At 60.2% G+C, this 56,112-nt stretch carries 56 protein-coding genes (2 of these 56 running past the window's edge); 28 read left to right on the top strand and 28 right to left on the bottom strand.

The genetic code is table 11. The features are described from left to right. From HU806_RS16085 to HU806_RS16035, 11 genes are all read right to left on the bottom strand, one after another. A protein-coding gene (locus tag HU806_RS16085) for a multidrug efflux RND transporter permease subunit (protein ID WP_186612309.1) crosses the window boundary here: on the bottom strand, positions 1–3,010 show its 5' portion. Its footprint begins 17 nt before the window's first position; 3,010 of the gene's 3,027 nt are visible here — the first part of the coding sequence; the start codon lies at positions 3,008–3,010; its stop codon lies off the left edge, out of view. Between the two features lie 13 nt (positions 3,011–3,023). Next, positions 3,024–4,172, bottom strand: a complete 1,149-nt coding sequence (locus HU806_RS16080; RefSeq protein WP_186612308.1) for an efflux RND transporter periplasmic adaptor subunit — start codon at positions 4,170–4,172, stop codon at positions 3,024–3,026. Between the two features lie 155 nt (positions 4,173–4,327). Further along, entirely contained in the window at positions 4,328–5,425 is a 1,098-nt protein-coding gene (locus tag HU806_RS16075; protein ID WP_186612307.1) for a DUF1513 domain-containing protein, read from the bottom strand. Between the two features lie 2 nt (positions 5,426–5,427). Continuing rightward, the gene (locus HU806_RS16070; RefSeq protein ID WP_186612306.1) at positions 5,428–6,492 is read right to left on the bottom strand and encodes an imelysin family protein; all 1,065 of its coding nucleotides are present in this window, start codon (positions 6,490–6,492) and stop codon (positions 5,428–5,430) included. Between the two features lie 28 nt (positions 6,493–6,520). Beyond that, complete coding sequence (locus HU806_RS16065) at positions 6,521–7,948, bottom strand: di-heme oxidoreductase family protein (protein WP_186612305.1); 1,428 nt, start codon at positions 7,946–7,948, stop codon at positions 6,521–6,523. Between the two features lie 115 nt (positions 7,949–8,063). Continuing rightward, the gene (locus HU806_RS16060; RefSeq protein ID WP_186612304.1) at positions 8,064–9,404 is read right to left on the bottom strand and encodes an ATP-binding protein; all 1,341 of its coding nucleotides are present in this window, start codon (positions 9,402–9,404) and stop codon (positions 8,064–8,066) included. Positions 9,405–9,472: 68 nt separating this feature from the next. Further along, positions 9,473–9,910 (bottom strand): Spy/CpxP family protein refolding chaperone, encoded by a 438-nt coding sequence (locus HU806_RS16055; RefSeq protein ID WP_186612303.1) that lies wholly within the window; start codon positions 9,908–9,910, stop codon positions 9,473–9,475. Positions 9,911–10,185: 275 nt separating this feature from the next. Next, positions 10,186–10,863 carry a response regulator transcription factor gene (locus tag HU806_RS16050; protein WP_025215146.1) on the bottom strand — a complete coding sequence of 226 codons (678 nt, stop codon included), beginning with the start codon at positions 10,861–10,863 and terminating at the stop codon, positions 10,186–10,188. 7 nt (positions 10,864–10,870) lie between these two features. Next, positions 10,871–11,281: an SH3 domain-containing protein gene (locus HU806_RS16045; RefSeq protein WP_186612302.1), complete on the bottom strand. Its 411-nt coding sequence runs from the start codon at positions 11,279–11,281 to the stop codon at positions 10,871–10,873. Between the two features lie 106 nt (positions 11,282–11,387). Continuing rightward, positions 11,388–11,687 (bottom strand): YciI family protein, encoded by a 300-nt coding sequence (locus tag HU806_RS16040; RefSeq protein WP_186612301.1) that lies wholly within the window; start codon positions 11,685–11,687, stop codon positions 11,388–11,390. Position 11,688: 1 nt separating this feature from the next. Then, on the bottom strand, positions 11,689–12,285 hold the full coding sequence (locus tag HU806_RS16035) for a septation protein A (protein WP_186612300.1): 597 nt from the start codon (positions 12,283–12,285) through the stop codon (positions 11,689–11,691). Between the two features lie 87 nt (positions 12,286–12,372). On the opposite strand from HU806_RS16035, the gene HU806_RS16030 reads away from it, so the two are divergent. The 6 genes from HU806_RS16030 (at position 12,373) to rluB (ending at position 17,295) form a co-directional block, all read left to right on the top strand. Further along, on the top strand, positions 12,373–13,236 hold the full coding sequence (locus HU806_RS16030) for a PHP domain-containing protein (RefSeq protein WP_186612299.1): 864 nt from the start codon (positions 12,373–12,375) through the stop codon (positions 13,234–13,236). A gap of 13 nt (positions 13,237–13,249) precedes the next feature. Then, a complete protein-coding gene (locus HU806_RS16025; protein WP_053124883.1) occupies positions 13,250–13,879 on the top strand; it encodes an L-threonylcarbamoyladenylate synthase in 630 nt (209 codons plus the stop codon). Further along, positions 13,880–14,710, top strand: coding sequence for a segregation and condensation protein A (locus HU806_RS16020; protein ID WP_527251155.1), 831 nt, complete (start codon positions 13,880–13,882; stop codon positions 14,708–14,710). Between the two features lie 11 nt (positions 14,711–14,721). Continuing rightward, positions 14,722–15,681 carry an SMC-Scp complex subunit ScpB gene (gene scpB, locus HU806_RS16015; RefSeq protein WP_186612298.1) on the top strand — a complete coding sequence of 320 codons (960 nt, stop codon included), beginning with the start codon at positions 14,722–14,724 and terminating at the stop codon, positions 15,679–15,681. 42 nt (positions 15,682–15,723) lie between these two features. Then, positions 15,724–15,915: a DUF1289 domain-containing protein gene (locus HU806_RS16010; RefSeq protein ID WP_186612297.1), complete on the top strand. Its 192-nt coding sequence runs from the start codon at positions 15,724–15,726 to the stop codon at positions 15,913–15,915. 144 nt (positions 15,916–16,059) lie between these two features. Then, positions 16,060–17,295, top strand: a complete 1,236-nt coding sequence (rluB, locus tag HU806_RS16005) for a 23S rRNA pseudouridine(2605) synthase RluB (protein WP_186612296.1) — start codon at positions 16,060–16,062, stop codon at positions 17,293–17,295. Positions 17,296–17,450: 155 nt separating this feature from the next. Here rluB and HU806_RS16000 read toward each other — a convergent pair whose 3' ends face one another. Then, positions 17,451–18,416: a CgnE/CgnB domain-containing protein gene (locus HU806_RS16000; RefSeq protein ID WP_186612295.1), complete on the bottom strand. Its 966-nt coding sequence runs from the start codon at positions 18,414–18,416 to the stop codon at positions 17,451–17,453. Positions 18,417–18,500: 84 nt separating this feature from the next. Continuing rightward, entirely contained in the window at positions 18,501–18,638 is a 138-nt protein-coding gene (locus HU806_RS15995) for a hypothetical protein (RefSeq protein ID WP_042729498.1), read from the bottom strand. Positions 18,639–19,293: 655 nt separating this feature from the next. On the opposite strand from HU806_RS15995, the gene HU806_RS15990 reads away from it, so the two are divergent. Continuing rightward, positions 19,294–20,715 carry an amino acid permease gene (locus tag HU806_RS15990; protein WP_186612294.1) on the top strand — a complete coding sequence of 474 codons (1,422 nt, stop codon included), beginning with the start codon at positions 19,294–19,296 and terminating at the stop codon, positions 20,713–20,715. A gap of 106 nt (positions 20,716–20,821) precedes the next feature. Continuing rightward, positions 20,822–21,235, top strand: coding sequence for an alternative ribosome rescue aminoacyl-tRNA hydrolase ArfB (gene arfB / locus HU806_RS15985; RefSeq protein ID WP_186612293.1), 414 nt, complete (start codon positions 20,822–20,824; stop codon positions 21,233–21,235). Here the strand turns inward: arfB and HU806_RS15980 are convergent. The 3 genes from HU806_RS15980 to HU806_RS15970 all read right to left on the bottom strand — a co-directional run bounded on the left by HU806_RS15980 (position 21,232) and on the right by HU806_RS15970 (position 22,947). Further along, positions 21,232–22,431: an MFS transporter gene (locus HU806_RS15980; RefSeq protein ID WP_186612292.1), complete on the bottom strand. Its 1,200-nt coding sequence runs from the start codon at positions 22,429–22,431 to the stop codon at positions 21,232–21,234. The genes arfB and HU806_RS15980 overlap by 4 nt on opposite strands. A gap of 83 nt (positions 22,432–22,514) precedes the next feature. Beyond that, the gene (locus HU806_RS15975; RefSeq protein ID WP_186612291.1) at positions 22,515–22,766 is read right to left on the bottom strand and encodes a hypothetical protein; all 252 of its coding nucleotides are present in this window, start codon (positions 22,764–22,766) and stop codon (positions 22,515–22,517) included. A gap of 37 nt (positions 22,767–22,803) precedes the next feature. Next, a complete protein-coding gene (locus HU806_RS15970) occupies positions 22,804–22,947 on the bottom strand; it encodes a hypothetical protein (RefSeq protein ID WP_186612290.1) in 144 nt (47 codons plus the stop codon). A 286-nt stretch (positions 22,948–23,233) separates the two neighbouring features. On the opposite strand from HU806_RS15970, the gene HU806_RS15965 reads away from it, so the two are divergent. Next, complete coding sequence (locus HU806_RS15965; protein ID WP_186612289.1) at positions 23,234–24,859, top strand: methyl-accepting chemotaxis protein; 1,626 nt, start codon at positions 23,234–23,236, stop codon at positions 24,857–24,859. A 206-nt stretch (positions 24,860–25,065) separates the two neighbouring features. On the opposite strand, the gene HU806_RS15960 is transcribed toward HU806_RS15965, so the two are convergent. The 3 genes from HU806_RS15960 to HU806_RS15950 all read right to left on the bottom strand — a co-directional run bounded on the left by HU806_RS15960 (position 25,066) and on the right by HU806_RS15950 (position 27,832). Beyond that, on the bottom strand, positions 25,066–26,088 hold the full coding sequence (locus tag HU806_RS15960) for a transporter (RefSeq protein WP_186612288.1): 1,023 nt from the start codon (positions 26,086–26,088) through the stop codon (positions 25,066–25,068). 181 nt (positions 26,089–26,269) lie between these two features. Further along, positions 26,270–26,584, bottom strand: a complete 315-nt coding sequence (locus HU806_RS15955; RefSeq protein ID WP_186612287.1) for a PepSY domain-containing protein — start codon at positions 26,582–26,584, stop codon at positions 26,270–26,272. Positions 26,585–26,704: 120 nt separating this feature from the next. Further along, on the bottom strand, positions 26,705–27,832 hold the full coding sequence (locus HU806_RS15950) for a glycerophosphodiester phosphodiesterase (protein ID WP_186612286.1): 1,128 nt from the start codon (positions 27,830–27,832) through the stop codon (positions 26,705–26,707). Positions 27,833–28,225: 393 nt separating this feature from the next. Between HU806_RS15950 and HU806_RS15945 the strand changes: the two genes are divergently transcribed. Further along, a complete protein-coding gene (locus tag HU806_RS15945) occupies positions 28,226–29,809 on the top strand; it encodes an amidase family protein (protein ID WP_186612285.1) in 1,584 nt (527 codons plus the stop codon). 239 nt (positions 29,810–30,048) lie between these two features. Beyond that, complete coding sequence (locus HU806_RS15940; protein ID WP_186612284.1) at positions 30,049–30,375, top strand: DUF2025 family protein; 327 nt, start codon at positions 30,049–30,051, stop codon at positions 30,373–30,375. Positions 30,376–30,427: 52 nt separating this feature from the next. On the opposite strand, the gene HU806_RS15935 is transcribed toward HU806_RS15940, so the two are convergent. Next, on the bottom strand, positions 30,428–31,138 hold the full coding sequence (locus tag HU806_RS15935; protein ID WP_186612283.1) for a CTP synthase C-terminal region-related (seleno)protein: 711 nt from the start codon (positions 31,136–31,138) through the stop codon (positions 30,428–30,430). A gap of 14 nt (positions 31,139–31,152) precedes the next feature. On the opposite strand from HU806_RS15935, the gene HU806_RS15930 reads away from it, so the two are divergent. After that, positions 31,153–32,100, top strand: a complete 948-nt coding sequence (locus HU806_RS15930; RefSeq protein ID WP_186612282.1) for a LysR family transcriptional regulator — start codon at positions 31,153–31,155, stop codon at positions 32,098–32,100. 3 nt (positions 32,101–32,103) lie between these two features. On the opposite strand, the gene HU806_RS15925 is transcribed toward HU806_RS15930, so the two are convergent. Beyond that, complete coding sequence (locus HU806_RS15925) at positions 32,104–32,712, bottom strand: TetR/AcrR family transcriptional regulator (protein ID WP_186612281.1); 609 nt, start codon at positions 32,710–32,712, stop codon at positions 32,104–32,106. A 188-nt stretch (positions 32,713–32,900) separates the two neighbouring features. Between HU806_RS15925 and HU806_RS15920 the strand changes: the two genes are divergently transcribed. After that, on the top strand, positions 32,901–33,947 hold the full coding sequence (locus HU806_RS15920; RefSeq protein ID WP_186612280.1) for an MBL fold metallo-hydrolase: 1,047 nt from the start codon (positions 32,901–32,903) through the stop codon (positions 33,945–33,947). A gap of 13 nt (positions 33,948–33,960) precedes the next feature. Here the strand turns inward: HU806_RS15920 and HU806_RS15915 are convergent, their stop codons facing one another. Beyond that, on the bottom strand, positions 33,961–34,278 hold the full coding sequence (locus HU806_RS15915; RefSeq protein WP_186612279.1) for a helix-turn-helix domain-containing protein: 318 nt from the start codon (positions 34,276–34,278) through the stop codon (positions 33,961–33,963). An 81-nt stretch (positions 34,279–34,359) separates the two neighbouring features. Then, complete coding sequence (locus HU806_RS15910) at positions 34,360–35,136, bottom strand: AraC family transcriptional regulator (protein WP_186612278.1); 777 nt, start codon at positions 35,134–35,136, stop codon at positions 34,360–34,362. A gap of 113 nt (positions 35,137–35,249) precedes the next feature. Between HU806_RS15910 and HU806_RS15905 the strand changes: the two genes are divergently transcribed. Beyond that, entirely contained in the window at positions 35,250–36,065 is an 816-nt protein-coding gene (locus HU806_RS15905; protein WP_186612277.1) for a sulfite exporter TauE/SafE family protein, read from the top strand. 48 nt (positions 36,066–36,113) lie between these two features. On the opposite strand, the gene HU806_RS15900 is transcribed toward HU806_RS15905, so the two are convergent. Next, positions 36,114–37,097, bottom strand: a complete 984-nt coding sequence (locus tag HU806_RS15900; protein WP_186612276.1) for a hypothetical protein — start codon at positions 37,095–37,097, stop codon at positions 36,114–36,116. A gap of 321 nt (positions 37,098–37,418) precedes the next feature. On the opposite strand from HU806_RS15900, the gene HU806_RS15895 reads away from it, so the two are divergent. Further along, a complete protein-coding gene (locus tag HU806_RS15895) occupies positions 37,419–37,664 on the top strand; it encodes a type II toxin-antitoxin system Phd/YefM family antitoxin (protein ID WP_186612275.1) in 246 nt (81 codons plus the stop codon). Between the two features lie 413 nt (positions 37,665–38,077). Here the strand turns inward: HU806_RS15895 and HU806_RS15890 are convergent, their stop codons facing one another. The 3 genes from HU806_RS15890 to HU806_RS15880 form a co-directional block, all read right to left on the bottom strand. Further along, complete coding sequence (locus HU806_RS15890) at positions 38,078–38,587, bottom strand: BRO-N domain-containing protein (RefSeq protein ID WP_186612274.1); 510 nt, start codon at positions 38,585–38,587, stop codon at positions 38,078–38,080. A 223-nt stretch (positions 38,588–38,810) separates the two neighbouring features. After that, positions 38,811–40,061, bottom strand: a complete 1,251-nt coding sequence (locus HU806_RS15885; protein ID WP_186612273.1) for a ribonucleotide-diphosphate reductase subunit beta — start codon at positions 40,059–40,061, stop codon at positions 38,811–38,813. A gap of 487 nt (positions 40,062–40,548) precedes the next feature. After that, positions 40,549–40,812, bottom strand: coding sequence for a DUF2790 domain-containing protein (locus HU806_RS15880; RefSeq protein WP_186612272.1), 264 nt, complete (start codon positions 40,810–40,812; stop codon positions 40,549–40,551). A gap of 406 nt (positions 40,813–41,218) precedes the next feature. On the opposite strand from HU806_RS15880, the gene acs reads away from it, so the two are divergent. From acs to astE, 13 genes are all read left to right on the top strand, one after another. Continuing rightward, positions 41,219–43,174 (top strand): acetate--CoA ligase, encoded by a 1,956-nt coding sequence (gene acs / locus HU806_RS15875; RefSeq protein ID WP_186612271.1) that lies wholly within the window; start codon positions 41,219–41,221, stop codon positions 43,172–43,174. Positions 43,175–43,882: 708 nt separating this feature from the next. Further along, the gene (gene aotJ, locus HU806_RS15870) at positions 43,883–44,656 is read left to right on the top strand and encodes an L-arginine-binding protein AotJ (protein WP_186612270.1); all 774 of its coding nucleotides are present in this window, start codon (positions 43,883–43,885) and stop codon (positions 44,654–44,656) included. Between the two features lie 90 nt (positions 44,657–44,746). Further along, a complete protein-coding gene (locus HU806_RS15865) occupies positions 44,747–45,436 on the top strand; it encodes an ABC transporter permease (RefSeq protein ID WP_186612269.1) in 690 nt (229 codons plus the stop codon). Next, complete coding sequence (locus HU806_RS15860) at positions 45,433–46,131, top strand: ABC transporter permease (protein WP_030142460.1); 699 nt, start codon at positions 45,433–45,435, stop codon at positions 46,129–46,131. The genes HU806_RS15865 and HU806_RS15860 overlap by 4 nt, the downstream gene beginning before the upstream one ends. A 56-nt stretch (positions 46,132–46,187) precedes the next feature. Continuing rightward, positions 46,188–46,952: an ABC transporter ATP-binding protein gene (locus tag HU806_RS15855; protein WP_053124413.1), complete on the top strand. Its 765-nt coding sequence runs from the start codon at positions 46,188–46,190 to the stop codon at positions 46,950–46,952. Positions 46,953–47,065: 113 nt separating this feature from the next. Then, complete coding sequence (locus HU806_RS15850; protein ID WP_186612268.1) at positions 47,066–48,046, top strand: GlxA family transcriptional regulator; 981 nt, start codon at positions 47,066–47,068, stop codon at positions 48,044–48,046. Positions 48,047–48,281: 235 nt separating this feature from the next. Continuing rightward, positions 48,282–49,502: an aspartate aminotransferase family protein gene (locus tag HU806_RS15845; RefSeq protein ID WP_186612267.1), complete on the top strand. Its 1,221-nt coding sequence runs from the start codon at positions 48,282–48,284 to the stop codon at positions 49,500–49,502. 121 nt (positions 49,503–49,623) lie between these two features. Then, the gene (aruF, locus tag HU806_RS15840) at positions 49,624–50,643 is read left to right on the top strand and encodes an arginine/ornithine succinyltransferase subunit alpha (RefSeq protein WP_186612266.1); all 1,020 of its coding nucleotides are present in this window, start codon (positions 49,624–49,626) and stop codon (positions 50,641–50,643) included. Between the two features lie 54 nt (positions 50,644–50,697). Next, on the top strand, positions 50,698–51,723 hold the full coding sequence (aruG, locus tag HU806_RS15835; protein ID WP_186612265.1) for an arginine N-succinyltransferase subunit beta: 1,026 nt from the start codon (positions 50,698–50,700) through the stop codon (positions 51,721–51,723). Further along, on the top strand, positions 51,720–53,189 hold the full coding sequence (gene astD, locus HU806_RS15830) for a succinylglutamate-semialdehyde dehydrogenase (RefSeq protein WP_186612317.1): 1,470 nt from the start codon (positions 51,720–51,722) through the stop codon (positions 53,187–53,189). The genes aruG and astD overlap by 4 nt, the downstream gene beginning before the upstream one ends. Before the next feature lie 86 nt (positions 53,190–53,275). Beyond that, positions 53,276–54,622, top strand: a complete 1,347-nt coding sequence (gene astB / locus HU806_RS15825; RefSeq protein WP_186612264.1) for an N-succinylarginine dihydrolase — start codon at positions 53,276–53,278, stop codon at positions 54,620–54,622. 68 nt (positions 54,623–54,690) lie between these two features. Beyond that, positions 54,691–54,978 (top strand): hypothetical protein, encoded by a 288-nt coding sequence (locus HU806_RS15820; protein ID WP_003178862.1) that lies wholly within the window; start codon positions 54,691–54,693, stop codon positions 54,976–54,978. 12 nt (positions 54,979–54,990) lie between these two features. Beyond that, positions 54,991–55,998: a succinylglutamate desuccinylase gene (gene astE, locus HU806_RS15815; protein ID WP_186612263.1), complete on the top strand. Its 1,008-nt coding sequence runs from the start codon at positions 54,991–54,993 to the stop codon at positions 55,996–55,998. Between the two features lie 58 nt (positions 55,999–56,056). Here astE and HU806_RS15810 read toward each other — a convergent pair whose 3' ends face one another. After that, a protein-coding gene (locus HU806_RS15810; protein WP_186612262.1) for a 6,7-dimethyl-8-ribityllumazine synthase crosses the window boundary here: on the bottom strand, positions 56,057–56,112 show its end. Its footprint extends 454 nt past the window's final position; only the last 56 of its 510 coding nucleotides appear in the window; the start codon falls outside the window, past its right edge — the gene reads right to left on this strand; it ends in the stop codon at positions 56,057–56,059.

Genomic DNA, 56,112 nt, shown 5'->3' with positions numbered 1-56,112 from the left:
TTGCCAACAAGGTGTATACGCAGGGCAATACGAACAATGTGAACAAGGTGCCGACCGTCATGCCCGTGGCGATGACCATGCCGATGTCGAAGCGGCTTACCGCCCCGGCTCCTGTGGCCAGGATCAACGGCACCATGCCGAACACCATCGCGGCGGTGGTCATCAATACGGGCCGCAGGCGAATCGACGCCGCTTGTTCCACGGCATCCCGCGGGCTCAGGCCTTGTTCCTTGCGCAGCTGGTTGGCGAACTCGACGATGAGAATGCCGTGCTTGCTGATCAATCCGATCAGCGTCACCAGCCCCACCTGGGTATAGATATTCATGCTCGACCACCCGAGGAACAGCGGGATCAGCGCTCCGCAAATGGACAGTGGCACTGTTACCAGGATCACCAGCGGGTCCCGGAAACTTTCGAACTGCGCAGCCAGCACCAGGAAGATAATGGCCAGTGCCAGGGCAAAGGTTGCCCACAGCGCGCTGCCCTCCTGTACGAATTGGCGCGAAGCACCGGCGTAATCGAAGGAGAATCCTACCGGCGCTTCCTCGCGTGCAATCTGGCGCACGGTCTCGATGGCCTCGCCCATGCTCACCGTGGGGAAGCCAGAGATCGTGACGGCGTTTAGCTGCTGGAACTGGTTCAGTTGCCGCGGTCGGGCCCGGTCGCTCACCTTGATCAGCGTCGACAACGGTAGCGATTCACCCTGGGCATTCTTCACGTAGTAGTTGTTCAACCAGTCCGGATTGTCCCGGAACGGTCGTTCGACCTGGGCGATGACCTTGTAGCTGCGCCCTTCGAGCGTAAAACGGTTGATCTCGGATTCACCCAGCAATGTCGCCAAGGTTCCGCCCAGGTCCTGCATCGAAACGCCCATCTGGGCAGCCTTTCCACGATCGATGTCCACCACTACTTCAGGCTTGTCGAAAGCCAGGTCGATGTCCATGAAAGCGAATTTGCCGGATTCCACCGCGCGTTTTTTCACCCGGTCGGCAACCTCCAGCAGCGTTGCATAGTCTTTCGGCGAATTGATGACGAAAGCGAACGGCAGGCCTTCGCCGGTTCCGGGCAGTGAAGGCAGGTTGAAACCGAAGATCTGCAGGCCAGGTACGCTTTCCAGCTTGGCCTGGACTTCGGGCAGGATTTCCATTTGTGTGCGGCTGCGTTCGTTCCAAGGCTTGAGCAGGAAACCGCCGATGCCCGATTGCACGCCGTTGTAGCCGTTGATCTGGAACGAGGAGTAGTACTCCGGAAACTCCTTGAAGATGGTAATGAAGTGATCGGTGTAGCTGTTCAGATAGTCGAGGTTCGTGGGCTGTGGGGCGTTCGCCATCATGAAGATGATGCCCTGGTCTTCGTCGGGCGCCAGTTCCGACCGGGTGAACATGATCAACACCGGGATCAGCAGCAGGACGATCACGGCAAACACCAGGACCACCGGACGGGTATTGAGCGTGCCGTGAAGCATGCGCTGGTAACGGCTCTTCCAGCGTTCGAAGATCACGTCCAGTCGATGGGCCAGTCCCGACGGGTTTTCGTCATGGCGCAGCAGCATCGCGCACATCATCGGCGACAGGGTCAGGGCGACGATTCCGGATATCACCACCGCCCCGGCCAGGGTCAGTGCGAACTCCTTGAACAGCGCCCCCGTCAGGCCTTCGAGCAGGCCAATCGGCGCATACACCGCCGCCAGCGTGATGGTCATCGAGACCACCGGCATGGCTATTTCGCGCGCGCCATCTATCGCGGCGTCGAACGGGGTCTTGCCTTTTTCGATGTGCCGGTGAATGTTCTCCACTACCACGATGGCGTCGTCCACCACCAGACCGATCGCCAACACCATGGCGAGCAATGTCAGCAGGTTCATGGAATAACCCATGAGCTGCATGAAGAACATCACGCCGATCATCGACAATGGAATGGTCACCACTGGGATGAGTACCGAACGCAGCGCGCCGAGGAACAGGAACACCACGACGATGACGATCAGCACTGCCTCGAACAGGGTCTTTACCACCTCGTCGATAGACGCCTGGATGAACAGCGTCGCATCGTAGGCGATCTCGGCCTTGAGGTTGGAGGGCAACTGCGCCTCCACCTCCGGCATGATCTTGCGCACTTCCTTGATGACATCGAGGGGGTTGGCGCCCGGTGTTGCCTTGATGCCGATGTATACCGAAGGCGTGCCACCGAAGGAGCTGACGGTGTCGTAGTTTTCGGCACCCATTTCCACCCGTGCCACGTCCCGCAGCAACACGCGGCTGTCGCCTTCGGTCTTGAGTGGAATCCCGGCGAATGCTTCTGCGGACTTGAGCTCGGTGTTGGCATTGATGCTGGTGACCACGTACTCGCCTTTCACTTCACCGGCTGCGGAGAGGAAGTTGTGCTGGCGCACGGCATTGGTCACGTCGGCGGCGGTCAGGCCGAAACCGGCGAGCTTGACCGGGTCCAGCCACAAGCGCATGGCAAAGACCTGGTTGCCGAGGATCTCGGCCTCAGCCATGCCAGGCAGTGTCGCCAGTTTGGGTTGGATCACCCGCGACAGATAGTCGGTGATCTGTGGATTGTTCAATTCCTTGCTGAAGAAACTGATGTACATCAGTGCCGAGGCGTCGGCGGCCTCGCGACTGAGCACTGGGTCTTCCGATTCCTGGGGCAGCTCGTTCTTGACCTCGCTGGCCTTGGCCAGCAGTTCGGTATAGAGCCGGTCGCTGTTGGAACCGATACGGGCATAGACCGAGATGACCGAAAAGTTCTGGCGGCTGACCGATGTCATGTAGTCGATGCCCTCGGCACTGGCCAGGCTCTGTTGCATCGGTTGGGTAATGTAGCCCTGGATGGTTTCGGCGTTGGCCCCCGGGTAAGCGGTGGTCACCGTGATCAAGGCGTTTTCCATCTGCGGATACTGCCGCAGGGGCAACTTGCTCCAGGCCTGGAAGCCCAGCAGCACGATCAGCAGGCTGACCACGGTGGCAAGCACCGGACGGCGGATGAACGGATCGGTAAAAGCCATGGGGGTTCCTTGATCAGTCCGCGCGTGGCGGGCTGTTCTGTTCGGTCAGGGTCTTGTCATCGCCGATGGCGATGGGCGTACCGTTGTCCAGTTTGATCTGGCCGGCGATCACGACCTGTTCGCCGCTCTGCAAGCCCTTGGTCACCAGCACCTTGCCGTCACGCCGTTCGCCGGTCTCGACGAAGCGTCGTTCGGCGATCAGCAGCGGCTGGTCCTTGTCATCCTTTTCGACACTGCCGTCGGCGGCTTTCTTTTGCGTGACCACGTACATGGAGTTGCCGTAGAGCGTGTAGGTCACGGCGCTTTCCGGCACGACGATGCCGGCGGCCACATCGGGCAGGATGACCTGCAGATTGGCGAACATGCCGGGCAACAATTTGCCGTCGGGGTTGGCGAGGGTGGCGCGTACCAGCACGTTGCGAGTGCTGTCCTCGACCTTGGGGTTGATGGCGCTGATGGTGGCGGTGAAGGTCTGGCCGGGGTATGCCGAGACGCTGACGTTGACCGGCAGGGCGATAGCTAATCGAGGCACCGTCTGCTCAGGCACGTAGAAGTCCACATAAAGGCTGCTGAGGTCTTGCAGGGTCGCGATCACCGTGCCGCTGGCCAGGTAGTCGCCGACGTCCACCTGGCGAATGCCGATGGTGCCGCTGAACGGCGCGACGATGTGTTTCTTCGCCAACGAAGCCTTGAGCTGGTTGACCGTGGCCTGGTTCTTTTTCAACTGTGCCGAGAGACGGTCGAATTCGCCCTTGGAAATTGCCTGGCTGCCCACCAGTTGACGGCCGCGGCCGAAGTCCAGCTGTGACAGGCCGAGGTCGGCCTGTGCGGTTTCCAGCAGGGCACTCTCGACTTCGCTGTCCAGTTGCAGGATCGGTTGGCCTGCCTTGACCTTCTGCCCTGATTCGAACTGCACCTTTTGCACGGTCCCGGCAATTTCCAGGCTCAGGTCAACGCCTTGCAGGGCCTTGAGGCTGCCTACGGTGGGCAGGCGAGACTGCCAGGGTAGCTCGGTGGCCTCGGCCACGGCGACGCTGACCGGCGGTTTGGGTGCAGAAAACATCTGGATTTGCTGGTAGATCGAGAAGGCCTTGTAGCCCGCCAGCAACAGCACCACCAGCAGGACAACACCCAACATGATCAGCATGCGGCGTCGCAGCATGTTCCACTTCCTTGGAAAAGAGCCGTGAGAAGAAACAGATAGGCGGGCACATTACTCCGAGTGGGCGGTGTATTCCATATGCTGTTGTGCCCGTGATGTGTGGGATTATTCCGAGAATAGGGAGCTCGGCGTCGATGGGCTTCGCTCCCCCTCGCTCAGACCAAATGCAAATGGTTGTCCCAGAGCCCCGCTGGCAGATCCAAGGGCTTTGCAACCAGTTGTGTCTGCGTGCAATCGTAATAACGGCAACGGCCCTGGCCGGATGTCACGACAAACCCGTCGGCGACCGCACCCACTCCGGCGCAGTCCGGCAGGGGCGCGTCCAGGCGAATCTCGCCGCTGTCCAGGTCCCAGATGAAAAACCGGTTACCCCGTGGCGCCGTCAGGGCCACCAGCCGCAGGTCGCTGTTTACGGCCACGCTGGCGGTGTAGTGCCCCATGGCTTGCAACTGGTGTTCAGGCACTGGGAACGCCTGGAACGGTTGGCCCGGTCGCTTGATTGCCAGCAGTTGCGATGACTCGTGTGCGGCGCCCATGAACTGCTGGCCAGTGACAATGGTGCCGTCGCTGGCGATGCCCATGTGGCGCACGCTGTTCATCTGTTGGGGGAGGGTTTCCTTGCTCAACAACGTGCCGTCTCTGCGCATCAGCACCAGGCTCGGCTCCATGGCATCGAGGTTCATCTCGACGCGACTTTCGGCCTCGGTGCGAATACCGCCGTTGGCCACCACCAAAGTCTCGCCGTCGGGCATCCACGACACTTGGTGGGGGCCGATGCCGTGGGTGGAAATCTCATCACTGTGCACCAGCCGCTCGCCCTCGAAGCGGTACACACCCAGCAGGCCGCGTCCCGGATCGCGGGTGTCGTTCTCGGTGGCATACAACCATTCACCGCTGCGATGAATCACCGCATGGCCGTAGAAGTGCCGGTTCGGCAATGAGGTGATGGTTTGCAACAACGCACCGTCGCGCAAGTCGATCAGGTAGCTTTCGGTGCCTGGACGGCGGGCAACGAACAGCGCAATCGGCTGCGTCGGATGATTGATGATGTCATGGCAACGCTGGCCGACCTGGGTGGCAAACACCCGGGTGCCGTCCAGTCGATAGCCGACGGCGTAGTGCTTGCCGTCGCCATCGTCCCGTGCCGAAAGCAGCAGCGGACTCTTGTCCTTTTGCTTGAACAGCGTCCAGCCGCCCAGGGTAACGGCGCCCAGCAGCAAGCTGCCGAGCGCCAGAGCCTGACGTCGAAACATGATCAGTCACCGTCGTTGGCGTTGAAGCCCAGTTGAATGCCCAGCGCCTTGGCCAGTTCGCCTTCGTGCAGGCGATGGACGACGTTGAGGCTGTCATACAGGTCGTTGAGTTGTTGGCGCCCGGCATCGTCACTGAGCATTTCGGCCAGTGAGCGCTGGCTGCTGGCGAACAGTTTCAATGAGGCGTCGTAGGCGGCGTCGATCTTGTCGGCCAGCGGTTTCTGGTCACTTGGCAACAAGCCTCGCAGGCCTTTGTTGTCCACGCCGATCCACACGGTCCTGGCGGCGCTGAGGCTGGCTTCCAGTCCTTGCAGCGACGATTGGCTGCGCCAGGCATCGGCCTGGAACGGCTGCGGCACGCCCTTGCTCTGGCGCCCCATCGGCGTGCCGAGCTTCTTCTTCAGGGTGTCCAAGGCGGTGACCTGGACGCGCAGCAGATCGGCGATCGCTTCGTGGGAATCGGCATAGCGCTGGTTCGGGAATTTGCTCATCTGGGCGAGCATGCCGTCGCTGGTGTTCCAGTTCGATAGGATTTCTTCGGCGAGTTGCTTCTGGCGTTCGCCAATGGCGATCAGCAGTGGGCAGTACTTGGCCTTCTGCGCGCTGTCGGCCATGTCGATCTTGGCGTCGAACAGCAGGTATTCGTAGGCCGAAAGCCCTTGCACGACGACGCTGGACTGAGCCAGGCCGGCGGCGTCGATCTGTGGCTGGCTGTTGACCAGTTGCTCGACCTGGCGACCCACGAGGTTTTTCTTGTCCGGCCAGAACTGCACCTTCCAGGCGCGGTTGCCTTCGGCCAGCGGACCGATCAGCAGCGGTTGCAACTCGGCCCAGGCTTTTTGTGCCTTGAGAAAGTCGGCGCGTGCGCTTTCCAGGTTTTCCTTGCCCTGGCAGAACGCGAGGGCGCTGGTCGCCAACTGCCGATCGGCATCGACCCAACGGCTGTAGGTCGGCAGGATCACCTGCTTGGCAATGGCGGCCGACGTGACGGCTTGCGGGTCCTGGGGCGAGCAGGCTCCCAGGGCGATGGCGGCGAGGCTGGTGAACAACAGCTTGGGACGGAACATGTCGGGCTCCCGTTTCTGGAACGTACGTTTAAAGAGAATTAAGGAAGGCCAACAACGCGGCGCGTTGCTCGGCATCGAAGGCTAAGACTTGTCGTTGCGCCGCCTGGGCTTCGCCGCCATGCCAAAGCACGGCTTCGAGCAGGTTGCGGGCGCGGCCGTCATGCAGGAACTGGGTGTGCCCACTGACGGTTTCAGTCAGGCCGATTCCCCACAGCGGCGGCGTCCGCCAGTCACGGCCGCTGGCCTTGAATTCGCTGCGGTTGTCGGCCAGGCCTTCGCCCATGTCGTGCAACAGCAGATCGGTGTAAGGGCGGATGACCTGATTGGCCAGCTCCGGTTCGGCGGCGTTGGCGGCGGTGGTGTATTTGGGCGTATGGCAGGACTGGCAACCGGCCTGGAAAAACAGATTCTTGCCCGCCAAGGCCTGGGGTGAGTTCACTTCGCGCCGGGCCGGTACGGCGAGGTTGCGGCTGTAGAACAGCACCAGGCGCAGGATGTTGTCGCTGACTTCCGGCTCGCCTTCCGGGCCATTGCCGTTGGGCGCGTGTTTGCAATCGACCTGGGCCTCGGTGCAGTCGTCGAAGCGCCGCAGGCTTGTCGTCAGGCCCATGTCACCGGAGAACGCGTGGACGTTCTGTTGATTGAGGTTGGGCTGTCCGGCTTTCCAGCCGAAACGCCCCAGCACGGTTTTCTGCTGCACATCGTCCCAGACCCGGTTGGGGCGCCCGGCGATGCCGTTGTTCTCCCGCGCCTGGGCCTCGGCATTTGCCAGGATGGCTTCGTCGGGGATGGCTTCCAGCAGGCCCAGGCCGATCATTGGCGGGGCGACGCGGGCCGAAAAACGCGTGTCCGGGTGCATCGGGCCATAACCCAGCTGGGTAATCTGCAGGTTTGGCTTGCGCAGTTCCACGACGGTGCCGTCCTTGAAACGCACAGGGACGGGTGTGTAGTCGACCCGCACCTTGCCTTCCGGGGCGACGCCAGGTACGGACATGTCCTGCAACTGGCCGCCATACGTTGGTTCTGGCACGACACCGAGTTGTTCGATGACCTTCGCATAGGGCGGCGCATCGGGAATCGACAGGCGCACCAGCATCGACACCGCGTTGGCGGCATCCGGAGCCGGTGGGTGGCCGCGCCCGTCCTTGACGTGGCAGTTCTGGCAGGCATTGGTATTGAACAAGGGGCCGAGTCCGTCCCGTGCGGTGGTCGTCGAAGGGGCGATCACCCAGGGACTGCGGAAGAAACTGTTGCCGACGCTGAAGTCCACGCGCCGCGAAGGCGCCAGGTTGGCCGAAGGCAAGGAGAAGGCGTTCTGATCGGCCTTGCGCACCGTCGCGCTGCCGCCGGATTTGGCTTCGCCGGGTTCGGCCTGGGTAAAACGCGGGGCGTCGTCGCAGGCACTCAGGCCCAGGGCCAGGAACAGTGCGCATAAGCGAAGAGACAACGACGGCATTGGAGATCCTGCGGGACGAGTGAAACGCGGGCGCAAAGTCTAACAGGGCAGGGCAGTTTGAATAAGAGGAATTATCGTTTGGTTTGAGGAGGGCGCGCTCGCCACAGGTCCATTTTTAAGGTTGCACCACGGCCCCCGGCACCAGCGGCAGCTCTAGCGTCGCGATGAACCCGCCCTCCGGATGGTTGGCCAATACCAACGCGCCCCCGTGGCGTTCCGCCGCGCGGCGGGCGATCGCCAGGCCCAGGCCATGGCCGGCGGCGGTCTGGCCGGGGGCCCGGTAGAAGGGTTCGCCCAACTGGCCCAGGTGCTCGGCCTCCACGCCTGGCCCATGGTCGCGCACGCTGATCAGGAGCCGTTCGCCCTGTTGCACTGCACGCATCTCCACGGGCTGCCCGCTCGGACTGAACCGCTGGGCGTTGCGCAGCAAATTGTCCACAGCCCGCTCGATCATCGTAGGCCAGCCTTTAAGCGTCAGGTTCGGCTCCGCTGCCAGCTGGACAATCTGTTCAGGCGAGGCCAGTTGGGCGTCTTTTTGCAACGTGACCAACAGGCCGTTGAGATCGACCTCTTCGGCGCTGGCGTTGTCGGCATCGACCCGGGCCAGAACCAGGATTTCACTGATCAGCGCTTCCAGGCGATCACATTCGCGGGTCAAGCGTGGCCACAGTTTCTCCCGCTCCGCAGGATTGGCCCGTTCGGCGAGCGCCAGGGCGATGCGCAACCGGGCGAGGGGCGAGCGCAGTTCATGGGAAACGTCGCGCAGCAATTGGCGCTGGCTGGCAATCAGGCTTTGCAGGCGCGCGCCCATGCGATTGAAGTCGGTGGCCAGTACACCGAACTCGTCCCGGCGGTTGGCCAGCTTGGCCAGGCTGTTCTGCTGGTACGTGGCCTGCCCCAGATCATGCACCGCACCGCGCAGGCGACTCAGCGGCCGGGTGATGGAGAGGGTCACCAACAGGCTGAACAAGGTCAATACCACCAGCGCGATCGCCAAGGCACTCAGCGGCCAGAGCAGGCTGTCGCGGTGCCAGGCATCCAATTCGGGGTGGGGGATGCGGTAGATGAACAGATACGTGTCGCCGGTCTTGGCGCTGGTGAACTCGTCGGTCAGGCGCCGCCAGGGCAAGCGCCGGTCGTCGTTGTTCTGGCGCGCCTCGAAGGCCGCGGCACGATGGGGAAACGTGCCTCGGACAACCGGGTCGCCGCTTTCATTGAGCACTTGGACATCGACGTGATACTGGCGCTTGCGCTGTTTGAGAATCTCCTGGGCCGCTTCTTCGCCCTGGCTTTCGTAGGTCTGCGTCCATTCCTCAGCCAGGGTGTTGAGACCCGGATGGCGACTGAGAATCCACGCATCCTGATTCAGCATGTGGCCCATGAGAATCGAAAGCCCTGCAACCAGAGCGATGGCCAGCCAGAAACTGGCCAGGACGCGCCAGAACAATGAACGCACGGATTTATCCTCACAAACCAGGAAAGCCCAACGGCGGTGTGCCGTTGGGCTGGGGGCGCTTCAAGGCATTATTGCGCTTTTTGTGGCTGTTGCGCTTTCCACGCCTTGAATTCAGCCCACTCGGCCCGACGCTCGGTCTGCTTTTTCTGGATCGCATCAAACTCTTTCTGCTGTTCAGGTTTCAACAGACCACGGATCTGGGCATCGACCTTTTCGTGACGAGCCTGCATTTCGTCCTTCATGGCTTTCTGATCGGCCGGCGAGAGTTTGGCCAGGTATTTTTCGACCAGCTCGCGACGTTCGTGACGCTGCTCACCCATGATCTTGCGGATCTGCTGGCGTTGCTCGTGGGTCAGGTCCAGTTGGCTGTACGGACCTTTGTCGTGCATCTGGCCGCCGTGGCGCGGCCCGTCCATCGGGCCCATCGGGCCGGGGCCTTCAGGCATGGCCATGGCGACGGTCGGCAGGGTGGCGGCAAACATCAGAGCGATAAGGGTCTTGCGCATGGTGTTTCTCCTTGTCTCATTCCCGGTCAGTTCCGGATGTGTGCAGATTACGGAGATCAAGGTCAGCGGCGGTCAGGGAGGCGTAAAGCTTGGGTAAAGACGGTTTGATGCAATGCTGACAAACAGCCTGCACAAACCCCGTGGCGAGGGAGCTTGCTCCCGCTCGGTTGCGCAGCAACCGCAAAATCTGGGGGCCGCTACGCAGCCCAGCGGGAGCAAGCTCCCTCGCCACAAAAGCCCCGTTCGCCACAGTTAACCGTAGCGGCGGTGCATTGCTAGAGGCTGTAGTAGTAACCACGGCTACGCAGCGCCACGATCCGCGGGCGGCCGTCGGGATGGGGGCCGATTTTCTTGCGCAGGTTGCTCACGTGCATGTCGAGGCTGCGATCATACAAAGTCAGCTTGCGGCCCAGGGCGATCTGCGCCAGCTCCTGTTTGTCCAGGGGTTCGCCAGGCTGCTTGAGCAGCGCTTCGAGCAGGCGACTTTCGGAAACGGTAAGGGTCTGTTCCTGCTCATCGATGCTGACCACGCCACGGACCGGGCTGAAGGTCAGGTCACCGAGTTCAATCTGGCTGGACACCGCCGCGGGATGGCTGCGGCGCAGCACGGCGCGCAGGCGGGCGGTCAATTCCCGTGGGTCACAGGGTTTGGCCAGGTAATCATCAGCCCCCAACTCCAGGCCAAGGATACGGTCCAACGGTTCGCCGCGGGCCGAGAGCATCAGCACCGGCAACTCCGGATGATCGTTACGTAACTGCTTGAGCAGTTCCAGGCCACTGCCGTCGGGCAGCATGACATCCAGCACCACCGCCGCCGGGGCAGTTTCGGCCAAGGCCTTGCGGGCGCTTTGGCCATCGTGGCAAGCACGGACCTGGAAACCCTCCTGGCCCAGCCAACTGCCGAGGAGCTCACACAGCTCCTGGTCATCATCAATCAGTAACAGCTCGCTCATGACTCACTCAATTTAGCCATTGCCGACGTTGTCTACGTCCACCGCTGGCAAAGATACCGCAGAGCAGGGCCAATAGCGCTACCCCGGCGCCAACGACGAACCATTGTTGTTGCTCGGTCAGCAGGCGTGGCAGGGGACTGGCCTGGGCTTCCTTGAGTTGCAATTTCAGGCGCTGGTTTTCCTGGCGCAGCCGGGCTACCAGCGCGGTTTCGCGTTCGCCGTTGGCGTTTTGCAGCTGTTGGGTCAGGTCTTCGCGCATGCGCTCGCTGTCTTTCAAGCGCTGTTGCAACTCAGCGATCTGGCCGCCGGCGTTCAGGGACAACGGCGCCGAATGACTGCCCTCGGTACTTTCCTCGCCATGGGCGGGCGCCCCGATCGCCAACGAGACCAACAACAGGCACAACGGACCTTTGCGCATTGCAACTCCTGGATTCCAATCGAGATTAGACAGGTTGTCGGCAGGCAAATGAGAAAGATGAGCAACGGCGGCAATGAGCCTCGAAGGCCCATCGCGCCAGGGGGATTTACGGCAGGACTTGCTTGAACGGCTTGACCACGACATTGGCGTAGACGCCGGCCGCCACGAACGGATCGGCCTCGGCCCAGGCCTGGGCGGCGACCAGGGAATCGAACTCGGCCACGATCAGGCTGCCAGTAAACCCTGCGGCGCCCGGGTCGTTGCTGTCCACCGCCGGGTGCGGGCCCGCCAGCACGATGCGGCCTTCGGCCTTGAGCTGTTGCAACCGCTCCAGGTGTTCAGGGCGGGCGGCCAAGCGTTTTTCCAGGGAATCGGCGACGTCGGTGGCAATGATTGCGTAGAGCATGTCAGTCCTCGGTTTTTGGCGTGGTGGGGTCGGCATCGTGCAGGTGACGGGACAGGTAGATGCCCTGGCCAATCAGGAACAGCAAGGTCATGCCCAGGCTGCCGAAGACCTTGAAGTCGACCCAGTATTGCTGGAACGTGAATGCAACGAAGAGGTTGGCGGCGCCGCAGAACAGGAAGAAAACGATCCAGGCGATGTTCAACCGGGTCCAGATCACCTCTGGCAAGCTCAGGGCGTGGCCCATGATGCGCTTGACCAACAGGCGGTCACCAATGAAGTGACTGCCGATAAAGGCCAGGGCAAACAGCCAGTTGACCACCGGTGCTTTCCATTTCAGGAAGGTCTCGCTGTGGAAGGCCAGGGTCAGGCTGCCGAAGACAAGGCAGGCGATCAAGGTCAGCCACTGGCTTTTTTCCAGCTTGCGCTGGGACACGAAGAGCGCGCCATAGACCACCAGGGAACTGATGATAAGCACTGCGGTGGCGCTGTAGATACCGCCAACAGTCAACGAGTGACCGGCGATGTCGACGGTCCGTGGATCAAGTTTGTAGACGATGAAAAACAGCAGGAGCGGGATGAAATCGATGAATTGTTTCACAGTGGCAGCCAGAAGCAGGATGTGGCGGCATAATAACAAACATCCTTGGCCGCGATAGGGCCAGCTGATTTGAGGTAACAAAGTCTCGTGAATGTTGATTTGCACTGCCACAGCACGGCCTCCGATGGCGCCCTGGCGCCTGCGGTTCTGGTGGCGCGGGCGTACGAGCACGGCGTGCGAGTCCTGGCCCTGACCGATCACGATACCCTCGAAGGCCTGGACGAGGCGCGCAGCGCCGCCACCGTGCTGGGCATGCAGCTTGTCAACGGTGTTGAGCTGTCCTGCACCTGGGGCGGGGCGACCATCCATGTGCTGGGCTACGGTTTCGATGTGAATGCACCGGCGCTGGTCCAGGCCATTGCGCAGTTGCGCGACGGTCGCTGGCTGCGCTCCGAGGAGATCAGCCGCAAGCTGGCCCTCAAGGGCATGCCCGGTGCGCTGGACGGCGCCCGGCAAATCCAGCAGGCCTTGGGCGACAGCGGCAATGCACCGGCCCGACCGCATTTTGCCGACTGGATGGTGAGCGAAGGTTACGTCAAGGATCGTGCCGAAGCCTTCCGCAAATGGCTGGGGGCCGGCAAGCTGGGGGACGTCAAGCAGCATTGGCCCACCCTCGAGGAAACGGTCGCGACGCTGCGAGCCGCCGGGGCGTGGATCAGCCTTGCGCATCCCTGGCACTACGATTTCACACGCAGCAAGCGCCGCCGCCTGATAGCCGACTATATTCAAGCAGGGGGCCATGCCATCGAAGTGGTCAATGGCCATCAGCCGGCCGAGCAGGTCGGCAGCCTGGCGATCCTCGCCCGGGAGTTTGGACTGCTGGTGACCGCCGGCAGTGATTTCCATGGCCCGGGGGGCTGGTCCGAGATTGGCGAATACCGCCCGTTGCCGGAAGATCTGCCACCACTATGGTGTAGATTCAAACATGATCCCGTTATCGCCGCCGTCTGAACAGGTAGAACACGTGAGTCAATTTTTCCAGATTCATCCGGAAAACCCGCAAGCGCGCCTGATCAAACAGGCGGTGGAGATCATCCGTGGCGGTGGTGTAGTGGTTTACCCCACCGATTCGTCCTACGCGATTGGTTGCCAGATCGGCGATAAAAATGCTGTGGAGCGCGTAAGACGCCTGCGCCAGTTGGATGACAAGCACAACTTCGCGCTCATCTGTAGCGACCTGTCGCAGTTGGGGCTGTTCGCCAAGATCGACACCGGTACCTTCCGCCTGCTCAAGGCTCATCTGCCAGGGCCTTACACATTTATCCTCAACGCCACGCGGGAAGTCCCGCGGCTGTTGCTGCACCCGAAAAAGCGCACCATCGGCCTGCGTGTGCCGAGCCACCCGATTGCCTTGGCGCTGCTGGCTGAGTTGGGTGAACCGCTGATGAGCGTGACGTTGATCATGCCCGGCGAGACCGAGCCGTTGACCGATCCCTATGAAATGCGCCAGATACTCGAGCACCAAGTGGACCTGATCATCGACGGCGGTTTCGGCGGCATGTCGGCCTCCACCGTGATCAACCTCGCCGATGGCGAGCCGCAAGTGGTGCGTGTCGGCTGCGGTGATCCGACGCCGTTCATGGTCGAGGCCTGAATGTCCGTTGTGGAAACCGCCGTCGAAAGCATCGACAGCCAGGCCGGCGCGCAACAGGAATTGCCCTTCGCCATGGTTTACGGCCAGGCGGTCATGGAAATGCCCCTGGACCTGTATATCCCGCCGGATGCGCTCGAGGTTTTTCTCGAAGCCTTCGAGGGCCCGCTCGACCTGTTGCTGTACCTGATTCGCAAGCAGAACATCAACATCCTCGACATCCCGGTGGCGGAAATCACCCGGCAGTACATGGGTTACGTCGAGCTGATGCAGTCGGTGCGCCTGGAGCTGGCGGCTGAATACCTGGTGATGGCCGCGATGCTGGCTGAAATCAAGTCGCGCATGTTGCTGCCGCGTTCGGCCGAAGTCGAAGAGGAAGAAGACGATCCCCGGGCCGAACTGATCCGCCGCTTGCAGGAGTACGAACGCTTCAAGGTCGCCGCCGAAGGCATCGACGGCTTGAGCCGGGTGGGGCGCGATGTGGTGGTGCCCAAGCTTGATGCGCCTGAAGCGCGGGCGCGCAAGTTGCTGCCGGACGTGAGCCTGGAAGAGCTGTTGATGTCCATGGCCGAGGTGTTGCGCCGCGGCGATATGTTTGAGAGTCACCAGGTCAGTCGCGAAGCGCTGTCCACCCGCGAGCGCATGAGTGATGTGCTGGAGCGGCTCAAGGGCGGCGGCTTCGTGCCGTTCGTCGAGCTGTTCACCGCCGACGAAGGGCGTTTGGGAGTGGTGGTGACGTTTATGGCGGTCCTGGAATTGGTCAAGGAATCCTTGGTCGAGCTGGTGCAGAATGAGCCGTTCGCAGCGATCCACGTGCGGGCACGAGCCGAATAACGAGCAAATCAATGAATCTGACTGAACCCCGCGAGCTGGCGCCCTTGCTTGAAGCTTTCCTGTTGGCTTCTGGAAAGCCGCAATCGATGGAGCGCCTGTTTGAACTCTTCGAAGAAGGCGAGCGGCCCGAGCCAGCCGTGTTCAAGAAAGCCCTGACGCTGTTGGGCAAGTCCTGCGAGGGACGGGCTTTCGAGCTCAAGGAAGTGGCGTCCGGTTATCGCCTGCAAATCCGCGAGAAATTCTCGCCCTGGGTCGGGCGCCTTTGGGAGGAACGGCCGCAACGTTATTCCCGGGCGATGCTCGAAACCATGGCGCTGATCGCCTATCGCCAACCGATCACCCGGGGCGAGATAGAAGATGTGCGGGGCGTGGCGGTCAACAGCCATATCGTCAAGACGCTGCTGGAGCGCGAATGGATCCGTGTCGTCGGCTATCGCGATGTGCCGGGCAAACCGGCGATGTTTGCCACCACCAAGGCCTTTCTCGATCACTTCAACTTGAAAAACCTCGACGATCTGCCGCCGCTGGCCGAGCTGCGGGAGCTGGAGCCAGAACCGATGCTCGGGTTCGACGACGCCCCGGTGCCTCAAAGCCTGCAAGAATTGGCCGATGCCAGTGCCGAGACTGAGGAGCCGAAGGAGGAGACCAGTTTCCATTCGTTGTTGCTGGAGCTGGACACCATGGAGGAGGGCCTGAAGACCGACTTCGACGATTTGCTGCGTGATGCTCCGGATATTCAAGACGGGACGGAACAACAGCCGCGGCAAGGCGATGCAGTTGAACTTGCGGCCGAGCCTGAACCCGAACCAGAAGACGATATTCTCGGCGTTGCACAGGCACGGGAAAAGCTGCTCGCTGCGGTTGCCGCCCTCGAACCGCGCGAGCCCGAACCCGAGCTGAGCGACGAAGAGGCCGAGGCCCGCGCCCTGGCCGAAGCGATTGAAAACGAGCGGCGCCAGTTCGACGATTGACCCGCTTGCCCATACCGGCCTTGCGGCGTGACAGGAATTATCATGAGCGCCACCAAAGACCCCTGCATCAGCCTCTGCAAGTTCGACGATGATATTTGCATCGGTTGCGGGCGCAGCAAGCGCGAAATCAAGGCCTGGAAAAAACTCGACAAAGAGGACAAGCGCGTCGTACTCGCCGAAGCGGCCCTGCGCCTGATCAAGCTTGGCGCCACCGGTCGGCGGAAAAAACGCTGAGCGCTGTACGATCAGCTAGTCTCTGATGCGCGAATGTTTCAACGAGCGTATGATTCGCGACCCTTTGGCGATCCCTTCGCCGAATGACCTGTTTTCAAAGCGTCAGGCCACGCCTGACCCGACCACACCGGGAGGTGCCCAGAAATGAAAGACCTAGACCAGAACGACAGCCAGGAAATCGGCCCAGCAGGCGAAAAGCTGCAGAAAGTCCTCGCCCGCATCGGCGTCGGTTCGCGCCGGGACGTGGAAGCCTGGATTACCCAGGGCCGTATCAAGGTCAATGGCAAAGACGCCACCTTGGGCCTGCGTGTCGACATGCACGACGCGATCACCATCGATGGCAAGGTGATCAAGCGCGAAGAGGCCGCCGAAACGGTGCGCCGCGTGATCATGTACAACAAGCCCGACGGCGAAATCTGCACCCGTGACGACCCGGAAGGCCGCCCGACGGTATTCGACAAGATGCCGCGTCCGAAAGAAGGCCGCTGGATCAACATCGGTCGCCTGGACATCAACACCACCGGTCTGCTGATGTTCACCACCGACGGTGAACTGGCCAACCGCCTGATGCATCCGTCCTACGAGATGGACCGCGAATACGCCGTGCGCGTGCGTGGTGAAGTCGATGACGAAATGATCGAGCGCCTCAAGGCCGGCGTTGTGCTGGAAGACGGCCCGGCGCGGTTTACCGACATCAAGCAGGCCCCAGGCGGTGAAGGTTTCAACCACTGGTACCACTGCGTGGTGATGGAAGGCCGAAACCGTGAAGTGCGTCGGCTGTGGGAATCCCAAGGCCTGGTGGTCAGCCGCCTTAAGCGCGTGCGTTTCGGTCCGGTATTCCTCAACTCCGACCTGCCGATGGGCCGCTGGCGCGAAATGACCCAGCAGGAAGTCGACATCCTGGCGGCTGAAGTGGGCCTCAAGCCTGTGGCGATGCCGCAGATGACCGCCAAGAGCAAGGACAAGCTGGATCGCATGCAGCGCAAGTCTTCGCGTCCGATGGGCAAGACCGAGCGCGTGCGTACGCTGCGCCCCGCTGCCGAAGGCGTAGCGACTGGCCCGCGTCCTTCCCGTGAGCCGCAGCTCGAAGGCGAACGCCCGGCCCGCAAGCCGGCGCCGCGCCAGGACGGCGAGCGCGGCCCGCGTACGCCACGTCCGGCTAACGGCCGTACCGAGCGTGGCGAAGGTCGCGGCGCTCCGGCAGGTCGCGGCACACCGGTCGCCGACCGTCCGGCCGACACCAAGCGCCCGGTCAAGCCTGCACCGAAAAAGCGTCCGGGTATCATCCTGGCCGACCGTGACGCACCATCGGGCAAACGCCGTGGCGCGCCGGCCGGCTCCGGCCAGCGTCCAGGGTTTGGACGCCGCAAGCCGGAGTGACGCGGCCGTAGGCTTCAAGCTTCAAGAAGAAACGCCAACCGTTGGGTTGGCGTTTTTTTTCGCTTGGCTGAATGATACGTTTCAGATAAGGCACACCCTCGGTGCCAGCTCTTTCTTGCAGCTCGCAGCTTGCAGCTTGCAGCTCAAAACTGTCCCTAAAGCACAAACCGCCCATCAAACATCGGCTTATTGTCCAGTGCCAGCACTCCGCCTTCGAAGATCAGGTCCAGATGATGGCTGCCCTTGGCCCCGCCGCCCAGCCCCAGGTGCAAGCCACAGTGGCGTTCTTCGAAACCGGCATTGCGGGCGTACAGGCTCTTGACGCCTTCGTTGGTGCCAATTCCCAATTCCTCGATACGCCGGTTCGATGGGTTGGCGTCCAGGTATCGGTTGAAATCGTGTTCCAGGCCCGGAACGTCGGTGACAATTTTCTGAATGGTCGAATCTTCGATCCACAGCTCCAGCGGCGATTGCAGCACACCGTATTTGCGGGCGAACGGAATCGTGCTGAGAAACGTCCCGACGAATTTCACCTGGCCATTGATGGCGTCGCTGTGGGTAGCAATTTCGCCGGGGGCGAGGTCGTAGTTGCCGACGCCATTGATGTCGGTCCACTTCTTCACGCCGCTCAACGCCGTGTCGAAATATGAGCCGTAGCCATCTTCGAAACTCAAGGTCGCGGCTTGGGACATGCGGCGGATGAGGTGACTGTTGAGCCCGGCGATGCGTTGGGGGATGACGCTGAAGGTGTCGTAGAAATAGTCGCCGTAATCTTTGAACAGCAGCGATTTCTTCCAGTTGTCCGCCATCACGCTTTGCAGCGCACGGACAAAGTCCGGGCCGTCGGGACGTGGATTGGGCAGGGTGGAAGAGTCGTAGAAGAAAATGTACAGATCGCTCTCGGCAATGGCCTGTGCCAGGCGCTCGGTAGTTTCGAGATCCAGGCGCATGGCGCTGAACTGGAACGGCGAGCCACTGCCAGTCTGTTCGGCGATGGCACCGGTCAATGCTTCGTAGTCGGCGGTGTGGCCGAGCAATACCTTGGCGGGCTGGATGCCGGCCAGGGCGGGATGATGTTCGAGGTAGTAAAGGAAATGTGAGATGGCTCGTTGTGTGTCCATGCTTATTCTTCCCTGACGAATGATTGGCGTCCTGACAGCAAGGTGGCGGAGCCGACCGGCCGGATCAGCTCCGCCGGGTATCGCTTACAGAGGCCACATCGCCGTGCCGAATGGAACGACGGCGTCGGCTTGCATCATTTCAACGGCGGCTTCATGGGTCGGTGCCTCGAACCATTCATCCAGTTGCAGTTCGGTTTCCAAGTCTTTGTCCAGTGTTTGCATAGTGAATCTCCTAGATGACTTTTGCGGAAAACGCGGGCCGATTCGTGAGCAGAGCCCGAGCGAACCGGCGCCGCAAAAACTCGCCGGCACGATGCCGTGGCAAGTGGGGGAAAACCTAGTCGAGGGTTTTTTGGAATGCAAAAAAATAATTTATTTTTTTCATTTGAACTTTTTATTCCAATTTCTGAAGGAGATTTACCCTTTTGAAAACAGCCGTCTGGGGCTGTTTTTTGTTAGGCAGCTACCTACCGTCAATTTGCGGTCATCCATTGGAAACTTCCTGCATGGAAATTTTACGTTACGGCTTGTAAAGGAATGCTGACGGTTTTGGCCGTTCGAGCGAACGGGTGTTGGCATCTGGGAGGGCTGTAAGAAAAAGCTGCCAAGTGGCCCGGCTTGACGCGTTTTTGGATACTTCGCGGCGCTTGTTTCAATCCCGCGGGAAGGGTCAGATGCGCGCCAGACCTCAAGTGCGGGGTGAGACACTGATCGGGTGGTGTCTGGCAGCAAGGGGACTGCAGTGTACAATGCGCCGCGTTTTACTGTGACCCTTCGCGTACCCACGCACTTTCAAGGTTATCCGCCTTGTTCACTCCGCCACGCCACAAGCGTGTCGGGTCCGATTTCGTCACAGATAAAAACAAATAGGTGACGCATGACCGTTGTAGAAAATACGCATTCAGGCGAGCTGAAGCGCGGCCTGAAAAATCGCCACATCCAGTTGATTGCCCTCGGCGGCGCGATCGGCACCGGCCTGTTCCTCGGCTCGGCGGGGGTGCTGAAATCAGCCGGCCCGTCGATGATCCTCGGCTACGCCATCTGCGGTTTCATCGCCTTCATGATCATGCGCCAGCTTGGCGAAATGATCGTCGAAGAGCCCGTTGCCGGCTCCTTCAGTCACTTTGCCCATAAATACTGGGGCGGTTTCGCCGGTTTCCTTTCGGGCTGGAACTGCTGGATCCTCTATATCCTGGTGGGCATGTCCGAGCTGACCGCGGTCGGCAAGTACATTCATTACTGGGCGCCGGACATTCCGACCTGGGCGTCGGCGGCGGCGTTTTTCGTCTTGATCAACGCCATCAACCTGGCCAATGTCAAAGTTTTCGGCGAGGCCGAGTTCTGGTTTGCGATCATCAAGGTAGTGGCGATTGTCGGCATGATTGCCCTGGGCAGCTATTTGCTGGTCAGCGGTAACGGCGGCCCGCAAGCCTCGGTGACCAACCTGTGGGCCCACGGCGGATTTTTCCCTAACGGCGTGAGCGGCCTGGTCATGGCGATGGCCATTATCATGTTCTCCTTTGGCGGCCTGGAAATGCTCGGTTTCACCGCTGCCGAAGCCGATAAACCGAAAACCGTGATTCCCAAGGCCATCAACCAGGTGATCTACCGGATCCTGATTTTCTACATCGGCGCGCTGGTGGTGCTGCTGTCGTTGACACCGTGGGACAGTCTGTTGACCACGCTCAATGCATCCGGCGATGCCTACAGCGGCAGCCCGTTCGTCCAGGTGTTCTCGATGCTGGGCAGCAACACCGCGGCGCACATTCTCAACTTCGTCGTGTTGACCGCGGCGTTGTCGGTGTACAACAGTGGCACTTACTGCAACAGCCGCATGTTGCTCGGCATGGCCGAGCAGGGCGATGCACCCAAGGCCCTGGCGAAAATCGACAAGCGCGGCGTGCCGGTGCGTTCGATCCTCGCATCGGCGACGGTCACGCTGGTGGCGGTGCTGCTGAACTACCTGGTCCCGCAGCATGCGCTGGAGTTGCTGATGTCGTTGGTGGTCGCGACGCTGGTGATCAACTGGGCGATGATCAGCTACTCGCATTTCAAGTTCCGCCAGCACATGAACCAGTCTGGCCAGACGCCGCTGTTCAAGGCGTTGTGGTATCCGTATGGCAACTACCTCTGCCTGGCGTTCGTGGTGTTCATCCTGGGCGTGATGCTGTTGATCCCCGGCATTCAGATCTCGGTCTATGCGATTCCGGTCTGGGTGATGTTCATGTGGGGGTGCTACGTGATCAAGAACAAGCGCAGTGCCCGGCATGAACTGGCAATGGCGGCCGCTGCCAAGTAACAATCCAGACATACGACAAACCCGGCCAAGTGCCGGGTTTGTTGCATTAAGGCGAGGCACCTGAAAATTCGCGGTATCCTGTGGAGCCTGATACCGGACACTTTCCATGCTGGTGATTTCCAACAACGTGCATCTCCCCGACGCGGAGATCGAGCTGACGGCTATCCGCGCCCAAGGCGCCGGCGGGCAGAACGTCAACAAGGTTTCGAGCGCCGTGCACCTGCGCTTCGACATTCCGGCCTCGTCCTTGCCCGAGTTCTACAAGGAGCGGCTGTTGGCGCTGCGTGACAGTCGGATTACCAGCGAAGGCGTGTTGATCATCAAGGCCCAGCAATACCGCACGCAGGAACAGAACCGCGCCGATGCCCTGGAGCGTCTGGTCGAGCTGATCCTCAGCGCCACCAAAGTCGAAAAGAAGCGCCGCCCGACCAAGCCGACCCTGGGCTCAAAAAAGCGCCGCCTGGAATCCAAGACCAAGCGCGGTTCGATCAAGGCCGGTCGCGGCAAGGTGGATTTCTAGTTCTTTTCCCGTTCTTCACGGTAGCGAGGTGCCTGGCGATACAGGTAGACGCTCAACGCCAGCCCGCCCAACGCCGCCAGCGCGGCGAACAGGAAGATCGAGGCAAAGCCGAACCCTGCGGCAATCGCGCCGGCCAGCGGACCGGTGATGCCCAGCGACAAGTCGATGAACAGCGAATAAGCACCTACCGCCGCCCCGCGACTGGAGGCTGGCACCAGGTTGACCGCTTCCACGCCCAGCGCCGGGAATACCAGCGAGAAGCCGAATCCACTCAACGCCGCGCCCGCCAGCGCCCACTGTGCATCTGGCGCCAACCACAACAGCAATAGACCGAGGGTTTCCACCGACAAGCAGGCGATCGCCACCCGGAACCCACCGAGACGGTTGATCAGGTTGCCGAACAGCAAGCGTGCGCCGATGAAGCTGGCGCCGAACAGGCTCAGGCACAGCACGGCGTTATCCCAGTGCTGTGTCGCGTAGTACAGGGTGATGAAGGTCGCGATGGTGCCGAACCCGATGGACCCCAGGGCCAGCCCGCAGCCGTGGGGCAGCACACGCCCCAACACGTGCATGAAGGGCAGGCGTTCGCCAGAGACGATGGGCGCGGCGGTCTTGCGCCAAGCCAATGCCAGCCCCAGCAGGCCGAGCGCAATGATGCTGACGCCCATGCTCCAAAGTCCCAATGCACTGACTAGCCAAACCCCCAGCGGGGCACCGATCGCCAGCGCGCCGTAACTGGCAATTCCGTTCCAGGAAATCACTTTGGCGGTGTTCGCCGCCCCGACTCGGCCGATGCCCCAGCCAATCGAACCCGAGCCCACCAGACTTTCGGCACTGCCCAACACCAGGCGACCGATCAGCAGGCTGATCAGGCTGAATGTCGGCAGGTGTGGCGTCCAGGCGGATACCAGCATGAACACACCGCTCAGCCCGCAGCCGGCGAGGCCGAACATCACCGCGCGCTTGCTTCCCAGGTTGTCGATGATGCGGCCCGCATAAGGACGGCTGAGCAAGGTGGCCAAGTACTGGACGCTGATCACCAGCCCGGCGATCACCGCGCCGAAACCCAGTTCGCCATGGACGAACCCGGGCAGCACGGCCAGGGGAATGCCGATATTCAGATAGCCGATGAAGGTGAACAGGACGATGGAGACGACTTGCAGCGTGACCGCCAAGGGGCGCTGGGGTTCTGGCATGGGTAAAAGGTCCACGGGGCAGCTGGATAGATAGGCTGCTTATGATAGCGGCGACCGTGGGGGTGGCGCCTGGAAAAGTAAAACTATTTGCCGGACGGTGGCTCAGCAGTGTTTTTGCCAGCGACCAGATGTGTGGTCACCAACGCAGCAAGGGCATTTTCCTCCGTGCCGAACCGAGCCAGCAGGGCGGCTTGTTTCTCGGGAGAAAGACGGGTCCAGATATCGACCATTTTTTCCGCTGTGCCGATCAGCACGCTGGCCTGGGCTTCGCTGAAAGTAGGGGTGTCATCGGTCATGGTACGGGGCTCAGGATTCAGGCGGTGTGGAAAGCGCATCTTAGCGCTTTCCACACAGTCTGGTGGTGCGGGTGGATCAGTCTTCGCTGTCAGCCTGGCGGCTTTCAGTGGTTTGTGGCTGCTCGGGTTGCTGGGCGTCGGGTTGCCCCCCGGCTTGTAGCGTGGTCGTCTGCTCAGGTTCGTGCAGGCTTGGGAAGGGGAGATTAGGAATCTCGTGCATATCGCGCTCCTCGCAAGGTCTGTTGATCGATCGGGTAGATCCGCGCTTGTACAAAGCGTGGGCAGGATACCCCAGGAGAAATGACAAAAAGACTTTTAAATCCCGATGCGCGACAAAAGGGATTGTCTGGACAAGTCATGACCACTGGGGAGAACGCCGCTGCTACCGATGGTCGCCGAGGCTCAAGAACGAGGCAGGCGCGCCGATGCCATGTTCATATCCTCCACATTCAGTTACGACGGTGGCCCCTGGACATGGAGGTCCTTTATTCGAAGAGATCGACTCCATGTTTCTACAAAAATCCCTGAGAGCCCAGATTCTCGCCTTGCTGACGGGCAGCCTGCTGGCAACGCTGTTGATCGCCCTGGCGTCCTTTCATTTCCTTTCCGATGGAATTCACAATTATCGCAACCTGATCGATGGCCCGCTGCGTGCATCGCAATTGATCGATGAGGCCAACCTGCAATTCAAAGTTCAGGTCCAGGAATGGAAGAACGTCTTGCTGCGTGGCAAGCAACCGGCGGAGCTGGATAAATACTGGAAGCAGTTCGAGGCGCGTCAGGGCGACGTCCAGAACCTCTTGGGCGAATTGATCAAGCACGAAGGGGTTCCCGCTCCGATCAGGTCACGCATCGAACGTCTGCGGGGCGAACATGCCCAGCTAGGTGCGGCCTATCAAAAGGGCCGTGATGCGTTTGTGGCGGCAGGCGGCGACGCTTCGGCGGGTGACGCGGCGGTCAAGGGCGTGGACCGTGCGGCCAGTGAGCAGATGAGCGAGCTGGTGGTAGAGCTGCATAAACTGGGCGATGAACAATCGGCGCTGATCACTGCCGGTGCCGATCGCACGATCATGCTGGGCACTGTGATCATGCTTGTCTCGGGGCTGCTGGTCTGGCTGCTGAGCCTGTGGCTGATCAACCGCAACCTGGTACAGCCCATCCGTAACCTGATCGAATACGTGACGCAATTAAGCCGCGGGCGTTTTGGCGAACGCGTCACCAGCACCCGCCAGGATGAGTTGGGCGACCTGGCCCTGGCGGCGAATACGTTGCGCGATTTCCTCGCCGAAACCTTCACGCGCCTGCAACGCAGTGCGACGGAGCTGGACAGCGCCAGCGGTGAGCTCAATGCCATCGCCAGCCTGATGAGCCAGGGGACGAGCGAACAATTCGAGCGCACCGATCAAGTGGCTACCGCGATGAACGAAATGTCCGCCACCGCCCAGGAAGTTGCCCGCCATGCCGCCGACGCCGCTCGGGCCGCCGATGAGGCCGATCACTCGGCGCAACAGGGCGAGAAGGTGATGCAAGGCACCATCCACACCATCACCCAGATGCGCGGCGAAATCGCCAACACCGCCACTGTTATTCGTCGCCTGGAAACCGACAGCGGTCGCATCGGCAAGGTGCTGGAGGTCATTCGCGGAATTGCCGAACAGACCAACCTGCTGGCTCTCAATGCCGCCATCGAAGCCGCTCGAGCCGGTGAGGCGGGGCGTGGTTTTGCGGTGGTCGCCGATGAAGTACGCAGCCTCGCCCAGCGCACGGCGTCGTCGATCATCGAGATCAACCAGATCATCCAGACGGTGCAAACCGGTGCGGTGGACGCGGCCCAGGCCATCGAAAGCGGGCAGTCACGCAGCGAAGAAAGTGTCGAGCAAGTAACCCAGGCCGGCGAAATGCTCGAACGCATCACTCATGCGGTCGAAGCGATTCGCGACATGAACCGCCAGATTGCTACGGCAGCGGAAGAGCAGACTTCCGTGGCCGAGGACATCTCGCGCAACCTGACGGAAATCACCTGCATCGCGAGCACCAACCTGGACAACGTCCAACGCACCGAAGCGGCCAGCCGTGATTTGCACGGGTTGTCCGGGCAGTTGAATGAAGTGACGGCGCGGTTGAGTGCTTGAACGCATTGACCTGACGGGAATAGGCGTGTTTGGTCTGGGGACATGGTTGACACCTGTGGCGAGGGAGCTTGCTCCCGCTGGGCTGCGTAGCAGCCCCAACGCCATTCAACGCGGTGAATCAGGAAAGCTTTTACGACTGTTTCGCAGCCGAGCGGGAGCAAGCTCCCTCGCCACAAAGGCTTATGCGTACCTGACGTGCATCAATCTCAATAATCGCGCCGCTTGCGAAATGCCCAGCGGCCTGCAATCACGGTGAAGGTCGCCACCAGTGCGACCAGGATCCAGAAGCCGTGGTCATCACCGGCCAACGGCACGCCGCCGACATTCATTCCAAAGAAACCGGCGATGATGTTGATGGGCAGCGCGAGCACCGTGACCACGGTCAGGGTGAACAAGGTACGGTTGCTTTGCTCGTTGAGGTTGGCGGCGATTTCTTCCTGTAACAACTTGATCCGCTCGCCGAGGGCGGTGAGGTCGTTGATGATCAACGCGAACTCCTCGGTGGATTTGCGCAGCTCCTTGACGTCTTCTTTCTGCAGCCATTGCGGCGGGCGGTTGAGCAGGCGCAGCAACGAACCGGGCTCCAGCGCCAGCAAGCGTTGCAGGCGCACCAGTACCCGGCGGTGGCTGCCCAGTTCGGCGCGGTTGTTGGATACGCGCGACGACAGCAATTGATCCTCGATCTGATCGACGCTGAGGCTGGTCTTGCGCACGATCTGGGTCAGCACCTCGCCCTGGTCGCGCAGCAAATGCACGAGCAGTTCCAACGGTGAGCGAAAGCATTCGCCAGCCTTCACCGATGAGCGCAGCTTGTCGACCGAATGCAAAGGCTGCAGTCGTGCGCTGATGATCAAGCGACTGTGGACACACACCCACAGCGTGGAGACATCCGAGGACACCAAGTTGCTGAGGTTGAACACCACATCGTTCACCACCGCCAGCAGCGCCGAGTCCACGTGCTCGATGCGCGTCGAGCGCGAGCCTTCGTGCAAGGCTTCGAAAAACTCCTCGGGCAAGGCCAGATGGTTTTTCATCCAGCGCTCGCAAGCGGCATGAGCCAGGTTCAGGTGCAGCCAGAGGAATTCGTCGGCATCCTCCGGTTGCTGCAGGCTTCGCAGGGCCTGGGCCGAGTCGATCTCTCGCCCGCGTTCGCCGGGGCGGAAGCGAAACCCGTAGAGCAGGCCGAACAGGTCCGGATCGCGATGGCTTTGATCGATGCTGTGATTCATGCGGGCTCGCTGGCGGGAGTGCCTGTCGTGGCGATGACAGGTTCACTTGAGCGGCATCATTGCAGGGTTTTTTGAAGGTTTTGTGACGGTTGGGTTGGGACATCTGGACCGGTAGTAATCTATACCACGCACGGTAAAAAGCCGCACAACTCGAAAGTTGCGCGGCTTTATATAGTATTAGTCAGTCATTTCGGTCGAGTTTGTTTTTCGAGACTTCGCCAGTGGCGGCATTGAGCTTAATGTCAAACTCTCTGCCGTCTGGGTAACGTACTTCTACTTCGTATTCATAATAGCTGCCATGCTGATCCACTTCAGCAAGGCCCATCTGGGCTCCTGGGTGCAGCTTCTCGACGATCTGTTTAAGCTCGTCCATTGATTTGATCTTGCCTTCCTTGACCAACTGGGGAATCTCGTTGGCCTGGACATCCCTCGCCTGGGCCAAGCCAGCGGTAAGGGTAAGGGCAGCAGCAGTAAACAGGGCAGTCAAAGTTTTCATAGGTCTTTCCTTGGTGTCGTTAAAGGGTGATTCGTTTAAGTGGGCTCAGATTATCTGTGGCAACTTAATTCACCCTTAATTCGGAAAACTTGCAGCGACTGCCCGATCCGCCCTGATGCTTCAGTAACCGTTCCTCTCCAATAGTTGCGCCACACTGCCTGTTTCGGGACGCTTGAAGTACTTGAGCAGTTCGCTGGCCCGGTTGGTGAAAATGCCATCTACGCCGGCATTCATCGCGTTCTTGAAGTCCACCGGCTCATCAACAGTGTAGACATGTACCAGTAAACCTTGGTCATGGGTGTACTGGTTCATCCACGGCTGCACCAGGTCCGAGTAACTCTGACTGCCGCCATGGGTCAACGCCGCCGAAGGACCGGTGCCGATGGCGCCCTGGGCCTTGGCGTACTGGACCCATTTTTCGAATTCCGCTTTGTCCTTGGGCTCCTGTTTCGCGTAGTAAACCGCCTTGTCGGTCTCGCCGGACTCGGCAAACGTCACCTTGGACTTGGGCTCGATATTGCCTTCACCGACCCACAGCAGCAGTATTTTCGGCACCTTCGGCATCTCTTTGTGCAGCAGTTCAAGACTGCTTTTTTCGAAAGTCTGCAACACCACCTTGCCCTTTCCCTGGCCCACGCCGATGGCGTCCTTGGCCAGCTTGGAGCCTGCCGGGCTCAACCAGCCACGATCTTGCAGCTTGTCCTTCAGGTCACTCTCGATGCCTGGAAACAGCTTGGGCTCCTTGGTCTCGATGTACAGCCCAGGTTTATGCTGCGGGTTGCCCTCGGCAATGTTGATGACTTCGTCCAGCGTCAGGATTTTCAGGCCCGCGAATGAAGGACGGGCGCGGTCCGGGTAGGCCGCGTTGAACCAACTGCCGGCGTCCAGCGTCTTGAGCTCGGCCATGGTGAATTCATTGGCAGTCTTGTCCTTGCGCTCGGGAAACCTGGTCGCGACATCGGTGGTGCGCAACAGGCTGTCGTCGTGCAAGACGAACAGCACGCCGTCTTTGCTGCGTTGCAGGTCCAGTTCCAGATAATCGGCGCCCAGGTCACGCGCCAATTTGTAGGCCGCCGCGGTGGACTCCGGGGCGTCGAACGATGCGCCGCGATGGGCGATGACCGCCGGGTGGGGGATACCTTGGAGGGTTGCCAGGGCCTTGGGACTTGGGGTTTCGGCGGCGTGTGCCGGACCGAAACCGAGCAACAGGCTCAGCATCAACGCGCTACGGGGGAGGGTGACAGGCATGTTCGAGGTCCTTTCGTGATTTGCAAAGACCTCTCTTTTAACAATTGCACACATTCGGCGCTATCGCCAGACCGACAAAAACCATCTCAAGGCAGATTTTTTCTTCGTCTTTGGCAGTTGTGCAGACCGTTTGGTTCAGCGGTCTCTTCCGGCGTCGGAAGGGGCGAACTCCTACGGCGACTGTTCTAAATATTTACAAGACACTTCCTGATTCGCAGCGATTTGCTCGCACTAACGGCCGTGAATAGCTGTTATTCCCCGAGTTGTCTGACGAGGATAAAGAATCGAGCAATATGGATTAATAGTTCTAACAGTGCCGCTGTTTTTCTCGACTCTTACTATGAGCAACAGAGCGAAACAGCTCGCTCGTATTTTTCCATACCAAGGACTGACATGACTGAACGACGCACATTGTGGATGGCTAAGCTCGGGTTTTTATCGTTAATCGCGTGCGCTGTCCACGCCCAGGCGAAAACAGCTGAAGAGGCCTATGAATATTTGAGCGTCACGGAGCTTAATCAAAAATTGACTGACAATCAGCTTACTTCGGTAGCGCTGGTGACCTATCTGAACAACCGGATCCAGTCCCTGGATAAAGAAGGTCCTCAGCTCAAGGCCGTCATCGAACTCAATCCCCAGGCCCTGGCTGATGCAGCGCTGCGCGACAGCGAGCGCGCGAGTGGTAACGTTCGAAGTCCATTGCACGGTATCCCGGTATTAATCAAAGACAATATCGACACTGCGGACCTGATGCAGACTTCTGCCGGCTCACTGGCGATGGTCGGGCTGCCGGCCGTGCAAGATGCATTCGTTATCAAGCAGCTACGCAATGCCGGCGCCATAATCCTGGGCAAAGCCAACATGAGCGAATGGGCTGGCATGAGGGACCGGAGAGTGCCGTTAGGTTGGAGCGGTCGAGGTGGGCAAGGGCTCAACCCACATGTGTTAAGCGCAGGTACCTGTGGCTCCAGCTCCGGCCCGGCTGCCAGCCTGGCAGCGGGGTATGCGCCCATTTCGGTGGGTACCGAGACCAATGGCTCAATCATCTGCCCATCCGCTGTCAATGGGGTCGTTGGCTTCAAGCCCAGTATTGGCCTGGTGAGTCGCTCGGGTGTCGTTCCGATTACCCGGCGGCAGGACACCCCGGGGCCGATGGCCCGCACGGTCTACGATGTCGCTTTGCTGTTGAATCATTTGGCCGGCGCGGATCCAACCGACCCGCCTACCGCCAATGCTCCTCAAGGCACCGACTACACCAGCGCTTTATCCACCGACGCGTTGCAAGGAAAACGTATTGGTGTGGTTGTGAATGATGGGCAAAAGCTCACCGTTACTACTTCACTGTTGCCCGCTGTTGTAAGTACGTCGGAACATTCGCAATGTGATTTAGGTAGCGGGATGGTGCACGACCTCAGCCCTCAATTTTGCGCAGCGCTAAAAACCATTCAGGACAATGGCGCTACCCTCGTTCCGGTGAGTTTAAGCGTTCCAGGCATGAGCAATTATTTTCAGGTATTGCTGGCGGGGATGAAGCTCGAACTGCAGGCTTATTTAAATACCCGCAGCGGTTTGCCAATCGAGACCCTGGATAATTTGATTGCTTACAACGAGCAGAATCCGGTGGAAGAGAACTATGGCCAGCAAATGCTCGAACAAGTCAATGCACAAACGTTGAGCGAAGAAGAGATCGATGCTTTATGGCGGCCGATGCAGGCCAGCTTTAAAAGAATGTTCGACATTGAATTCCACAATCGCACGTTGGATGCCATGGTGGCTGACCTGGACGGTATATCCCAGCCGAGCACGGCTATAGCAGGCTTTCCCATTGTCACCGTACCTTCCGGCGTGGAGGAGGGCGGCGAGCCAACTTCCATATCGTTTATCGGTTCCATGTGGGGGGATGCCGGGTTGTTGGGGTTGGCCTACGCCTACGAACAAGCCTCCTTGAAACTGGTCCATCCAACATTCAGGCCGTAGCCGAGGCACTGGCGTGATGATCCGGGCTGGTCGATTCTTCTTTCGATCTACCTGGTTCATCACGCTTGTTTGATCAAATTCTGGCAAATGCTTCTATGGCAATGCATTTTCAGCTAGGTCTACGGTAATCTTGGCCGCATCAGTTTCCCCGCAGAGGGAAACCTCAACTCCAGCGTTTCCTTGCCCTGCGTGTAAACCATCGATCAGACGTCCCGAGGGACGCATCCATGAGGTTTACCATGCGCACCACTTCGACACTCATCTGCCAGGCCGCCGATCAACTCAAGGGTTTTGTCGGCCTGAACCGTAAGACTGGCCAGTACATTGTGCGTTTCAGCGAAGACTCTTTCGGTATGGATGTGGCCGACGACGGCATCATCCCCACCAGTGAATTCGTCTGGACCCCAGCGGCCGATGACACCCTGACCCTCAAGCGTGAGTGGATCCAGTTGCTGCTGGACCAGAATATCGACGACCGTATCAACATTACCGAACCGTTGCGGGTGTATATGGCGCGCAGCGATCTGCCGGAAATCCTGGCGATGCGGCAGTTGGTAAGGGGCTGAGCCAAGAGTCTCGAGTTGGCCAGGGAACCGGTTCGGTGTTGTCTGTTGGAGGCTATGCCTGTGCCTTGGCGCAGGCTTCGACAAACGCGCGGACCAGCGGTGGTACGCGTCCTTCCAGCGCAGCACGCTCGGGCTGGAACAGCGTCGCGACAAAGAACGGATGACCGCGCAACTCTACAGCGCGCAAGTCGGCGGCCGAATCCCGGGCGACGGCATGCAAGCGTTCCCTCAGCAAGTCTTGCTCCAGTTGCGGATTGACGCCGAAACGGCAATGGTAGCTCTCGAACGCGGTCTGTCCGCCATAGGCCTTGGCAATCAGCGAGCCCGCCTCGAACTGAAGGCTGTCGATGGTTTCCACCAAGGCGCAGCTTAGCGGCGTCAACAGCGCCCGTTCCGCCTCTGGAGAGGTTTCACCATGAACGGCATCGGCCCAGCCCATCACGTTACGGGCATATTCCAGCACAGCATGTTGGAAACCGCCGCAGGTGCCCAAGAAAGGGCGACGCTGTTCGCGGGCAAAACGAATGGCTTGCAAGGCGCCGTCTTCGTTTTGGTAAGGGCTGCCGGGCACGCACCAGACACCGTCGAAGTGCTCCAGCACAGCGTTCTTGGTAATGAGCGGCGTTGCCAGCCATTGCAAACGGATGGAATGGCCGGTTTGCTTGGCAGCCAGCTCAAGTGCGAGGGGGATCGCTCGATGCGCGGTGATGCGTGGGTCGTGGTCGCCGATCAGGGCGATGTTTAACGGATGCTGATTTTCCATGGGAGGCTCGCCGCTTGTTGATTCCTGGGCGCCACTATAAATTGGCGTTTGTGCAATCAATATTGGCGTTTACCCAAGTGATCAATGCAGCGACGCACTATCGTCTCGATTATCCCGATCTGTCCCTGATCCTGGCGCTGGTCCGTGGCGGCTCGCTGGCCCGGGCCGCTCGGCTATTGCACGTGGATGTATCGACGGTGTTTCGTTCGGTACGTCGGCTGGAGGCGGCCCTGGGCCAGCCATTGTTCGAAAAGAGTCGTTCCGGGTATTTACCCACGAGCCTTGCCCAGGCGTTGGCCGAACAAGCCGAGCGTGCCGAACAGGCGTTGGAGGCCGCGCGCGTCGGCGTGGAGCAGGGCGGCCAGGTGGTCAGCGGCACGGTGCGCCTGACGTGTACGGACGCGGTCCTGCAGGCATTGCTGTTGCCCGCGTTGGCGCGATTCATGCCCGCTTATCCAGCGTTGACGCTGGAGTTGAGCACCTCGAACGACTTCGCCAACCTCAGCCGCCGCGATGCCGACATTGCCTTGCGCCTGACCCTTACGCCACCGGAACATCTGGTGGGGCGCAATTTGGGCAATGTGGTGTATCGGGTATGTGCTGGCGACGCGTATCTGCGCTCGACGAGTCTGCGGGACTTGGCGTCCATGACTTGGATCGCACCGGACGATTTCCTGCCTGATCACCCCACCGTGGCCTGGCGCCGCCAGCACTTGCCCGGCGTGGTGCCGGCCTACCGCTGTAATAGCATGCTTTCGGTCACCGAACTGGTGCGGGCCGGTTTGGGGGTGGCGGCACTGCCGGATTTTTTGATCGATGGCAACCAGGGCCTGACGCCCATTGGCGAGCCATTGGCCGGGCATGACACGGCGCTCTGGCTCCTGACCCGACCGGACTGCCGCGCGTTGCGCTCGGTGGTGACACTGTTCGATGAGCTAGGGCGCACTCTGCGGCGCAACTGAGGTTCAGCGTTGGTAACAGGCCAGGAACATGTCCAAGGCCGATTCGATCACCTGCGCCTGTTCAGGCGATGCAAGGCTTGGTTGCCCCATGGAGATCTGCGGCCAGAACGCGAACGTCTTGATCAGCCCATGCATCTGTTGGGCAGCAAATGCCGGGTCAACCGGTTTCAATCGGCCGTCGGCCTGGGCCATGCGAATCCAGACGGCCAAGCCTTCTTCGCGCTCGCCCATACGCGCAACCATGTCTTGGGCCCGCTCGGGAGAGTGGATCGTTGCGGCGATGGCGATGCGCGCCAGGTCGAGAAAATTCTCGTCCGCCAGCATGTGCAATTTGGCTTGAAGCAGCGTTCGAAGCTGATCGCGTAACGGCTGATCCGGGCTGTACGGGGTGAGCTGCTCTGCCGTGATGCTGTTCCACAGTCGATTCAGAATTTCGGCGAACAGCGCTTCCTTGCTGGGGAAGTGGTTATACACCGTGCGTTTCGAGACGCCGGCAGTCGCCGCGATCCTGTCCATGCTGGTGATCTCGAAACCGCTGCTGCGAAATTCCGCAATCGCGGATTGAAGGATGGCTTCGCGTTTTCGCTCGGTAAGGCGCTGCGGTACGGTCATGGGCATTCGTCGATAGGAAAAAAGAAGTTACACCCGGCAGTTTACTTGCCCAGGAGATTCATGCAATCTAGAAACTACACCATGCAGTGTAGTTTTTCAGTCGGGCGGCTGTGCGCGCATCGCAACAGCCATCCAGTGTCCCACAACGGCGAAGCGCAACGCGCCGACGCCCTTGGAGTTATCGCATCATGACCACTCCTTCTTCTTCGACCGAAAATCCCACATCGCGGCATGAACAGGGCAAGTACCGCAATCATGCCGTTACGCCACGTGAAGGTTTTGGCACGACCTTGCGCGTCATCTGGAACATGATCTTCCATAAACCGCACAACACGCGGCCCGCGGGCACCATCGACGTTCGACCATTGACTCGCGCCGCTCTGCTGGCGGCGCCGAACCACAGCGTCTTCCGTCTCGGCCATTCCACCGTGTTGCTCAAGCTACGGGACAAATTCTGGCTGACCGACCCGGTCTTCTCCGAGCGCGCCTCGCCCGTGCAGTGGGCCGGCCCGAAGCGTTTTCATCAGCCGCCCATCAGCCTTGAGGAGCTGCCGCCGATCGAAGCGGTGATCCTTTCCCATGACCATTACGACCACCTCGACCATCACGCCATCCTGAAGCTCGCTGCCAAGACTCGCTATTTCCTCGCACCGCTTGGCGTGGGCGAAACCTTGGTCAAATGGGGTATCGACGTCGGCAAGGTGCGCCAGTTGGATTGGTGGCAAGGCACCGAGGTGGCGGGTATCGAATTCGTTGCCACGCCGTCCCAGCACTTTTCCGGGCGCGGCCTGTTCGACAGCAACGGCACGTTATGGGCCTCATGGGTAATGATCGATGGCGACACGCGAATTTTCTTCAGTGGCGACAGCGGTTATTTCGATGGTTTCAAACGCATCGGCGAGAAATACGGGCCCTTCGACCTGGCGCTGATGGAAACCGGCGCCTATAACGTCGATTGGCCTCATGTCCACATGCAGCCGGAGCAGACCTTGCAGGCCCACATCGACCTCAAAGGCCGTTGGCTGCTACCGATCCACAACGGCACGTTCGACCTGGCGATGCATGCCTGGTATGAACCCTTCGACCGCATCCTGGCCCTGGCCTGGGAACGCAACGTTTGCATCACCACACCGCAAATGGGCGAAGCGTTCACCCTGACGCAACCGCAACGTGGCCGAGCCTGGTGGCTGGACGTGGAGCCGTCGGCTTATCAGAACCAGACCGGCATGGCCTGACGTCCGGACTCGTTTATTCGATCATTGCGTAGTCCGGCCGCTCCATCGGATCTGGCGTGGCGCCCTTGATATTCATGCCGCGTCCCGGAGCGAAACCCGGGAAGAACACCAGCCCTTCGGCCTCCAGCCGGAAGGCCAGCGCCAGGCGCGTCACGTCAAGCAGTTCGCCACCGGCCTCGAAGCGCCGAATGGCCCGGACCGAGACGCCGGACTGGCGCGACAGCTCTTCGACACTCCAGCCCAGCATGGCTCGGGCCTGCTCGCTGTGAGCGGGGGTGAATTGATAGACAGCGATGCGTTCCAGGGTGGTTTTGATTGCGAGAGAGGCCATGGGGAGCTCCAAAGCTGTGGGATTAAAAAGCACTGTGTTTTTGTACAGTTGTTTTGAGTCCCGATCAATCTCATTTTTTGATCAATGACCGGCGGTCTTCTCCAGCCAGGCGCTCGGGGCGTGACCCAGCACACGACGAAACATCGTGGAGAATGCCGCAGGGCTGTCGTAGCCGAGATCCAAGGCTATGCGTGTTACCGAATCCCCTTCAGCCAACCGGGCCAACGCCGACATCACACACGCCTGTTGCCGCCACTGCCTGAAATTCAACGTGGTCTGCCGGCTGAACAGCCGATTGAACGAGCGCAGGCTGATATGCACTTGCGCCGCCCATTCCACGGGCGAGGCATGGGTGTCGGGGCGTTCCAGGAACGCCTGGCACAGGCTGAGCAGGCGAGGATCCTTGGGCAGCGGGAGGTGCAGCGGCAGGTGGGTGCTGAGCAGCAACTCGTGTAGCAGCAGATCGATCAATGCACCGTCCCGTCCAGCCTCGTCGTAGTCCGGCGCAAGCTCGACGGCTTCCATCAACAACTGACGCATCAGGGGCGACACACTGATGACCTGGCACCGCGAGTCCATGGCCATTACCGCGGCCGGTTCGATGTAGAGACTGCGCGTGCTCACGCCCAGCATCAGTACTTCATGATCGACCGCCGGCGGAATCCACACCGCCCGTTGCGGCGGCACGACCCAATTGCCGTCCGCCGTGCTGACCTGCATGACCCCGGTGGCGCCATAGAGCAACTGCGCCCGGCGATGGCGATGCAACGGCAGCACCTGCCCATGAGCGTAATCGGTGCCGATGGCAACCACGCTCCGGGGTATCGCATCCAAGAGATCGATCGAACTGTTGCGCATCGGTTGGCCACTCATGATTGGCGTAAACGCGAACATTATTGGCCTGTTTGCTGCAGCGGGCCAAGCGTCGCGTCCTTATCGTGAAGGCCTTTCCATTTCCCGGATTCGCCTCGATGTTTTATGTATCGCTTTTATGCTTCGGCTGCCTGAGTGGCGTGACGGCCGTGTTGTTCGGCTTCGGCGGCGGATTCGTCGTAGTGCCCTTGCTGTACCGCATGCTCACCGTCAGCCACGGTGCCGACGACCCCATCGGCCAATCTGCAATGCACATTGCTGTGGCTACCTCGACCTGCGTCATGATCGTCAACGCACTGATCGCCACCGTGAAGCATCACCGCGCCGGGAACATCATTCGTCACTACGTGTGGCCGTTGGGCAGCTTCATCGGCCTGGGCGCTATCGTCGGAGCCGTTGCGACGATGTGGGCGAGCAGCGAAGTCATTCGCTATGCCTTCATCGTTTATCTGGGCGTGACCATTCTGGACTGCTTGTTCCGACGCGGTTTTCTGACAAAGTCTGACGCTGTGGTCCCACGGCGATTGGGCTGGGCAGAGGTCTCGGTGGGCGGGATCAGCATCGGCACCATCGCCACTTTTCTGGGCGTGGGCGGCAGTGTCATGACGGTGCCGTTATTACGCCGTTGCGGGCTGAGCATGTCCCGCGCGACGTCCATGGCCAACCCGTTGAGCTTGCCGGTTGCAGTGGCCGGGACACTGGCTTACATGGCCATGGCCGGGTTTACCGAGTTTGATTTGGGGCCGTGGTTTGTGGGTTACGTCGACTTGATGGCCTTCGCTGTGCTGACACTCGGCGCGTTAGTGGGGATTCGTCTGGCAACGCCATGGATCGGACGGATACCGGATGGGGTTCATGCCTGGGTCTATATTGGATTGTTGGTCGTTGTGATGCTGGGCATGGCGATACGATAAATCGCTGCAAGGTTACTCGATAGCGCTACGGCTAGCCCCAAGGCGAAATCACTTATCGGCCAACCCCGGCGCTTCGCGAATAATAAAGTGATCCAGGTTCTCGATGTTGGCACTGAACACCCCGAACGTTTGCTCGGGGTTTTTCTTGCTCGGCACCTGCTTCGACTCCGGCGTGACGCCATAGAAGAAGCAATACAACGGCGCGTCACTGTCGATGGCGTGCTTGATTTCTTCCAGGAACGCCTTGCGCTTGCGGTAGTTGTCGATCAGCTTCTTGCTCAGGTAAACGTTGACGGAGTAAGGCTTCTTCTTCGCCTCGTCCGGCTGCTTGAACCAGACCTTTGCTTCGAAGTCGATGCGAAAGCTCAGGGTGTAATCCTTGATCTCCTTGATCTTGCCCCAGTAAATCAAGCCCTTGTTGTCCTGCAAATACTCGATCTTCTTGAAGAACGATCCGTAGGGCGCCGTGTGCTCGCCAATCTTCAGCGGCTTGCGCTTGAGCAGATCTTTGTTATCGAAATTCGAAACGAAACACTCCACCGGATGGGCGAAGACACTGGTCTTGTCCGGTGCTGAATCCTGCGCGGAATGAGGGTTATCACCGTGGGAAGATACGGATGAGGGCGTAGGCCGATTCGCTTCAACATTGTCCGACGGGTCGGACGGCTTGCGCACGTACTGTCGCCGAGTCAGCAACAGCTCCGACGGAAAATGCTCCTCGCGGTCGTCATCTGTCTCAACGCTTTCCGTATCCAGCCCTGGCGTTTTCGGACTGACATAAGGACAGCCCTCGATATGCTGGGTCGTCGGCCGATTCTTGAAATGTGGCGTGCGGATGTAATTGACGTTCTTGGCGTTGAACGTCGTCAGCCGATTCTTCTCATCAAACGCCGCCCGACAGGCATCGTTGGGGCACTGAAAGCGCTCCTTGGCCGAATCGAATGCCATGGTCTCGTCGAAATTCAGATCCCGAACGTCATAGATCGAAAGCTTGGCATCGAGGCTGAGGCAGTAGGCGGTATCGAATTTCATCGGGGCTCGGGTCCATGAGAGGAAGTGTATTAATACCGAAGGACGCGGCGGGCTGCACCCAAAGTTTCAACACACCACAACCCCCCTGTGGGGGCGAGCTTGCTCGCGATTCCCAAACCCAACCCAACCATCAAGCCTGCCACCCACCTGCGCCCTGATATCAACCTGTGGCGAGGGAGCTTGCTCCCGCTGGGCTGCGAAGCGGCCCCCATTCAGCAGTTTCATGCTCGGGGAAATCGATATCATAATGCTGGTTCTTAGCTCGATCTTTCAGGTGGCCGGAATTGTTACGTCTGCTTAGCTAAATCCATGGAGGCGGTAATGAGTGAACAGGTGCAAGTCACCCTGCACGAAGCAAAGTCCCAGCTCTTACAACTGGGCGCACGTGCATGGCAGGGCGACAAGGTGGTGATCACCAAGGCCGGTAAGCCTTATCTGGATCTGCTACCTCATGTCGATACACCACAGGCGCGCAAGCCTGGGCGGTTGAAGGGAAAGATTCGGATGTCGGCGGATTCTTACCGTACCCCCGAGGACATCATCGAGGGTTTTGAGGGCCCGCTCTGAGTGCAGACGATTCTTCTGAATCCGAGATTTCAGCCGACACCTCAGCCATGCAGGCCTCGTCAAACTCTCGCATAGTGGCCTTGTCGATAGCGCCGATTTTCAACAGTGCTTCGGCCGAGCTGTGAATCGACTCGAAGGCCTCACTTTTGATTTCTTTCGTCATTGCATATCCCCATATGTCCTTTTTCGTCCAACAAAAACTGGGCGTTTCCCGCAACCACTATTCCACACTGCCAAAGCGTGGGAACCCGCCCGCGATCTTCAAAACAACGCAGCAACCAAGCACTACACCAATCTGTGACTTGACACCTGTGGCGAGGGAGCTTGCTCCCGCTGGGCTGCGCAGCAGCCCCATTCAATATTCCCAACAAAAAACCGCCGCCCGAACACGGACGACGGCTTCCGATTGAATCTCAAAACCCTCGCAAAACCCTCGATGCTTTCCGCCACCATGACTCATGCTGCCCAAACGGATCATCCACCAACACCGCCGGCATATCCCGCAAGCGAATCCATGGCTCATCCTGCCAGTGCAGCATGCAGAGCGACATCTTCGGCCAATCCAGGACGCTTAACGTAGGCCGTTCCACCTTATGCGAGTAGCGCTCATCCCGCAGGGTTGGCACCACCTGATGCGTGATCCACTCACGCAGCAACCGATACTCGGGGCAGTAGTGATAAACCAGCAATGCATAGACGCCCGACTCGCTCAGCATCAGACGCTCTTCGGCCAAGCCGTGGACATGCACGAGCATCATCCGGCGCTGGTCAGGGTCGAGCTTGCGGGTCATGCGCTCATCAAGGTGCTTGCTCATCAAACGCCCCAAATCGGAGGCGCTGAACCAAGCCTGGTTTTCAACCAAGAGGGCATGAAGATGGACGTTGTGACGGGTAAAAACCGCCGGAATGTAAGCATCAGACATGATGGGTCTCCGAGTACACGGAGAACAGAGCTGCGCTTTCGTGGGCATAACAGATAACGAGGAGATGCGGCGTCAATGCGGAACGATTCTAAGTTTTGCGTAGGGTAAAGGTAGCGTTCCGGTCCCAGAGTTAAACGCGGCTTCGGTGCTGCAGAAATATAAAAACCCCGTTTTCACGGGGTTTTTAGTTAAGTCGCTGATGGCTCGACTTAGGACTTAGACATCAATCCCAGCTAAGCGCCCCACCCGTCTGATACTCAATCACCCGCGTCTCAAAGAAATTCTTTTCTTTCTTCAAGTCCATGATCTCGCTCATCCAAGGGAACGGGTTGGTCGTCCCTGGATACTCTTCTTTAAGACCAATCTGCGACAAACGACGGTTAGCGATGAACTTGAGGTAGTCCTCCATCATCGCCGCGTTCATGCCCAGTACGCCGCGAGGCATGGTGTCGCGGGCGTATTCGATTTCCAGTTGGGTCCCTTGCAGGATCATCTGGGTTGCTTCTTCCTTCATCTCGGCATCCCACAGGTGTGGGTTTTCGATTTTGATCTGGTTGATCACGTCGATACCGAAGTTCAGGTGCATGGACTCGTCGCGCAGGATGTACTGGAACTGCTCGGCGACGCCGGTCATCTTGTTGCGGCGGCCCATGGAGAGGATCTGGGTGAAGCCGCAGTAGAAGAAGATGCCTTCCAGGACGCAGTAGTAGGCGATCAGGTTGCGCAGCAACTCTTTGTCGGTTTCCGGGGTGCCGGTTTCGAACTTCGGATCGGAGATCGAACGGGTGTATTTCAGGCCCCAGGCGGCTTTTTTCGCGACCGATGGGATCTCGTGGTACATGTTGAAGATCTCGCCTTCATCCATGGCCAGAGATTCGATGCAGTACTGGTAGGCGTGGGTGTGGATCGCCTCTTCGAAGGCCTGGCGCAGGATGTACTGGCGGCACTCCGGGTTGGTAATCAGGCGGTACACGGCCAGGACCAGATTGTTGGCAACCAGGGAGTCAGCGGTGGAGAAGAAGCCCAGGTTGCGCATCACGATGCGGCGTTCGTCGTCGGTCAGGCCTTCCGGGTTTTTCCAGAGGGCGATGTCCGCGGTCATGTTGACTTCTTGCGGCATCCAGTGGTTTGCGCAGCCGTCCAGGTACTTCTGCCAGGCCCAGTCGTACTTGAAAGGCACGAGCTGGTTGAGGTCGGCGCGGCAGTTGATCATGCGCTTTTCATCGACGGCGACACGGGCGGAGGCGCCTTCGAGTTCGGCGAGGCCTTCGGCAACGTCGAGTTTGTCGAGGGCGGCCTTGGCGCGAATGATCGCGGCCGAGTCGCTGGCTGTCACGGCGCGGGCTTCGAGCGCGGCGGCACCGCCGGCGCTGTCGAGGCGGTCCATGTTGGCTTCAGAAGCGTGGCCGGCGTTGGCGCCTTTTACCGCGACTTCGCCGCCGTCTTCTTTGTCGAATTCGTCCCAGCTCAGCATGACGTGTCGTCTCCTGCGTGAGGGCCAGATGCCCATTGAAAGGCCTACTGGCCGCGGTGGATCTTGGAAAATCGTTTGTTGCAGCAGCTGACGCAGGCAATAAACAGAAAGTTGTACGGGTGTCCTGAAGCGGCTGTGAGCACATCGGTGATCGACCGTTGCGTGGCTTCAGGCTGGCGCTGACTCCCTGTAAGGGAATATTGCAGGCCCGTTTAAGGCGGCATTATAAGGACTTTTTTGCCTACGTGGTGCGGCGAAATAGCTCACGGAAGAGGTGGCGGGGGAGATATCGCCGTGGGAGCGAGGGTTTACAAGGCTTTGGCCGTTGAAGATTTTTTTTGCATGGGTTGGAGGATGGATATTTTTGATCAGAAAATGATCGGTTTTTGCGGTTTTGCACTACATGTTGTGGTTTACGAGGGTTTTTTGTTGCTCCAGACACAACCAGGCCCGACCGGAATCGGGCCTTGGAAACCGCCAATTGTGATCAATCGGCGGAGCAGCCGTTGCCCATGACGCGGTAACGCAGGATATGGCGCTGCCCGTTGGAATCGGCGTATTCCATTTGGGCTGGGACCACTTCGCAAACGTCCGGGATCGTACTCATGGAGATGACTTTGGCAATGTCCAGGTGGGTGGAGTAGCTGTAGTCCTCAATCGCCGGTTTTTGCTGCGCGGCATTGACTGGGGTTTCGCCAGCCATTGCGGTGGCGCAAAGGCTGCCGAGGACCAGGACCCATAAAGCTTTCATTAGGATTTCACCTTTTTTGAGGTCGAGTGGGGTCACGCAGCCTTTTTGGGGCTGCGTGTGGAGCGGATGTTGGGAAAGTTCGATCAACGGCCTTCGTGGGGGCTGTGTTGCGTCAATCTTGTTGCCGGTTGGCGAGGCTGATTTTAGGAGGCGAGGACTGGGCTAAACAGACTCGGTTTTGATAAACACTATTGATCGTTCTGGCAATAATCGGCTCAAGAGGCACAGACCCTGGCGGATCCCAAGCAAGCTGGTTCTCGCAAAGGAGCGCTTCCAGGGCGGAGTTGCACGTTAGTACCGACATTTTGTAGGGACTTGTTACTACCATCGTCGAATGGTTCTATAGGCCCGCCCCAAGCTACAACGGAACCATACAAAAACAACTATTGTCACCGAGGTAAGAAAGATGAGTGCGGCTTCTGTGTATCCCGTTCGTCCCGAGGTAGCGGCCAATACGCTGACTGACGAGGCGACCTATAAGGCCATGTACCAGCAGTCGGTTGTCAACCCGGATGGCTTCTGGCGCGAGCAGGCCAAGCGCCTCGACTGGATCAAGCCTTTCACCACGGTGAAACAGACTTCTTTCGACGACCACCATGTCGACATCAAGTGGTTTGCCGATGGCACCTTGAACGTTTCCTACAACTGCCTCGACCGTCACCTGGCCGAGCGCGGCGATCAAATTGCGATTATCTGGGAGGGTGATGACCCGTCCGAGAGTCGCAACATCACCTATCGCGAGCTGCACGAAGAAGTCTGCAAGTTCGCCAACGCTCTGCGCGGGCAGGATGTGCATCGCGGCGACGTGGTGACCATCTACATGCCGATGATTCCCGAGGCTGTGGTTGCCATGCTGGCCTGCACCCGGATCGGTGCGATTCATTCGGTGGTGTTCGGCGGTTTCTCCCCTGAAGCGCTGGCCGGTCGGATCATCGACTGCAAATCCAAAGTGGTGATCACCGCCGACGAAGGCATTCGCGCCGGCAAGAAGATCCCGCTCAAGGCCAACGTCGACGATGCGCTGACCAATCCGGAAACCAGCAGCATCCAGAAAGTCATCGTGTGCAAACGCACGGCTGGCAACATCAAGTGGAACCAGCACCGTGACATCTGGTACGAAGATTTGATGAAAGTCGCCGGCACCGTTTGCGCGCCGAAGGAAATGGGCGCCGAAGAAGCCCTGTTCATCCTCTACACCTCCGGTTCCACCGGCAAGCCCAAGGGCGTGCAGCACACCACCGCCGGTTACTTGCTGTACGCGGCGCTGACTCACGAGCGCGTGTTCGACTACAAGCCAGGTGATGTCTACTGGTGCACCGCCGACGTCGGCTGGGTCACCGGTCACAGCTACATCGTCTACGGCCCACTGGCTAATGGCGCGACCACGCTGCTGTTCGAAGGCGTACCGAACTACCCGGACATCACCCGTGTGGCCAAGGTTATCGACAAGCACAAGGTCAACATCCTCTACACCGCGCCAACCGCGATCCGCGCGATGATGGCCTCAGGCACCGCCGCCGTCGAAGGCGCCGATGGCAGCAGCCTGCGCCTGTTGGGATCGGTGGGCGAGCCGATCAACCCGGAAGCCTGGGGCTGGTACTACAAGAATGTCGGCAAGGAGCGTTGCCCGATCGTCGACACCTGGTGGCAGACCGAAACCGGTGGCGTGCTGATCAGCCCACTGCCAGGCGCCACGGCGTTGAAGCCGGGTTCGGCCACGCGTCCGTTCTTTGGTGTGGTGCCGGCGCTGGTGGACAATCTCGGCAACCTGATCGAAGGTGCCGCGGAAGGCAATCTGGTGATTCTCGATTCCTGGCCAGGCCAGGCCCGTACCCTGTACGGCGACCATGATCGTTTTGTCGATACTTACTTCAAGACCTTCAGCGGCATGTACTTCACAGGTGACGGTGCGCGTCGTGACGAAGACGGCTACTACTGGATCACCGGTCGGGTGGATGACGTGCTGAACGTGTCCGGCCATCGCATGGGCACCGCGGAGATCGAAAGCGCCATGGTCGCCCATCCGAAAGTCGCCGAAGCGGCGGTGGTGGGTGTGCCGCACGACATCAAGGGGCAGGGCATTTATGTCTACGTCACCCTCAATGCCGGCGAAGAAACCAGCGAGGCCCTGCGCCTGGAGCTGAAGAACTGGGTGCGCAAGGAGATCGGGCCGATTGCTTCGCCGGACGTGATCCAGTGGGCGCCAGGCCTGCCGAAAACCCGTTCCGGCAAGATCATGCGCCGTATCTTGCGCAAGATCGCCACGGCGGAGTATGACGGGTTGGGTGATATCTCCACCCTGGCCGACCCAAGCGTCGTTGCGCACCTGATCGAGACGCACAAGACCATGAACGTCGCCTGACGGTCGCGTGTAGCGCCAAAAAGCCCCGCCCGGTATTTGCCGGATGGGGCTTTTTTGTGGGCGCGCTGGGAGGGCTTGAAGTGTGGTGCCTTTGTGGCGAGGGAGCTTGCTCCCGCTGGGCTGTGCAGCAGTCGTAAACCGGCCAATGCGGTATGCCTGAACAAACGCGGTGCCTGGCTTTTGGGGCTGCTGCGCAGCCCAGCGGGAGCAAGCTCCCTCGCCACAAGTTTGGTGGGTGAATAACTATCGGTGTTTAAAGTGGGGCGCGTCCGAGCGTTACCGGTGTTTCGAAATGTGTAACCAAAGGCGCCATAACGGGGCGATGTGAAACGCGAAGCCCCGTTTCAGGGCCTTTCCGAGCCCTTTATAAAACAAGCCGACACGCTGTGCTTGCCGGATTAGAAGGGTTTGCGAATAATGGGCCCGCTATTTGCAGTATGGATCGGTTCCCTTTCTTTTGCTCTTGCATGATTTTGCGGGGCTGTCAATGTGCTCGAACAGCTTTCTCGGTGCTTCTGTAATTTGTTGTCGCATTGAAGAAATATCGGCTTCGGGCCTGTCGTTAGAATGCCGATCACTCGCTCGTCGTGGCTGCGTTGAATAGAACGTGAGCTTCCTAGGACGCAGCACCAAAGTTCGTTCCACCCATTCGCATATTGGGCTGTTGCTCACTCTGCCGTTTTCGCCCTTTACCGATGGAGTCCCAAGATGAAGAAACTTGTGCTGCTTGGCGCCCTGGCACTGTCCGTGCTGTCCCTGCCGACATTCGCTGATGAGAAACCGCTGAAGATCGGTATCGAAGCGGCTTACCCTCCGTTCGCCTCGAAAGCCCCGGACGGCAGCATCGTCGGCTTTGACTACGACGTCGGCAATGCGCTGTGCGAAGAGATGAAGGTCAAGTGCGTGTGGGTCGAGCAAGAGTTCGACGGCCTGATTCCGGCGCTCAAGGTGCGCAAGATCGACGCGATCCTGTCGTCCATGTCGATCACTGAAGATCGTAAGAAATCCGTTGATTTCACCAACAAGTACTACAACACCCCGGCTCGTCTGGTGATGAAGGCCGGTACCCAAGTCAGCGACGGCCTGGCTGAGCTCAAGGGCAAGAATATCGGCGTGCAGCGCGGTTCGATCCACGAGCGTTTCGCCCGTGAAGTCCTGGCCCCGCTGGGTGCCGAGATCAAGCCGTACGGTTCGCAGAACGAGATCTACCTGGACGTGTCCGCTGGCCGCCTCGACGGCACCGTGGCCGACGCTACGCTGCTTGATGACGGTTTCCTTAAGACTGACGCGGGCAAGGGCTTTGCGTTCGTCGGCCCGGCCTTCACCGATGAGAAATACTTCGGCGATGGCATCGGTATCGCGGTTCGCAAGGGCGATGCGTTGAAGGACAAGATCAACAGTGCAATCGCTGCCATTCGCGAGAACGGCAAGTACAAGCAAATCCAGGACAAGTACTTCGCCTTCGATATCTACGGCAAGTAATCACGTCCCGCCACTCGTGCGAAATGGCGCAAGCAACAGGATTTCTGCGGTTTGCGCCATTTTTTCATCCCACTTTCGAGGACCTGAATCATGTTGAAAGGCTACGGGGCTGTCATCCTCGATGGCGCATGGTTGACGCTTCAGCTCGCCTTGTCGTCCATGGCCCTGGCCATCGTCCTGGGGTTGATTGGTGTCGCGTTGCGCCTCTCGCCGGTGCGTTGGCTGGCGTGGCTGGGCGACCTGTACTCGACGGTCATCCGCGGCATTCCCGACCTGGTGCTGATCCTGCTGATTTTCTACGGCGGCCAGGACCTGCTCAACCGCGTCGCGCCAATGCTCGGCTATGACGACTACATCGACCTGAACCCGCTAGCGGCCGGCATCGGCACCCTGGGTTTCATTTTTGGTGCGTACCTGTCGGAAACCTTTCGCGGTGCGTTCATGGCGGTCCCCAAGGGGCAGGCCGAAGCGGGCCTGGCGTATGGCATGAATGGGTTCCAGGTGTTTTTCCGGGTCATGGTTCCGCAGATGATCCGCTTGGCGATCCCGGGTTTCACCAACAACTGGCTGGTGTTGACCAAGGCCACCGCGCTGATTTCCGTGGTGGGCCTGCAGGACATGATGTTCAAGGCCAAGCAGGCGGCGGATGCCACCCGCGAACCTTTCACCTTCTTCCTCGCGGTGGCGGCGATGTACCTGGTGATTACCAGTGTTTCGTTGCTGGCATTGCGTCACCTTGAGAAGCGCTACTCGGTAGGCGTAAGGGCGGCTGATCTATGATCTTCGACTACAACGTCATCTATGAAGCCTTGCCGCTGTACTTCAGTGGCCTGCTGACCACCCTGAAGCTGCTGGCCCTGTCGCTGTTCTTCGGCCTGCTGGCGGCGTTGCCCCTGGGGCTGATGCGCGTGTCCAAGCAGCCGATCGTCAACATGACGGCCTGGCTCTACACCTACGTGATCCGCGGCACGCCGATGCTGGTGCAGCTGTTCCTGATCTACTACGGGCTGGCGCAGTTCGCCATCGTGCGCGAGAGTTTCCTCTGGCCGTGGCTGTCCAGCGCGACGTTCTGTGCGTGCCTGGCGTTCGCCATCAACACCAGCGCCTACACCGCGGAAATCATCGCCGGCAGCCTGCGGGCCACGCCCAACGGCGAGATCGAGGCGGCCAAGGCGATGGGCATGTCGCGCTACAAGCTGTATCGCCGGATCCTGTTGCCGTCGGCCTTGCGTCGGGCGCTGCCGCAATACAGCAACGAAGTGATCATGATGCTGCAGACCACCAGTCTCGCGTCCATCGTGACCTTGATCGACATCACTGGTGCCGCGCGCACGGTGAATGCGCAGTACTACTTGCCGTTCGAGGCTTACATCACGGCCGGCGTTTTCTACCTGTGCCTGACCTTCATCCTGGTGCGCCTGTTCAAGTTGGCCGAGCGCCGCTGGCTGGGTTACCTGGCCCCGCGCAAGCACTGATAACGCATCGATCCGATCGACTGCTCAACGATTGACGTTTTGTGAGAACCGACCGCATGTACAAGCTTGAAGTCCAAGACCTGCATAAACGCTATGGCAGTCACGAAGTGCTCAAGGGCGTGTCCCTGAAAGCCGCTGCTGGCGACGTGATCAGCATCATCGGCTCCAGTGGCTCCGGTAAAAGCACCTTCCTGCGTTGCATCAACCTGCTTGAGCAGCCCCATGCCGGCAAGATCCTGCTCAATAACGAAGAGCTCAAGCTGGTCGCCGGCAAGGATGGCGCCATGAAGGCTGCGGACCCCAAGCAGTTGCAGCGCATGCGTTCGCGGCTGTCGATGGTGTTCCAGCATTTCAACCTGTGGTCCCATATGACCGCGCTGGAAAACATCATGGAAGCGCCGGTGCATGTACTGGGCGTGGCCAAGGCTGAAGCGCGGGAGAAGGCCGAGCACTATTTGAACAAGGTCGGCGTGGCTCATCGCAAGGACGCCTACCCGGGCCACATGTCCGGCGGCGAGCAGCAGCGCGTGGCGATTGCCCGTGCGCTGGCGATGGAGCCTGAGGTGATGTTGTTCGACGAGCCGACCTCGGCCCTCGACCCGGAGCTGGTGGGCGACGTGCTCAAGGTGATGCAGGCCTTGGCCCTGGAAGGTCGGACCATGGTGGTAGTGACCCACGAAATGGGTTTTGCCCGCGAAGTGTCGAACCAGTTGGTGTTCCTGCACAAAGGCATCGTCGAAGAAAGTGGCAACCCGCGCGAAGTGCTGGTCAATCCGCAATCGGAGCGCCTGCAACAATTCTTGTCGGGCAGCCTCAAGTAATAGCTCCCGTTACGCACCTGATTTGGATCATGCTGCGCGCCTGGCGCCAGATGGTCTAATTTGGTTGCAGCCGCTTTTGGCTTTAACACTGTTTTTGCTTCGGATTGCCCGCCATGACTGCCCATCGAATAGGTTTCCTGATTTGGCCCAGCACAAAAGCCTTGACGCTGGCGCTGGCCGAGGAGGCCTTGCGCGTTGCTCAGCGAGTGCATCCGGACGTGGTCTACGAACTGTCGTTCCTGCAAGCCGAGCCGCCAGCCGACGGCGCGTGGCAGTTACCGGGCGAGCCTTGGGCCGGCAAGCTCGAGGGCTTGCAGAAGCTGTTCCTGCTGGCAGATGAGCCACCGACCGCCCTGGCCTCGCCGCTGAGCAGCGCACTCAAGCAATTGGTGCGTGCCGGTTGTGTCATCGGTGGCCTGTCCGCCGGTGTCTATCCGCTGGCTCAGTTGGGCTTGCTCGACGGTTATCGCGCCGCCGTGCATTGGCGCTGGCAGGACGATTTCTCCGAGCGCTTTCCCAAAGTCATCGCCACCAGCCACCTGTTTGACTGGGATCGCGATCGCCTGAGTGCTTGCGGCGGCATGTCGGTGCTCGACCTGTTGCTGGCGGTGCTGGCCCGGGATCACGGTGCGGAACTGGCGGGTGCGGTGTCGGAAGAGCTGGTGGTCGAGCGCATTCGCGAGGGCGGCGAGCGCCAGCGCATCCCGTTGCAGAACCGCCTCGGCTCCAGCCATCCGAAGCTCACCCAGGCGGTGCTGCTGATGGAGGCCAATATCGAAGAGCCGCTGACCACCGACGAAATCGCCCAGCATGTGTGCGTATCGCGCCGGCAACTGGAGCGGATCTTCAAGCAATATCTCAACCGTGTGCCGAGCCAGTATTACCTGGAGCTGCGCCTGAATAAGGCGCGGCAGATGCTGATGCAGACCAGCAAATCCATCATTCAGATCGGCCTGTCCTGCGGATTCTCCTCGGGGCCGCATTTCTCCAGCGCCTATCGCAACTTTTTCGGCGCCACGCCACGGGAAGACCGCAACCAGCGCCGCAGCAGCAGCCCGTTCGAATTGTCCTCGGTGCCGTCCGAACGGGGCTGATGCAGGCCCTGCCATTCGCCTCGATCAAATCTTGATGTCGGCGCCTCAAATCCTGCCGCAACGTTTAAACTGCGCCTTTGCGACGCTATTTGTCGCATTGCCGTAAACCCGCGCAAAACGTGGGTTGGCGCTATAAGAAGTTGTCGCTTGGCGGCAAGGCCGGGCGCAAAACTGTCCTTACAATCCTTACCAAGCTCGCCAGTTCCAGGCGGGTGTTCCTCTTCAGGAGACTCCGATGTCCGTTGAGCAAGCCGCGGTACAACGCGCCGATTTCGACCAGGTGATGGTTCCCAACTATGCACCTGCTGCCTTTATTCCTGTGCGTGGTGCCGGTTCCCGCGTGTGGGACCAGTCCGGTCGCGAGTTGATCGATTTTGCTGGCGGTATCGCAGTCAACGTACTCGGCCATGCCCATCCGGCGCTGGTCGGCGCCCTGACTGAACAGGCCAACAAGCTGTGGCATGTGTCCAATGTCTTCACCAATGAACCGGCGCTGCGACTGGCTCATAAGCTGATTGACGCAACCTTTGCCGAGCGCGCGTTCTTCTGCAACTCCGGCGCCGAAGCCAACGAGGCCGCCTTCAAGCTGGCCCGTCGCGTTGCGTTCGACCGTTTCGGCAGCGAGAAATACGAAATCATCGCCGCGCTCAATAGTTTCCACGGGCGCACGCTGTTCACCGTCAACGTTGGCGGGCAGTCGAAGTACTCCGACGGTTTCGGACCTAAAATTACCGGCATCACCCACGTTCCTTACAACGACCTGGCGGCGCTGAAAGCGGCTGTCTCGGACAAGACCTGTGCCGTGGTGCTGGAACCGATCCAGGGCGAGGGCGGTGTATTGCCGGCCGAACTGGCCTACCTGCAAGGCGCCCGCGATTTGTGCGATGCCCACGACGCGCTGCTGGTCTTCGATGAAGTGCAGACCGGTATGGGCCGCAGCGGTGAGTTGTTCGCCTACATGCACTACGGCGTGATCCCGGACATCCTCACCAGCGCCAAGAGCCTGGGCGGTGGTTTCCCGATCGCGGCGATGCTCACCACCGAAGCACTGGCCAAGCACCTGGTCGTCGGCACCCACGGCACCACTTATGGCGGCAACCCGCTGGCGTGCGCGGTGGCCGAAGCGGTGATCGACGTTGTGAACACGCCTGAGGTCCTCGGCGGCGTCAAAGCCAAGCATCAGAAATTCAAGGCGCGCCTGGAGCAGATCGGCGATAAGTACGGCCTGTTCACCCAAGTGCGTGGCTTGGGCCTGCTGATTGGTTGCGTGCTGAACGACGCCTGGAAGGGCAAGGCCAAGGACATCTTCAACGCCGCCGAGCAGGAAGGCCTGATGATCCTGCAAGCCGGCCCGGACGTGATTCGTTTCGCTCCGAGCCTGGTGGTGGAAGACGCCGACATCGACGCCGGCCTGGACCGTTTCGAGCGGGCCGCGGCGAAGCTGACGCAAGCCTGATTCGCCAGTGCGAACCGACTCCAATGAATGAGCGGCGCGCTGCCGCTCATTCATTGAGTATTTTTTCTCTGTGTATCGACCTCGCGGTCGAACCGTTTATTTCAAGTTAAGGAGTGACACCATGCTGGTGATGCGCCCCGCGCAAATGGCTGACCTGGGCGAGGTACAGCGTCTGGCTGCGGACAGTCCGATCGGTGTCACTTCCTTGCCGGATGACGTGGAACGCCTGAGCGACAAGATCGCCGCAAGCGAAGCTTCGTTCTCCGCCGAAGTCAGTTTCAACGGCGAGGAGAGCTATTTCTTCGTCCTCGAAGACACCGCCACTGGCAAGTTGGTGGGCTGTTCGGCGATCGTCGCGTCGGCCGGCTATTCCGAGCCGTTCTACAGCTTTCGCAACGAAACGTTCGTTCATGCGTCCCGCGAGCTGAAGATCCACAACAAGATCCACGTTCTTTCCCAGTGCCACGACCTGACCGGCAACAGCCTGTTGACGAGTTTCTACGTGGTGCCGGAACTGGTCGGGTCGCCGTGGGCGGAGCTTAATTCCCGCGGACGCCTGCTGTTCGTTGCCAGCCATCCGGAGCGGTTCGCCGATTCGGTGGTGACCGAGATCGTCGGCTACAGCGACGAGAATGGCGACTCGCCGTTCTGGGACGCCATCGGTCGCAACTTCTTCGACCTCAACTACGCCGCCGCCGAGCGTTTGTGCGGGCTGAAAAGCCGTACCTTCCTCGCTGAGCTGATGCCGCATTACCCGATCTATGTGCCGCTGTTGCCGGACGCCGCCCAGGAAGCCATGGGCCAGGTTCATCCTCGGGCGCAGATCACCTTCGACATCCTGATGCGCGAAGGTTTCGAGACCGACCATTACATCGACATCTTCGACGGTGGCCCGACCCTGCATGCGCGCGTTTCGGGCATCCGTTCGATTGCCCAGAGTCGCGTGGTGCCGGTCAAGATCGGCGAACCGGTCAAGGGCGCCGGCCGCCAATACCTGGTGGCCAACGCCCAGTTGCAGGATTACCGCGCCGTGCTGCTCGAACTTGATTACGCACCCGGCAAGCCAGTGACCCTGGACATGGAAGCGGCCGAAGCCTTGGGCGTCGGCGAAGGCGCCAGCGTGCGCCTGGTAGCTGTTTAACGCCTTACCGCTGAGTTTCGCGGGTGGCGTGAGCGGCCCGTTTGAGGAGATAGCATGATCGTTCGTCCCGTACGCAGCAGCGATTTACCCGCTCTGATCGCCCTGGCCCGCAGCACCGGTACCGGCCTGACCACCTTGCCGGCCAACGAAGAGCGCCTGGCGCATCGGGTCGGCTGGGCCGAGAAGACCTTTCGCGGCGAAGCCGGGCGCGGCGATGCGGACTACCTGTTCGTGCTCGAAGACGATGACGGCCGCGTGGTGGGCATTTCCGCTATCGCCGGTGCCGTGGGCCTGCGCGAGCCCTGGTACAACTTCCGGGTCGGCCTGACGGTCAGCGCCTCCCAGGAACTGAACATCTACCGGGAAATCCCGACGTTGTTCCTCGCCAACGACCTGACCGGCAATTCCGAGCTGTGCTCGCTGTTCCTGCACGCCGACTTCCGCAGTGGCCTCAATGGCCGGATGCTGGCCAAGGCGCGGCTGTTGTTCATCGCCGAGTTTCCACAGCTGTTCGGCAACAAGATCATCGCTGAGATGCGCGGCATGTCCGATGACAACGGCCGTTCGCCATTCTGGGAAAGCCTGGGCCGGCATTTCTTCAAGATGGAATTCAGCCAGGCCGACTACCTGACCGGTGTGGGCAACAAAGCCTTCATCGCCGAGCTGATGCCCAAGTTCCCGCTGTACACCTGCTTCCTGTCCGAAGATGCCCGGGCCGTGATTGGCCAGGTTCATCCTGACACGGAGCCGGCGCTGTCGATGCTCAAGAGCGAAGGGTTCAGCTACCAGGGTTACGTTGACATCTTCGATGCCGGCCCGGCCATCGAATGCGAGACCGGCAAGATCCGCGCGATTCGCGACAGCCAGGCGCTGGTGCTGGCCATCGGCACGCCGGGCGATGACGCCACGCCGTTCCTCATCCATAACCGCAAGCGTGAAGACTGCCGCATCACCGCAGCACCGGCGCGCTTCGCCGCGGGCACACTGGTGGTCGATCCGCTGACCGCCAAACGTCTTCAACTCAACGCCGGCGATCAAGTGCGTGCCGTGGCGTTGTCTGCCGCTCGGGAGTCGAAATAATGAAATCGCTGTACATCGCTGGAAGTTGGCTGGAAGGCCAGGGCGACGTCTTTGAGTCGTTGAACCCGGTGACCCAACAGGTGTTGTGGTCTGGCAAAGGCGCCACGGCCGCGCAGGTGGAGTCCGCTGTGCAGGCGGCGCGCCAGGCGTTCCCGGACTGGGCGCGGCGCTCGCTGGATGAGCGCATCCAGGTACTGGAAGCGTTTGCCGGCAACCTGAAGACTCATGCTGACGAATTGGCCCGTTGCATCGGTGAGGAAACCGGCAAGCCGCTGTGGGAATCGGCCACTGAAGTCACCAGCATGATCAACAAGGTGGCGATTTCGGTGCAGAGCTACCGCGAGCGGACCGGCGAGAAGAGCGGCCCGCTGGGCGACGCCACCGCTGTGCTGCGCCACAAGCCCCACGGCGTGGTGGCGGTGTTCGGCCCCTACAACTTTCCCGGCCATTTGCCCAACGGCCACATCGTGCCCGCACTGCTGGCAGGCAACTGCGTGTTGTTCAAGCCCAGTGAGCTGACGCCGAAAGTCGCCGAGCTGACGGTCAAGTGCTGGGTCGAGGCCGGCCTGCCAGCGGGCGTGCTGAACCTGCTGCAAGGCGCGCGGGAAACCGGTATCGCCCTGGCGGCGGATCCGGGGATCGACGGGCTGTTCTTCACCGGGTCCAGTCGCACCGGCAACTTGCTGCATCAACAGTTTTCCGGTCGGCCGGACAAGATCCTGGCGCTGGAGATGGGCGGTAACAATCCGCTGGTGGTGGATGAGGTGGCCGACGTCGATGCGGCGGTCTACACCATCATCCAATCTGCCTTCATTTCCGCCGGCCAGCGCTGCACGTGCGCACGCCGTCTGCTGGTGCCGAAAGGGGCGTGGGGCGATGCCTTGCTCGAGCGCCTGGTGCAAGTCAGTTCGACCATCGAGGTGGGCGCCTTCGACCAGCAGCCGGCGCCGTTCATGGGCTCGGTGGTGTCCTTGGGCGCGGCGAAAGCGCTGATGGATGCGCAGAATCATTTGCTGGGCAAGGGCGCGGTGCCGTTGCTGGCCATGACTCAGCCCCAGCCACAGGCTGCGTTGCTGACCCCGGGGATTCTCGATGTGACTGCCGTGGCCGAGCGCCCTGACGAGGAGCTGTTCGGGCCGCTGCTGCAAGTCATCCGCTACCAGGATTTCGCTGCAGCGATCAGCGAGGCCAACAATACCCAATATGGCTTGGCCGCCGGCTTGCTGTCGGATTCGCAAGCGCGCTACGAACAGTTCTGGCTGCAAAGTCGTGCCGGTATCGTCAACTGGAACAAACAGCTGACCGGCGCCGCCAGCAGCGCGCCGTTCGGCGGTGTCGGCGCCTCGGGCAACCATCGCGCGAGTGCCTATTACGCGGCGGATTATTGCGCTTATCCGGTGGCCTCGCTGGAAACCCCAAGCCTGGTCATGCCGGCGAGCCTGACGCCTGGTGTGCGGATGGCGTAAAACCGCTATCCCGGGTTCGCTCGCGATAGCCGCGCCGTGGTTGTTATTGATGCCTATAAAAAACAGATTCTCGTGGAGCCTCGCTGATGAAATCCTATGAAGTCAACTTTGACGGTCTAGTGGGGCCGACCCATAACTACGGCGGGCTCTCCTACGGCAACGTTGCGTCCCAGAGCAACAGCCAGCAGTCGTCCAACCCCAAGGAAGCGGCGCTGCAGGGCCTGGCGAAAATGAAGGCGCTGATGGAAATGGGTTTCCAGCAAGGCGTGCTGGCGCCACAGGAGCGTCCGGATGTGGCGGCCCTGCGGCGGTTGGGTTTTGCCGGCAGCGATGCCCAAGTCATCCAGCAGGCGGCGAAAGAAGCGATGCCGCTGCTCGTCGCCAGTTGCTCGGCCTCGAGCATGTGGGTCGCGAATGCCGCCACGGTCAGCCCGAGCGCCGACACCGCCGACGGCCGCGTGCATTTCACCGCCGCCAACCTCAATTGCAAATACCACCGCAGCATCGAACATCCGACCACCAGCCGCGTGCTCGGAGCGATGTTTGCCGACCAGCAGCACTTCGCTCATCACGCTGCCTTGCCGGCGGTGGCGCAGTTCGGTGATGAAGGCGCGGCCAACCACACGCGTTTCTGCCGCGCCTATGGTGAGGCCGGTGTCGAATTCTTTGTATTCGGTCGCAGTGCTTTCGACAGCCGTTATCCATCGCCGCACAAATACCCGGCGCGCCAGACCCTCGAGGCGTCTCGCGCGGTCGCCCGCCTGCATGGACTGAGCGAAGAGGGCGTGGTGTACGCCCAACAGAATCCGGCAGTGATCGACCAGGGCGTTTTCCACAACGATGTGATCGCGGTGGGCAACGGCGAGGTGCTGTTCTATCACGAGGACGCGTTCCTCGAGACCGACAAGATGCTGGCCGAACTGAGCAGCAAACTCGCCAAGGTCGGTGGGAAATTCCAGTCGGTGTGCGTGCCGCGTTCGGCCGTTACCGTCGATGATGCAGTGCGTTCCTACCTGTTCAATAGCCAGTTGCTGTCGCGCCCCGACGGCTCGATGCTGCTGATCGTGCCGGAAGAATGCCGTAGTAACGAGCGCGTCTGGCAATACCTGCAAGGCCTGACCGGCGCTGGCGGCGTGATCCGCGAAGTGAAGGTTTTCGACCTCAAGCAAAGCATGCAGAACGGTGGTGGCCCGGCGTGCCTGCGGTTGCGCGTGGCGCTGAACGAAACCGAACTGGCGGCGGTGAATCCAGGGGTTATCATGACCGCGCCGCTGTACGATTCGCTGACCCAATGGGTCGATCGCCACTACCGCGACCGCATGACCGAAAACGACCTGGCGGACCCGCAATTGCTGCTTGAATGCCGGTCGGCACTGGATGAACTGACACAAATCCTTAAACTTGGCGCGGTTTATCCTTTCCAGATCAATTGAAAGCGCGCGCGACCTGACTACAGTCAAAGCAGGGCGCGTTGCCTTACCCCCAGCGAGAATGTAAAGACATGAGCGATACCCTGCAGCTGATCCTTGAAGACACCGACGGCACGCAACTGGAAACTTCCTGCACTCGCGTCGCAGTGATGTGGCAAGGCAAGGAACTGTGGATCCAGCAGGACGGCCGGGGCCAGTTGCTGATCGGCGTCGACGTCGAGGAAGGGGATGAGGAATACGCCAACCTGCTGCTGCGTCCATTGGCGACCAACCTGGTCAGCCTGCAACTGGAAATGGAACCGGCCGACGTCGGCGATGATGACCATGTCCATGGCCCGGATTGCGGCCACGACCATTAAGGAACCCGCGCTATGCTCGCCCTCGGCAAACTGCTTGAACTGACGCTCGCCGGCCGTGAACCGGCGGAGAAGACTCAACTGACTGTCGAAGGCGTACGGATGCGCTGGTTGAGCGAAGGCGCGCTTGAGGTCAAGCCGCCCGAAGCCCGGGATAACGGCCTGGACCTGCTGCTATCGGCCGGAATCCACGGCAACGAAACCGCGCCGATCGAATTGCTCGACCGCCTGTTGCATGGCATTGCCCGCGGCGACCTGAAGCCTCGGGCGCGCATTCTGTTCCTGTTCGGCAATCCCGAGGCCATCCGTCGCGCAGAGCGCTTCGTCGAGCAGGACGTCAACCGGCTGTTCAATGGCCGCCACGAATTGAGCGGCGGCCCCGAAGCGTTGCGAGCGTGTGAACTTGAACGGCTGGCCGCGAGTTTTTTCAGCGTGCCGGACCGCAGCCGTCTGCATTACGACCTGCACACTGCCATTCGCGGCTCGAAGATCGAGCAGTTCGCCCTGTATCCGTGGAAGGAAGGCCGTCCGCATTCACGTCGCGAACTGGCGCGCCTGCGCGCGGCGGGCATGGAGGCGGTGTTGCTGCAGAACAAGCCGTCCATCGTGTTCAGCGCCTACACCTATGATCAGCTCGGCGTCGAGTCTTTCACCCTGGAATTGGGCAAGGCCCGGCCGTTTGGGCAGAACAACGGGGTTAACGTCAGCTTGCTGGAAACCCGCCTGCAACAGATCATTGAAGGCAACGAGCCGGAGCTGGATGAAGGCCTCGATGGCTTGCAACTGTTCAGCGTCGCCCGGGAAATCATCAAGCACAGCGATAGCTTCCGCCTGAACTTGCCGGCGGACATCGAGAATTTTTCCGAGCTTGAAAAAGGTTATGTGCTGGCCGAGGACATCGCCCAGACTCGTTGGGTGATCGAAGAGGACGGTGCCCGGATCATTTTCCCGAACCCCAAGGTCAAGAATGGCTTGCGCGCCGGGATTCTGATCGTGCCGGCGACGGATGAAAACCTGGCCTGAGTCCAGCGTCGACTCGGTCGTGGGAACGAGCAAGGCCGCCCCCACGATCGAATCGGCCTCAGACTGCTAGGGCGCGCTGCTCGCTGCGGCGCAATGCCCGGGTCTTGTGCAGCG

The sequence above is a fragment of the Pseudomonas sp. SWRI154 genome (assembly GCF_014268645.1).
GTDB lineage: Bacteria > Pseudomonadota > Gammaproteobacteria > Pseudomonadales > Pseudomonadaceae > Aquipseudomonas > Aquipseudomonas marvdashtae.
This window is presented reverse-complemented; position numbering and strand designations above follow the sequence as displayed.

Coding starts and splice junctions, on each gene's coding strand:
- HU806_RS16080 (WP_186612308.1), bottom strand. CDS start 4,172: ATGCTGCGACGCCGCATGCTGATCATGTTGGGTGTTGTCCTGCTGGTG.
- HU806_RS16075 (WP_186612307.1), bottom strand. CDS start 5,425: ATGTTTCGACGTCAGGCTCTGGCGCTCGGCAGCTTGCTGCTGGGCGCC.
- HU806_RS16070 (WP_186612306.1), bottom strand. CDS start 6,492: ATGTTCCGTCCCAAGCTGTTGTTCACCAGCCTCGCCGCCATCGCCCTG.
- HU806_RS16065 (WP_186612305.1), bottom strand. CDS start 7,948: ATGCCGTCGTTGTCTCTTCGCTTATGCGCACTGTTCCTGGCCCTGGGC.
- HU806_RS16055 (WP_186612303.1), bottom strand. CDS start 9,910: ATGCGCAAGACCCTTATCGCTCTGATGTTTGCCGCCACCCTGCCGACC.
- HU806_RS16050 (WP_025215146.1), bottom strand. CDS start 10,863: ATGAGCGAGCTGTTACTGATTGATGATGACCAGGAGCTGTGTGAGCTC.
- HU806_RS16045 (WP_186612302.1), bottom strand. CDS start 11,281: ATGCGCAAAGGTCCGTTGTGCCTGTTGTTGGTCTCGTTGGCGATCGGG.
- HU806_RS16040 (WP_186612301.1), bottom strand. CDS start 11,687: ATGCTCTACGCAATCATTGCCACCGACGTCGCCGATTCCCTGGAAAAA.
- HU806_RS16020 (WP_527251155.1), top strand. CDS start 13,880: ATGTCCGTTGTGGAAACCGCCGTCGAAAGCATCGACAGCCAGGCCGGC.
- scpB (WP_186612298.1), top strand. CDS start 14,722: ATGAATCTGACTGAACCCCGCGAGCTGGCGCCCTTGCTTGAAGCTTTC.
- HU806_RS16010 (WP_186612297.1), top strand. CDS start 15,724: ATGAGCGCCACCAAAGACCCCTGCATCAGCCTCTGCAAGTTCGACGAT.
- rluB (WP_186612296.1), top strand. CDS start 16,060: ATGAAAGACCTAGACCAGAACGACAGCCAGGAAATCGGCCCAGCAGGC.
- HU806_RS16000 (WP_186612295.1), bottom strand. CDS start 18,416: ATGGACACACAACGAGCCATCTCACATTTCCTTTACTACCTCGAACAT.
- HU806_RS15995 (WP_042729498.1), bottom strand. CDS start 18,638: ATGCAAACACTGGACAAAGACTTGGAAACCGAACTGCAACTGGATGAA.
- HU806_RS15990 (WP_186612294.1), top strand. CDS start 19,294: ATGACCGTTGTAGAAAATACGCATTCAGGCGAGCTGAAGCGCGGCCTG.
- arfB (WP_186612293.1), top strand. CDS start 20,822: ATGCTGGTGATTTCCAACAACGTGCATCTCCCCGACGCGGAGATCGAG.
- HU806_RS15980 (WP_186612292.1), bottom strand. CDS start 22,431: ATGCCAGAACCCCAGCGCCCCTTGGCGGTCACGCTGCAAGTCGTCTCC.
- HU806_RS15975 (WP_186612291.1), bottom strand. CDS start 22,766: ATGCGCTTTCCACACCGCCTGAATCCTGAGCCCCGTACCATGACCGAT.
- HU806_RS15970 (WP_186612290.1), bottom strand. CDS start 22,947: ATGCACGAGATTCCTAATCTCCCCTTCCCAAGCCTGCACGAACCTGAG.
- HU806_RS15965 (WP_186612289.1), top strand. CDS start 23,234: ATGTTTCTACAAAAATCCCTGAGAGCCCAGATTCTCGCCTTGCTGACG.
- HU806_RS15960 (WP_186612288.1), bottom strand. CDS start 26,088: ATGAATCACAGCATCGATCAAAGCCATCGCGATCCGGACCTGTTCGGC.
- HU806_RS15955 (WP_186612287.1), bottom strand. CDS start 26,584: ATGAAAACTTTGACTGCCCTGTTTACTGCTGCTGCCCTTACCCTTACC.
- HU806_RS15950 (WP_186612286.1), bottom strand. CDS start 27,832: ATGCCTGTCACCCTCCCCCGTAGCGCGTTGATGCTGAGCCTGTTGCTC.
- HU806_RS15945 (WP_186612285.1), top strand. CDS start 28,226: ATGACTGAACGACGCACATTGTGGATGGCTAAGCTCGGGTTTTTATCG.
- HU806_RS15940 (WP_186612284.1), top strand. CDS start 30,049: ATGCGCACCACTTCGACACTCATCTGCCAGGCCGCCGATCAACTCAAG.
- HU806_RS15935 (WP_186612283.1), bottom strand. CDS start 31,138: ATGGAAAATCAGCATCCGTTAAACATCGCCCTGATCGGCGACCACGAC.
- HU806_RS15925 (WP_186612281.1), bottom strand. CDS start 32,712: ATGACCGTACCGCAGCGCCTTACCGAGCGAAAACGCGAAGCCATCCTT.
- HU806_RS15920 (WP_186612280.1), top strand. CDS start 32,901: ATGACCACTCCTTCTTCTTCGACCGAAAATCCCACATCGCGGCATGAA.
- HU806_RS15915 (WP_186612279.1), bottom strand. CDS start 34,278: ATGGCCTCTCTCGCAATCAAAACCACCCTGGAACGCATCGCTGTCTAT.
- HU806_RS15910 (WP_186612278.1), bottom strand. CDS start 35,136: ATGCGCAACAGTTCGATCGATCTCTTGGATGCGATACCCCGGAGCGTG.
- HU806_RS15905 (WP_186612277.1), top strand. CDS start 35,250: ATGTTTTATGTATCGCTTTTATGCTTCGGCTGCCTGAGTGGCGTGACG.
- HU806_RS15900 (WP_186612276.1), bottom strand. CDS start 37,097: ATGAAATTCGATACCGCCTACTGCCTCAGCCTCGATGCCAAGCTTTCG.
- HU806_RS15895 (WP_186612275.1), top strand. CDS start 37,419: ATGAGTGAACAGGTGCAAGTCACCCTGCACGAAGCAAAGTCCCAGCTC.
- HU806_RS15890 (WP_186612274.1), bottom strand. CDS start 38,587: ATGTCTGATGCTTACATTCCGGCGGTTTTTACCCGTCACAACGTCCAT.
- HU806_RS15885 (WP_186612273.1), bottom strand. CDS start 40,061: ATGCTGAGCTGGGACGAATTCGACAAAGAAGACGGCGGCGAAGTCGCG.
- HU806_RS15880 (WP_186612272.1), bottom strand. CDS start 40,812: ATGAAAGCTTTATGGGTCCTGGTCCTCGGCAGCCTTTGCGCCACCGCA.
- acs (WP_186612271.1), top strand. CDS start 41,219: ATGAGTGCGGCTTCTGTGTATCCCGTTCGTCCCGAGGTAGCGGCCAAT.
- aotJ (WP_186612270.1), top strand. CDS start 43,883: ATGAAGAAACTTGTGCTGCTTGGCGCCCTGGCACTGTCCGTGCTGTCC.
- HU806_RS15865 (WP_186612269.1), top strand. CDS start 44,747: ATGTTGAAAGGCTACGGGGCTGTCATCCTCGATGGCGCATGGTTGACG.
- HU806_RS15860 (WP_030142460.1), top strand. CDS start 45,433: ATGATCTTCGACTACAACGTCATCTATGAAGCCTTGCCGCTGTACTTC.
- HU806_RS15855 (WP_053124413.1), top strand. CDS start 46,188: ATGTACAAGCTTGAAGTCCAAGACCTGCATAAACGCTATGGCAGTCAC.
- HU806_RS15850 (WP_186612268.1), top strand. CDS start 47,066: ATGACTGCCCATCGAATAGGTTTCCTGATTTGGCCCAGCACAAAAGCC.
- HU806_RS15845 (WP_186612267.1), top strand. CDS start 48,282: ATGTCCGTTGAGCAAGCCGCGGTACAACGCGCCGATTTCGACCAGGTG.
- aruF (WP_186612266.1), top strand. CDS start 49,624: ATGCTGGTGATGCGCCCCGCGCAAATGGCTGACCTGGGCGAGGTACAG.
- aruG (WP_186612265.1), top strand. CDS start 50,698: ATGATCGTTCGTCCCGTACGCAGCAGCGATTTACCCGCTCTGATCGCC.
- astB (WP_186612264.1), top strand. CDS start 53,276: ATGAAATCCTATGAAGTCAACTTTGACGGTCTAGTGGGGCCGACCCAT.
- HU806_RS15820 (WP_003178862.1), top strand. CDS start 54,691: ATGAGCGATACCCTGCAGCTGATCCTTGAAGACACCGACGGCACGCAA.
- astE (WP_186612263.1), top strand. CDS start 54,991: ATGCTCGCCCTCGGCAAACTGCTTGAACTGACGCTCGCCGGCCGTGAA.